This window comes from Streptomyces sp. NBC_00286 (assembly GCF_036173125.1).
GTDB lineage: Bacteria > Actinomycetota > Actinomycetes > Streptomycetales > Streptomycetaceae > Streptomyces.
In genome coordinates this window covers 5,422,933-5,480,485 of the sequence record NZ_CP108054.1, presented here as the reverse complement: position 1 = coordinate 5,480,485, position 57,553 = coordinate 5,422,933, and the positions used below count along the sequence as shown (strand labels likewise).

Genomic DNA, 57,553 nt, shown 5'->3' with positions numbered 1-57,553 from the left:
GCGCGAGATCGTCGAGGCGGTGTACGCCCCTGACGTCGCCGCCGAGCGTCAGACCAGCATCGACAAGGCGTACTCCAGCGAGAAGTTCCTGACCAACATCGGCCTGGACAAGAACGGTGACGCACCGCGAGGCCAGACCTTCGTCTCGCGCATCATTCCGGTCGGCACCAAAGCCAAGTCCGCCGGCGCCGAGAGCGCCTCCGTCGAGGTCTGGTACACGTCGCTTTTCGGCCTCTCCGGGGACGGCTCCAGGAACCCCGTCACCGAGAGCTGGTACACGACGACGTACGAGCTGAAGTGGGTCGGCGACGACTGGAAGGTCATCGACTACAAGCAGAAGGACGGGCCGGTCCCCGTCGGACGCGACCAAACCGCGTCAACGGCCGATGACATGACCAAGGCCGTCGAAGAGTACGGAGGGTTCACGTATGCCCGGTAGCCCACACCGCGTGCTCAAGGGCACGGCAACCCTCGCAGCCGTACAAACCGTCGTCGTCCTGCTGGCCACGCGGGCTGTAGCGGCCCCCACGCCTACGCCCACGCCGTCCGACAACAACTGCGGCCTCCTCTCCGGCGAGGCCAAGAGGATCTGCGAGAGCGATCCCGGCGACAACAGCAGCCCCGGAGGCAGCCCCTCCCTAACCGACCCCACCTCCACCCTCGACCCCCTCTCCTCCCTGGCCAAAGGCTGCGCCGACGCCGCCTCCTGGACCATCGACAAGCTCAGCGAAGCCGTCAAAGAAACAGCCGGCGTCGACTTCACGAACCCCAAGTTCCTCCAGCAGTACGCCGTCGTCTTCGCGGCCTCGACGATCCTCACCCTCGTCCTCTGGCTGCTCGCGGTCGCCAAGCGGGCCGTACGAGGCGTGCCGCTCACCACGGCCATCTCGGAGGCGATCGGCTTCCTCTGGCTGACCGTGCTGGCCTCGGCCTTCACGCCGCTGATCCTCTACACGGTCGTGTCGGCAACCGACGGCGTATCAGAAGTCCTGGCCCAGTCGACCGGCAACCAGACGGACACCTTCTTCGGCAACTTCTCCGGCGCCCTGGAGAAGGGCGAGGACATCGGCGGCGGCCCGATCATGCTGATCGTCGTCTCCCTGGTGTCCATCCTCGCCGCGGGCGTCCTGTGGCTGGAGCTGGTCATCCGAGCCGCCCTCCTCTACGTGGGCGCGCTGCTCGGGACCGTCGTATACGCGGGCCTCGTCGACAAGAACCTGTGGGGCCACGTCCGCCGCTGGGCGGGCATCATGATCGCGGTGATCCTGGTGAAGCCGGTGATCGTGATCGTGCTCGGCCTCGCGGGCGCCCTGTCCGCCGAGGACGGACCGGACGCATTCTCCGCCGTCGTCTCCGGCCTCTCCATCATCCTGCTGGCCATCTTCGCCAGCGCGATGATCTACCGCTTCGTGCCGGGCTTCGGCGACGAGATCGCCAACTCCCGCAACAACCGCATCATGCAGGGCGCCGAAGGCAAGGCCGCGGCCGTCATCAGCTCCCCGGCCACCCTCGTCGCCCAGGGCATCAAGACCCACAGCACCCGCGCCGACAACAACGGCGGCGGCAACCAGGGCGGCAACCAAAGCAGCCCCCGCCCCTCCAACCCGGCCTCCGGCGGAGTCGCCGCCCACAGCACGCGCCCGTCCTCCAATGGAGGAGGCGGATCCGTACCAGCCGCAGCACCCCCGCCGCGCAACAGCCCGGCGAACACCCCCCATGCCGGCACACGTAACAGCAGCAGTAGTACCAACCGCTCGGGAGGTGAAGGGCGTTGACGACCGAGTCCCACGTGTCCGTGTCCCATCCGGTCACGCCCCGCCGTACATATCTGATCGGCCGCGCCCGGCCGAACGCGATCGTCGGGAAGAACCGCGAGACCGGCGAGATCGCGCTGATCATCGTGGGCGCGTTCCTCGGCATGATGTGCGGCCTGCTCGTCCCCGTCCTCTCCCTGCGCATCGTCCTGCTCGTGGGCTTCCCGATGGTGGCACTGGCCGCGGTGTACGTGCCGTACAAGCGCCGCACGTTCTACAAGTGGTTCGAGATCAACCGCAGTTATAAGCGGACGCTGCGCAACGGCACCACGTACCGCAGCAACGTCATGGAGGCCGGCACCCACATCGACGGCCGCGAGGTCGAGATCGGCCCGCCACCCGGAATCGGACGCATCACGTGGCTGGCGGCGCCCTTCGGCCCCGACGAGATCGCCGTCCTGCTGCACGCCGACCGGAAGACCGTCACGGCCGCGATCGAGATCGAGGGCCCGGGCGTCGGCCTGCGCGACTCCGAGGACCAGGAAGCCCTCGTCGACCGCTTCGGGGTGCTGCTGAAGCACGTGGCGAACGGCGACGGCTTCGTCACCCGCCTCCAGATGCTCGCCCGCACCCTTCCCGCCGACCCGGACGCACACGCCAAGGACGTCGCCGTACGAGGCGACGACCGCGCCCCCGGCTGGCTGCAGCAGTCGTACGACCAGCTCCAGTCCATGGTGTCCACCAGCAGCGAGCAGCACCGCGCCTACCTGGTCGCCTGTATGCACTACTCGCGCGAACTCGCCGCCGAGGCCCACGCGATGGCCCGCGCCGCCCGCGGCCAGGGCGGCAAGAAGCTGGACAAGGACGCGGGGCTCGCGGTCGTGATGGCGCGCGAGCTGACGGACATCTGCTCGCGCCTGCAGGAAGCCGACATCCGCGTACGCCAGCCACTCGGACAGGGCCGCCTGGCATCCCTCGTCCACTCCATGTACGACCCCGACCACCCCATCGACCACATCCAGGCGATGACGAAACGCAACGCCTGGCCGGCCGAGCTGGACGCCATGGAGCCGACGTACCTCCAGGCGAAGACCCGCGAGTCCTCCACCCGCGCCCCCTGGTGCCACGCCACGGCCTGGGTGAAGGAGTGGCCGATGACCCCGGTGGGCGTCAACTTCCTCGCCCCGCTGCTCGTCCACACCCCGGACGTAATCCGCACGGTGGCCGTCACGATGGACCTCGAACCCACCGAGGTCGCCATCGAGCGGATGCTGACCGAGAAGACGAACGACGAGGCGGAGGCCAGCCGCCAGGCCAAGATGAACCGGACCGTCGACCCCCGCGACATCGCCTCGCACAGCCGCCTGGACCAGCGCGGCGAGGACCTCGCGAGCGGCGCGGCCGGCGTCAACCTCGTCGGCTACATCACCGTCTCCTCCCGTACCCCCGAGGCGCTCGCCCGCGACAAACGGACGATCCGTGCCTCGGCCGGCAAGTCGTATCTGAAACTCGAGTGGTGCGACCGCGAGCACCACCGCGCCTTCGTCAACACACTCCCGTTCGCGACCGGCATCCGGAGGTAGGACTTCATGCGGGATCCGCTGTCCGCCGTCACGGAAGCCTTCACGTCGTTCCTGTTCGGCAAGGTCGAGACGACCCGGCTGCCGGTGCGCACGTCGACGGGGCAGGCCCAGGCGGTCTACCTCCCGACCGCCGCGCCCGGCCTCGGCGACTCCGGCGTCATCATCGGCCGCGAGGTGTACTCCGGGAAGGGCTACATCTACGACCCCTTCCAGCTGTACGGACAGCAGCTCCCGGCACCGCACTGGCTGGTGCTCGGCGAGTCCGGCAACGGCAAGTCGGCCCTGGAGAAGACGTACGTACTACGGCAGTTGAGGTTCCGCGACCGCCAGGTCGTCGTGCTCGACGCGCAGGGTGAGGACGGGGTGGGCGAATGGAACCTCATCGCCCAGGAGCTGGGTATAACTCCCATCCGCCTCGACCCGACAGCGGCCCTGGACATGGGAATCCGCCTCAACCCGCTCGACCCGTCGATCACCACGACAGGCCAGCTGGCCCTGCTCCGCACGATCATCGAGGTCGCGATGGGCCACGGCCTCGACGAACGCTCCGGCTTCGCCCTGAAGGTCGCGCACGCCTACGTCAACGAGACGATCACCAACCGCCAGCCGGTCCTCACCGACATCGTCGAGCAACTGCGCCACCCCGAGCCGGAGTCGGCCGAGGCGATGAACGTCGCTCTGGACGACGTACGAGCCTGGGGCCTGGACGTGGCGCTGGTCCTCGACCGCCTGGTCGACGGCGATCTGCGCGGAATGTTCGACGGCCCGACGACGGTCGGCATCGACCTCGACGCCCCCCTCATCGTCTTCGACCTGTCCCACATCGATCGCAACTCCATCGCCATGCCGATCCTGATGGCCATCGTCGGCGTATGGCTGGAGCACACCTGGATCCGCCCCGACCGGAAGAAGCGCATCTTCCTCGTCGAGGAGGCCTGGCACATCATCAACAGCCCGTTCGTGGCCCAGCTCTTCCAGCGACTGCTGAAGTTCGGGCGCCGGCTGGGTCTGTCTTTCGTGGCAGTGGTGCACCACCTGTCCGACGTGGTGGACGGAGCGGCAGCGAAGGAGGCGGCAGCCATCCTGAAGATGGCGTCGACGCGGACGATCTACGCCCAGAAGGCGGACGAGGCGAGAGCGACGGGCCGGGTCCTGGGCCTCCCGCGCTGGGCGGTGGAGATCATCCCCACCCTCTCGCCCGGCATCGCGGTCTGGGACGTCAACGGCAACGTCCAGGTGGTCAAACACCTGATCACCGAGATGGAACGCCCCCTCGTCTTCACCGACCGCGCCATGACCGAGTCCTCCACCCCCGACCTCTCCGACGACGCCCTACGAGCCGCCGAGCTCGAGGCGGAAGAACGAGCGGCGGCCTTCATGGAGCAACACCTCAGCGACCTCGACGACTCGTCCGAGTCCACAGTGGCGTAAGCAGGGTGAGAGCGGTGGGGGCAAGATGAGTCCGTACGACGACCGACACCGGTCTCACGAACGCGGCGAACGGTCCGAAGGAGGCGTCCCCGACGGCCTGCTGATCGGGGTGCTCGCCTTCCTCCTGGGCATGACGTTGCTGGTGTGGTCGGCAACAGGCCTGGCGGCCGTGTTCGACCACGGCTCCTGGCCATCGAAGGTCACCTTCGCCCGTACGCCCCTGGCCATGCGCCACCTGGTCCAGCACCCCCACGACGTGGCAGGCGCCTGGCCGGACACTCCGGCGAGCCAGCTGACGGGGTACGGCCTGTTCTGGGGGCTGTTCATCGGCCAGCTGATGGTGCTGGTCGTGCTGACGGTGTTCGTGATGGGGACGGTGGCTAGGTGGCGGGCGGGGAGGTCGCGTCGGCGTAAGGCTGCGGCGTACGGCTCGGAGTTCGGGCCGGGGGACACGGCGACGGCTGGGTCGGGCGCTGCGCCTGGGGGCTCGGGGGTTCCGCAGGACGAGGCGCCCGGTTCGGGGGTTCAGCGGGGGGACTCGGGGCTCCGGCCGGGCGAGCGACCCGGCTCGGAAACGGCGCCGGGCGGGGCGTACGGCTCGGGGGATCAGCGTGGGGACTCGGGATTCCGGCCGGGCGGGCAGCCCAGCTCGCAACCAGCGCCCGGCGGGGCGTACGGCTCGGGGGGTCTGCCGAGGGACACGGCTGGCTCGGGCGCTGCGCCTGGGGACCAAGGGCTCCCGACGGGCGGAGCGTACGGCTCGGGGGGTCTGCCGAGGGACACGGCTGGCTCGGGCGCTGCGCCTGGGGGCGGGGGACTCCCGCCGGGCGGGGCATACGGCTCGGGTGTGGTGCCTGGGGGTGCAGCTGGTTCGGACGGTCGGCCTGGAGCCGGCTCGGGGCTTCGGCCGGTCGCTGACACCGGGCCGGGCTTCCCAGCCGGGGGCGCGACCGCCCCAGGGTTCCCATCCACCGCCGGTATCGAAGTTCCGTCCGCGGGCGCGACAGGCTCCGGCCATCCGTCTTCGGCTGACTCCGGCTCGGGTTTCCCAGCCGGGGGCACGGAAGGCTCCGGGCTACCGGCGGCCGGCGTCGGCTCGGACCGCCTGCCCGGGGACACTGCCGACTCAGCCCTCCACCCCACGGCCAACTCCGGCTCAGGCCATCCGCCTGCGGCAGGCTCCGACCCAGTCCTCCGCCCCTTGGGCGCCTCCGGCCCGACGCACCCCCACGCGCCCGCTCCCCCCACATCCCCCTTCGCCCCGGCGGAGCCGCCGTTCGGTTCGGCTCCCTATGCAGCCCCCAATAAACGGGCGGGCGGGTGGGAAAAGCCCCCCATCCCCGGCCCACGGCGCGGCCCCGTAATCCTCGGCCCTCCCCAAACCCGCCACCCCCTGGCCACCGAGGCAGTCCGCGACGCCGAGGGCCCCGCCCTCGTCGTCACCTCCAGCCCGACCCTCTGGTCGGACACCAAGGACGCCCGCGCAAAACTCGGCCCCGTCCTCCTCTACGACCCCTCCCACCTCTGCGACACCCCGGCCCGCCTCCACTGGTCCCCCTCAACCGGCTGCCAGGACAAGGACACCGCAAGGGCCAGGGCAACAGCCCTCCTCGCCCCGGTCCGCCCCGCCGCAAAAATGGACCAGGCGGTCGCAGACACCGCGGAAACCCTCCTCCGCAGCTACCTCCACGCCGCCGCAACAGACGGCCGCGCCATCCGCCACCTCCACCGCTGGGCCCAGGGCACAGGCGTCCAAGAAGCCGTACGCATCCTCCGTACGAACCCCAAGGCCGCCTCCGGTTCCGCAGGCGAACTCGAGGCCGCCCTCACCTCGTACCCCGAACGCCGCGACATCGCCCAGGAGTTGACGGCTCGCGCCCTGTCCTCCCTCTTCACAGTGAACGTCCGCGAGGCCTGCACCCCCAACCGAACTGACGCCCTCACCTTGGATTCCTTCGTCAACGAAGGGGGCACGCTTTATGTGGTGGGTGAACCCATCGAGGACCCCAAGGCGAACCCGGGCGCGATGCCACTTCTGACGGCGCTCGCCTCAAGCGTGGTCGAGCGCGGCCGGCGCATGGCCGAACGGTCATCCTCCGGCCGCCTCGACCCACCACTCACCCTCGTCCTGGAAGACGTAGCCGCGGTGGCCCCGCTCCCTCAACTCCCGGACCTGCTCACCACAGGCCCCGACCGAGGCATGCCCACCCTCGCGCTTCTACGCTCCCGAGAACAGGCCCGCACCCGCTGGCCCAACGAGGAACTCCCCACCTGAGCAAGCCCCTTCAGACCCGCTCCATCACCAACTCCAACTCCCGCGCCCCACTCTCCCCCGGCGCCGGAACACTCACCCCCGACGGCACAAACCCGAACTTCCGGTAAAATCCCTCGGCCCGCGAGTTCCGCTCATCCACATACAACCGCACCCGCTCTACCCCAGCCACTCCCCACGCCCACTCCACCGCACGCGCGAAAAGCCGCTCGGTAACCCCCCGCCCCCGCCACTCAGGCCGCACAAAAACCCCCACGAGATGCCCCTGCCGCACCTCACTGACACCCCCGAACGTCCCCTCCGCCCCCGCCTCCTCAACAAGCACGACAACGGACCCAACCCACCGCCCGTCACCCGCCTCAGCCACAAACTGCTGCCGCTCAAGCACCCCCTCCGCAGCCCCCGCAGCCCGCTCCCGCCAAAAACCGTCAGGCTTCCCCACCGCCTCCTCATATGTCTCGAGAAAGGCAAGATGCGCCACTGGATCCCGAAGCGCATCCAGCCGAAGCTCCTTCACCGCCACCCACTCATCGGCACGTATAGAACGAATCACAGGGCCCATGAGCGCCACCGTAATACCGAGGTACTACGCCCCTCACCCCATTTCCCACCCCCGTCCGACGCCCCGCACACCACCCCGGACGAGCATCAACCCATGACGACGCGACGTATGACGGGACTCCATACAAAGATGGGCCCGTGGTGACGACACGCGAAAAGGACTGGCCGGGCGACTGGACGCCGAACGGGCAGCCCCTCACCCGCCAGTTCCACCGCATCATCCAACGAGGCCGCGCCTTCGACCGACGCCACCCGTGGGTGTGGGACACCCTGCTCACCGGCTTCTACGTGACCGCCTGCCTCATCGACTTCACGAGCGGCGGCTGGAAGAACGTCACCGAAAACCCCGACACACCGGCATGGCTGGTCGGAACGATCTCACTGGGCTTCTCGTTACCCCTCTTCTGCCGCCGCAGCCACCCCTTCGCCGTCCTGCTGGTGATGATGCCGTTCTCCGTCGCCAACGTCTGGGCGGGCGCGGCCCTGCAAGCCTCCATGACCCTGCTCATCGTCATCTTCAACATCGCCCTGCGCACCCGCCTGCGCACCCTGCTCTGGTCGTACGCGCTGGCCTCAGCGCCCTTCTGGCACCTCGGCTACCGCTACCCCGACAAGGAGGGCCCCGGCGCCACGATCGCCCCGATCATGATGAGCCTCGCCCTGGCAGCGGTCGGCGGCATCGCGGTCCGCACACGCCAGGAGTACCTCGCCTCCCTCGTCGACCGCGCCCGCCAACTCGAAGTCGAACGCGACCAACAGGCCCAGCTAGCCGCGGTCGCGGAACGCACCCGCATCGCCCGCGAGATGCACGACATCATCGGCCACAACCTCTCCGTCATCACAGGCCTGGCCGACGGCGGCTCGTACGCGGCCGCCAAGTCCCCAGCCCGAGCAGCCCAGGCCCTGGAGGCGATCGGCACAACAAGCCGCCAGGCCCTAGCCGAACTCCGCCGCCTCCTCGACGTCCTACGCGAAGAAGCCCCCACAGCCGAACTGACCCCCCAGCCCTCCCTCACCGACCTCGACCACCTCATCGACGGCGTACGCTCAGCCGGCCTCCCCGTACGCCTCAAGATCGAGGGCCCTCCGGTCCGCGTCCCCGCCGGCACCCAGCTCACGATCTACCGCGTCATCCAGGAAGCCCTCACCAACACCCTCAAACACGCCGGCCCGAACGCCACTTCACAGGTCTCGATCTCGTACGAGGACGGGGGCGCCGTCACGGCGTCAGTCACCGACACCGGACGCGGAGGCCCCGCACCGAACGCGACCGATGCCACCCAGGGCCGCGGCCTCACCGGAATGCGAGAGCGAACAGCCCTGTACGACGGAACACTTGAAGCAGGCCCCCAGCCGACCGGCGGCTGGCGAGTCCACGTCCGCCTCCCGGCCCTCCCCGCACCATGGGACGCCACACCGAAGGAAGCCACTCCGTGACCACCGTCCTCATCACCGACGACCAGCCACTCCAGCGCTTAGGTTTCCGCATGCTTCTGGAGAGCCAGGACGACATGACCGTGCTGGGCGAGGCAGGCAACGGCACGGAGGCGGTCCGTATGACCGCCGAACTCAGCCCCGATGTCGTCCTGATGGACATCCGCATGCCCGGCCTCGACGGCATCGAGGCCACCCGCCGAATCGTCGCCTCCGGCGACCGCACCCGCGTCCTCATCCTCACCACCTTCGACCTCGACGAGTACGCATACGCCGGCCTACGCGCAGGCGCCAGCGGCTTCCTCATCAAGGACGCCCTCCCCGAGGAGCTCCTCTCAGGCATCCGGGCGGTGGCAACAGGAGACGCAGTGGTCGCACCCAGCCTGACCAGACGGCTCCTCGACGCGTACGCCCAACACCTGCCGTCCGCGGCAACGACCGACTCCACCTTCCTGGACCCCCGACTCGCTGTCCTGACAGAACGAGAGCGTGAAATCCTCACCGTCATCGGCCAGGGCTGGACGAACTCCGAGATCTCTTCCCGCTTTCATCTCGCGGAGTCGACGGTAAAGACGCACGTAAGCCGAATTCTCGCCAAGACAGGGGCGCGCGACCGAGTTCAGGCAGTGATCCTGGCGTACGACACAAGTCTGGTGCGCCCATCCTGAACCTGAAATGCAGAAAGCCCCACACCAAAAGGTGTGAGGCTTTCTCAATATTTGTTCGGCGGTGTCCTACTCTCCCACAGGGTCCCCCCTGCAGTACCATCGGCGCTGTAAGGCTTAGCTTCCGGGTTCGGAATGTAACCGGGCGTTTCCCTCACGCTATGACCACCGAAACACTGTGAAACACTCAACCGGCAACCGTCCTGTGGCCCAGGACAGGGGTTGTTCGTGGTTTCAGAACCAACACAGTGGACGCGAGCAGCTGAGGACAAGCCCTCGGCCTATTAGTACCAGTCACCTCCAGCGGTTACCCGCCTTCCAGATCTGGCCTATCAACCCAGTAGTCTCCTGGGAGCCTTAACCCCTCAACGGGGGTGGGAGTCCTCATCTCGAAGCAGGCTTCCCGCTTAGATGCTTTCAGCGGTTATCCCTCCCGAACGTAGCCAACCAGCCATGCCCTTGGCAGAACAACTGGCACACCAGAGGTTCGTCCGTCCCGGTCCTCTCGTACTAGGGACAGCCCTTCTCAAGACTCCTACGCGCACAGCGGATAGGGACCGAACTGTCTCACGACGTTCTAAACCCAGCTCGCGTACCGCTTTAATGGGCGAACAGCCCAACCCTTGGGACCGACTCCAGCCCCAGGATGCGACGAGCCGACATCGAGGTGCCAAACCATCCCGTCGATATGGACTCTTGGGGAAGATCAGCCTGTTATCCCCGGGGTACCTTTTATCCGTTGAGCGACGGCGCTTCCACAAGCCACCGCCGGATCACTAGTCCCGACTTTCGTCCCTGCTCGACCCGTCGGTCTCACAGTCAAGCTCCCTTGTGCACTTACACTCACCACCTGATTGCCAACCAGGCTGAGGGAACCTTTGGGCGCCTCCGTTACTCTTTAGGAGGCAACCGCCCCAGTTAAACTACCCATCAGACACTGTCCCCGATCCGGATCACGGACCCGGGTTAGACATCCAGCACGACCAGACTGGTATTTCAACGACGACTCCCCCCGCACTGGCGTGCGAAGTTCACAGTCTCCCAGCTATCCTACACAAGCCGAACCGAACACCAATATCAAACTGTAGTAAAGGTCCCGGGGTCTTTCCGTCCTGCTGCGCGAAACGAGCATCTTTACTCGTAGTGCAATTTCACCGGGCCTATGGTTGAGACAGTCGAGAAGTCGTTACGCCATTCGTGCAGGTCGGAACTTACCCGACAAGGAATTTCGCTACCTTAGGATGGTTATAGTTACCACCGCCGTTTACTGGCGCTTAAGTTCTCAGCTTCGCCTAGTCGAAACTAGACTAACCGGTCCCCTTAACGTTCCAGCACCGGGCAGGCGTCAGTCCGTATACCTCGCCTTACGGCTTCGCACGGACCTGTGTTTTTAGTAAACAGTCGCTTCTCGCTGGTCTCTGCGGCCACCCCCAGCTCACCGTGTAAAACGGATCACCAGGAATGGCCCCCTTCTCCCGAAGTTACGGGGGCATTTTGCCGAGTTCCTTAACCATAGTTCACCCGAACGCCTCGGTATTCTCTACCTGACCACCTGAGTCGGTTTAGGGTACGGGCCGCCATAAAACTCGCTAGAGGCTTTTCTCGACAGCATAGGATCATCCACTTCACCACAATCGGCTCGGCATCAGGTCTCACCCTTGGTGAACGACGGATTTGCCTATCGTTCGGGCTACACCCTTACCCCGGGACAACCACCGCCCGGGCTGGACTACCTTCCTGCGTCACCCCATCACTCACCTACTACCAGATCGGGTCACCGGCTCCACCACTCCCCTCAACTCCGAAGAGATCAGGGCGGCTTCACGGGCTTAGCATCACTGGATTCGATGTTTGACGCTTCACAGCGGGTACCGGAATATCAACCGGTTCTCCATCGACTACGCCTGTCGGCCTCGCCTTAGGTCCCGACTTACCCTGGGCAGATCAGCTTGACCCAGGAACCCTTAGTCAATCGGCGCACACGTTTCCCACGTGTGAATCGCTACTCATGCCTGCATTCTCACTCGTGAACCGTCCACAACTCGCTTCCGCGGCTGCTTCACCCGGCACACGACGCTCCCCTACCCATCACAGCGGGCGTTGGCCCTCATGCTGCAATGACACGACTTCGGCGGTACGCTTGAGCCCCGCTACATTGTCGGCGCGGAATCACTTGACCAGTGAGCTATTACGCACTCTTTCAAGGATGGCTGCTTCTAAGCCAACCTCCTGGTTGTCTCTGCGACTCCACATCCTTTCCCACTTAGCGTACGCTTAGGGGCCTTAGTCGATGCTCTGGGCTGTTTCCCTCTCGACCATGGAGCTTATCCCCCACAGTCTCACTGCCGCGCTCTCACTTACCGGCATTCGGAGTTTGGCTAAGGTCAGTAACCCGGTAGGGCCCATCGCCTATCCAGTGCTCTACCTCCGGCAAGAAACACACGACGCTGCACCTAAATGCATTTCGGGGAGAACCAGCTATCACGGAGTTTGATTGGCCTTTCACCCCTAACCACAGGTCATCCCCCAGGTTTTCAACCCTGGTGGGTTCGGCCCTCCACACGGTCTTACCCGCGCTTCAGCCTGCCCATGGCTAGATCACTCCGCTTCGGGTCTTGAGCGCGCTACTGAATCGCCCTGTTCGGACTCGCTTTCGCTACGGCTCCCCCACACGGGTTAACCTCGCAACACACCGCAAACTCGCAGGCTCATTCTTCAAAAGGCACGCAGTCACGACACACCAAGCAAGCTTGATGTGCGACGCTCCCACGGCTTGTAGGCACACGGTTTCAGGTACTATTTCACTCCCCTCCCGGGGTACTTTTCACCATTCCCTCACGGTACTATCCGCTATCGGTCACCAGGGAATATTTAGGCTTAGCGGGTGGTCCCGCCAGATTCACACGGGATTTCTCGGGCCCCGTGCTACTTGGGTGTCTCTCCAACGAGTCGCTGACGTTTCGACTACGGGGGTCTTACCCTCTACGCCGGACCTTTCGCATGTCCTTCGCCTACATCAACGATTTCTGACTCGTCTCACGGCCGGCAGACCGTGAAAGAGAGATCCCACAACCCCGTACACGCAACCCCTGCCGGGTCTCACACGTATACGGTTTAGCCTCATCCGGTTTCGCTCGCCACTACTCCCGGAATCACGGTTGTTTTCTCTTCCTGCGGGTACTGAGATGTTTCACTTCCCCGCGTTCCCTCCACACCGCCTATGTGTTCAGCAGTGGGTGACAGCCCATGACGACTGCCGGGTTTCCCCATTCGGAAACCCCCGGATCACAGCCTGGTTGACGGCTCCCCGGGGACTATCGCGGCCTCCCACGTCCTTCATCGGTTCCTGGTACCAAGGCATCCACCGTGCGCCCTTAAAAACTTGGCCACAGATGCTCGCGTCCACTGTGCAGTTCTCAAACAACGACCAACCACCCGTCACCCCGCCTTCACAGGCGAGTTCACCGGGGCCGGCACCGAAGGTTCAGACTCGAAAGCCCGTACCTTCAGACACCCAACAGCGTGCCCGGCACCCTTGCCTCTCCTCATCGCTTTCCACGCCGAAGCAGTACTCGCGACCCAGAGCAGGTCAAGTGTGCCGAATAATCAACGTTCCACCCATGAGCTGACCACCGCAGGACGTGTGCCTGCGTAGTGGCTCTGGACCACCAGACGAGGTCTGGCGGCCAGGTGCTCCTTAGAAAGGAGGTGATCCAGCCGCACCTTCCGGTACGGCTACCTTGTTACGACTTCGTCCCAATCGCCAGTCCCACCTTCGACCGCTCCCTCCAGACAAGCTGGTTGGGCCACGGGCTTCGGGTGTTACCGACTTTCGTGACGTGACGGGCGGTGTGTACAAGGCCCGGGAACGTATTCACCGCAGCACTGCTGATCTGCGATTACTAGCAACTCCGACTTCATGGGGTCGAGTTGCAGACCCCAATCCGAACTGAGACCGGCTTTTTGAGATTCGCTCCACCTTGCGGTATCGCAGCTCATTGTACCGGCCATTGTAGCACGTGTGCAGCCCAAGACATAAGGGGCATGATGACTTGACGTCGTCCCCACCTTCCTCCGAGTTGACCCCGGCGGTCTCCCGTGAGTCCCCAACCCTCCGAAGAGGTTGCTGGCAACACGGGACAAGGGTTGCGCTCGTTGCGGGACTTAACCCAACATCTCACGACACGAGCTGACGACAGCCATGCACCACCTGTACACCGACCACAAGGGGGGCACCATCTCTGATGCTTTCCGGCGTATGTCAAGCCTTGGTAAGGTTCTTCGCGTTGCGTCGAATTAAGCCACATGCTCCGCTGCTTGTGCGGGCCCCCGTCAATTCCTTTGAGTTTTAGCCTTGCGGCCGTACTCCCCAGGCGGGGCACTTAATGCGTTAGCTGCGGCACGGACAACGTGGAATGTTGCCCACACCTAGTGCCCACCGTTTACGGCGTGGACTACCAGGGTATCTAATCCTGTTCGCTCCCCACGCTTTCGCTCCTCAGCGTCAGTATCGGCCCAGAGATCCGCCTTCGCCACCGGTGTTCCTCCTGATATCTGCGCATTTCACCGCTACACCAGGAATTCCGATCTCCCCTACCGAACTCTAGCCTGCCCGTATCGACTGCAGACCCGGGGTTAAGCCCCGGGCTTTCACAACCGACGCGACAAGCCGCCTACGAGCTCTTTACGCCCAATAATTCCGGACAACGCTTGCGCCCTACGTATTACCGCGGCTGCTGGCACGTAGTTAGCCGGCGCTTCTTCTGCAGGTACCGTCACTTGCGCTTCTTCCCTGCTGAAAGAGGTTTACAACCCGAAGGCCGTCATCCCCCACGCGGCGTCGCTGCATCAGGCTTGCGCCCATTGTGCAATATTCCCCACTGCTGCCTCCCGTAGGAGTCTGGGCCGTGTCTCAGTCCCAGTGTGGCCGGTCGCCCTCTCAGGCCGGCTACCCGTCGTCGCCTTGGTGAGCCATTACCTCACCAACAAGCTGATAGGCCGCGGGCTCATCCTTCACCGCCGGAGCTTTTAACCTCCACTCAGGAGAGTGGAAGTGTTATCCGGTATTAGACCCCGTTTCCAGGGCTTGTCCCAGAGTGAAGGGCAGATTGCCCACGTGTTACTCACCCGTTCGCCACTAATCCCCACCGAAGTGGTTCATCGTTCGACTTGCATGTGTTAAGCACGCCGCCAGCGTTCGTCCTGAGCCAGGATCAAACTCTCCGTGAATGTATTCCCGTAATCGGGATGACACCACGAGAGCGGAACCCCCCGCGGAATGAACGGGAGGTTCACAGCGTCCTCGCTGTGTTTTCTTCAAAGGAACCTCGCCACCAGGAACAATCCCGGTGTCGGGGTATCAACATATCTGGCGTTGATTTTTGGCACGCTGTTGAGTTCTCAAGGAACGGACACTTCCTTTGTACTCACCCTCGCGGGCTTTCCTCCGGGCTTCCCTTCGGTCTTGCGCTTCCGACTTTAGCAGACGTTTTCGCGTCCGGTTCCCAGTCGGGGGGGGCTCGCTTTCCGGCCTTTCGGCCTTCCGGCGACGTTGACTGTATCAGATCCTTTCGGGCCTGACTCCAGTCAACTGGCTTTGTCCTCGCGGCTGTTGGGCCGTTCCGACGTTCCAAACTTTAGCGGATGCTGTCGGCAGTTCCTAATCGGGGCTGCCGGGGCCCATGGGAATTCAATTCGGGCATGCCGAAATTGACCCCGTAGGGAGATCGCACTAGTGATTTGGTGTGCCGCTTCTGCGGCGGGAGTTGCTGTCGCAGAACCGTTACGGCCCCGTGGCAACTCGAAGAACCTTACGGATCCACGAGGGGGTTGTCAACCTTCCCCTTGGCGACGGCTCGGCAAACCTCGGGGGTGCCGTCAGTCCAGGTCGGTGAGCCGGCCGCCGGCGTCCGGCTGGGCGTGCTCCACGCGGCGGAGGAGGCGGGTCAGGACGTCGCCCAGGACTCCGCGTTCCTCCTGGGTGAGGTCCTGGAGCAGGTCCTCCTCGAAGACGCTGGCGAGGCGCATGGCTGCCAGCCACTTCTCGCGGCCCTCGGTGGTGAGCTCGACGATGACGCGTACGCGGTTGGACTCGTCGCGCTCTCGGGTGACCAGGCCCTCGGCCACCATGCGGTCGATCCGGTGGGTCATCGCGGCCGGAGTCAGGCCGAGGCGCTTGGCGAGGTCGCTCGGGCCCATGCGGTAGGGGGCGCCGGAGAGGACGAGGGCCTTGAGGACCTCCCACTCGGCGTTGCTGATGCCGAGGGTGGCGGTCTGGCGGCCGTAGGCGACGTTCATACGGCGGTTGAGGCGGCCGAGGGCCGAGACGATCTTCTCTACCTGGGGGTCGAGGTCCTGGAACTCGCGCTGGTACGCGGCGATCTGCTCTTCGAGTGTCGGCTCGCCAGCGCCGGGGGTGTCGCCCATGAGCCGAAGTATGGCATGTGCTCGCTTGGGGTCTAAGTCCTTCAGTGTGTAGAGTTCAGAGTCTAAGTTTAGATTTGAAGTCTTCACTTTTAAGTTCTCCGACTCTACTGAAGCAGGTGACAGTGACCAGGGCGAGGGGCGCGGCGATGCGTCGGATCCATGTGGGCAACGCACTCGGCGCGTTCGGGCTCGGCTTCACCGTTCCGTATCTGTACGTCTATGTGGCGCAGGTGCGGGAGCTCGGTGCTGTGACGGCGGGGCTTGTGCTTGCCGTGTTCGCGGTGGCCGCGCTGGTTGTGCTGCCGTTTGCCGGGCGGGCCATTGTGCGGCGCGGTGCGCTGCCGGTGTTGCTGGCTGCCCTGGTCACCGCTGCGTTGGGTGCGCTGGGTCTGGGGCTTGCGAGCAGTGCGGCGGCTGTGTTGGTGGCGGCGGGGGTGCTCGGGGCGGGGCAGGCCGTGATGCAGCCGGCGCTGGCGACGATGATCGTGGACTTTTCGACGGCCGGGACGCGGTCGCGGGCCTTCGCCATGCAGTTCTTTCTGCAGAATCTCGGGCTTGGGGTCGGTGGGCTCATCGGTGGGCATCTTGTCGATGCCACGCGGCCGGGCTCCTTCACGTTGCTGTTCTCGATCGAGGCGGCGATGTTTCTGCTGCTGGTCGTGGTCATGGGGACCGTACGGATGCCGCTTGCACCTCGGATCGGGAACGACGCGCCGCGGGCCAAGGGGAGCTGGAGAGAGCTTCTTGGTAATCGGGCCATGGTGCAGTTGTGTGTGCTGGGGTTTGTGCTGTTCTTCGCCTGTTATGGGCAGTTCGAGTCGGGGCTGAGTGCGTACGGGGTTGAGGCTGCGGGGATCTCGACTTCCGCGCTGGGTACGGCTCTTGCCGCGAACACGGCGGTGATCGTGGTCGCGCAGTTCGTGGTGTTGAGGTTCGTGGAGCGGCGTCGGCGGTCGCGGGTGATCGCGGCTGTGGGGCTGATCTGGGCCGTCGCATGGGGTGTGGCCGGGTATGCGGGGCTCGGGCACGGGAGTCAGGCGATGGCCACGGCCGCGTTCGTCTCGACGTACGCGCTCTTCGGGCTTGGGGAAGCGATGCTGTCGCCGACTGTGGCGCCGTTGGTGGCCGATCTGGCGCCGGCGGGGATGGCGGGGCAGTACAACTCGGCGTTCGCCCTGGTGAAGCAGCTTGCGCTGGCGGTCGGTCCCGCTGTGGGCGGGCCTATGGGGGCGGCGCTGCACGGGCCGTACGTCGTGACGTTCCTGCTGTTCTCGCTGGGCATCACGTTCCTGGCCGTGCGGCTGGGGCGGCAGCTGACGCCCGTACAGAATCAGCCGTCGTTGGCGAGGAGTCGGGTGGTCGCTCGGGGTGCGGAGCCATCGGAGGCCGTAGCGGCGAAGGTCTGAAGGCATGCGGAGGCAGCCGTCACCTTGGGGTGGCGGCCGCCTCTGGCATGTGTCAGCGGGTGGCTGTGATCAGGGTCGAGGTGAAGGAGAGCGTCGTTGTGCCGTCGGGGGCCGTGTGGTCTTTGAGGAGGGTGTGGACCATGCGGCCGGCGTTGGTGAGGGCTTCCTGGCCGCCGGTTTCGGCGATCGTCTGGCCCCAGGGGAGCGCGGAGAGGTGGTTGGCGGCGTAGTCCGGTAGCGGGGGCAGGGCGATACCGAAGGTGACCTCGCGGTCGACGATGTCCTGGAAGCCCGCCTGGCGCAGGGCGGCCGTGACGCGTTCCGCGGAGGAGAAGGCGGCGGCGAAGCCTGCGGCCGCTTCTGGGCCGCCGTGTTCTGTGATGGCCCGGTGCTGGGCGGCGAAGTAGGGGGACTTGTCGATGGAGGCCCATGTGGTGGCGGCGAAGTGGCCGCCGGGGCGGGTTACGCGGGCCGTTTCCGTGAGGGCCGCGTTCGGGTCGGGGAAGAACAAGAACTGGGCGCCTTGTTGGCAGACGACCGCGTCGAAGGTGTCGTCGGCGTACGGGAGTTGGTCGGCGGGGGCCACGGTGAATTCGATGTCCGGGTACATGCGGGGGTGGTGTGCTTCGGCCACCTTGAGCATGGCGTCGTTCGGGTCGGCGCCGAAGACCCGGCCCGCGGGACCGACCCGGGCGGCGGCCACCCGTGCCGCGAAGCCGGTGCCGCACGCGAGGTCGAGCACGGTGGCTCCGGGGAACAGGTCGACGGCGTCCACGACCGCCTCGACGAAGGGCGCCATGATCGGCGCGACGTACCGCTCGTAACGCTCGGGAGCACTGCCTGAGAGCTGGAAGCCCGATTCCGTTTCCTCTGCCATGGAGGAGCTACTAGCACCGTGTGCGGCGATCGGCCAGATGCCGCGCGGCCATGGATCTAAGTGGCACGCGGAAGTGCGAACTCGCACCACACCGACTTGCCGCCGCCGGGTGTGCGGCGTGAGCCCCAGTTGGAGGCGATGGTGGCGATGATCGCGATGCCGCGGCCGGCCTCGTCGGCGGGTTCGGCGCGGCGGCGGCGTGGGAGGTGGTCGTCGCCGTCGGTCACCTCGACGATCAGGCGGCGGTCCGTGCGGCGCAGGCGCAGGCGCATGGGCGGGGTGCCGTGCTGGAGGGAGTTGGCGACGAGTTCGCTGGCGGCGAGGACGCCGAGGTCGTGCAGGTCCGTGGGGAAGCGCCAGCTCGTCAGGACGCCGGAGGCGAAGGCACGCGCGCGTGGGGCCGCTTCCACGCCGCCGAGCAGCTCCAGGGCGGCGTTTCGGAAGAGTTCGCCGTCGGAACCCGTACGGGAAGGGTGCTGGAGCACCAGGACCGCCACGTCGTCGTCGTGGTCGGCCGTCATGCCCGCCGAGCGGACGAGGCGGTCGCAGATCACCTGGGGTGTGCCGGTGGCGCCCGCGAGGGCCTCCTCCAGGGCGGCGATGCCCTCGTCGAGGTCCTTGTCGCGGCGCTCGACGAGGCCGTCCGTGTAGAGCACGGCGGTGGAGCCGGGGCCGAGCGGGATGGAGCCGGAGGAGTGCATCCAGCCGCCCGTGCCGAGGGGCGGGCCGATGGGTTCCTCGGCGCGCAGGACGGTGCCGCTGTCGTCGCGTACGAGGATCGGGAGGTGGCCGGCGGAGGCGTACACGAGGCGGCCCTCGTTGGGGTCGTGGACGGCGTACGCGCAGGTGGCGATCTGGTTGGCGTCGATCTCCGTGGCGAGGCCGTCGAGGAGCTGGAGGACCTCGTGCGGGGGCAGGTCGAGGCGGGCGTACGCGCGGACGGCGGTGCGGAGTTGGCCCATGACGGCTGCCGCGCGGACGCCGCGGCCCATGACGTCGCCGATGACCAGTGCCGTACGGCCGCCGCCGAGGGTGATGACGTCGTACCAGTCGCCGCCGACCGCGGCCTCCGTGCCGCCGGGGTGGTAGACGGCGGCGACGCGCAGGTCGTCGGGTTCCTCCAGGTCCTGGGGCAGCAGGGAACGTTGGAGGGTGACCGCGGTCTCGCGGAGTTCGCGTTCGCTGAGGCGGAGGCGGTCGGCGGCCACGGCCTGGTCGGTGACGTCGGCGGCGAAGATCAGTACGCCGCCTCCTTCAGGGGTGGATCCGTCGATGGGCACGGGGGTGCACGTGAAGGTGTACGAGCGGCCGCTGGGGACCTTGCGGGACAGGACCGTACGGGGCTTGGAGCTGCGCAGGACCTGGTCGAGGAGGGACAGGAGGCCGATCTCCTCCAGCTCGGGCAGCGCCTCGCGCGCTGGCTCGCCGACCGGACGTGCGCCGAAGGCCGCTACGTAGGCGTCGTTGACGTACGCGAGGCGGTGCTCCCGGCCGTGTACGAGGGCGACGAGGGCCGGGATGCGGTCGAGGACCTCGCGGACCGGCAGTTCGTCGACGGCGGGGACCGGTTGGGTTTTGGGGTCGTCGGTGTCGGCGTCTTCGGCGGCTTCCTTGCCGTGTTGCCGCTCGGCGCGGGCCGCGGGCACGGAGCCGCCCTCCGGGGGGAGCGCGTTCGACGAGCTGCCGGTCCGCGCCTCGGCGCGGCGCTGCGTTCCGGGGAGCAGGGCGCTCAAGCGCGTGAAGTTCACTGTGGGACAGGCCTCGTGGGATTGAAGGGCGAGCGGTCGGCCCGCCCATGGTCGTGGACCAGTGTGTCCGACCGGACCGACATCCGTCAGACGCCGGTCCCTGAGGTGGAGTTCCTGAGTCCGGTCAGGACGACCCCTTCGGGTCCTCTGGAGGCTTTCCACCGGCCGCGAGTTCGAACTCCGCACGGGGATGTTCGAGCGAACCGAGGGAGACGATCTCCCTCTTGAAGAGCCCCGCCAGCGTCCACTCGGCCATCACCCGGGCCTTGCGGTTGAAGGTCGGCACCCTGCTCAGGTGGTACGTGCGATGCATGAACCAGGCGGAGTAGCCCTTCAACTTGCGCCCGTAGACGTGCGCGACGCCTTTGTGCAGTCCCAGAGAGGCCACCGAGCCGGCGTACGCATGGGAGTACGTCTCCAGGGGCTCTCCGCGCAGGGAGTGGACGATGTTGTCGCCGAGGGTCCTGGCCTGGCGCACCGCGTGCTGGGCGTTGGGGGCGGTCTCCGTGCCGGGCTCCTTGGCGGTGACGTCGGGGACGGCGGCGGCGTCTCCGGCGGCCCACGCGTGCGTGACGCCCTCGACGGTCAGCTCGGCGGTGCACTTGAGGCGTCCGCGTTCGTTCAGCGGGAGGTCGGTGGCGGCCAGGATGGGGTGCGGTTTGACGCCGGCGGTCCAGACGACCGTACGGGTCGGGAAGCGCGCGCCGTCACTCAGTACGGCGACCCGGTCAACGCAGGACTCGAGGCGCGTCTCCAGGCGTACGTCGATATTGCGGCGGCGCAGCTCGGTGACGGTGTACTTGCCCATCTCCTCGCCGACCTCGGGCAGGATGCGGTTCGAGGCCTCTACGAGGATCCACTTCATGTCCTCGGGCTGGACGTTGTGGTAGTAGCGCGCGGTGTAGCGGGCCATGTCCTCGAGTTCACCGAGGGCCTCCACTCCGGCGAAACCGCCCCCTACGAAGACGAAGGTCAGGGCCGCGTCGCGGATCGCGGGGTCGCGGGTGGAGGAGGCGATGTCCATCTGCTCGATGACGTGGTTGCGCAGGCCGATGGCCTCTTCGACGGTCTTGAAGCCGATGCCGTGGTCGGCGAGGCCGGGGACCGGGAGGACGCGCGAGATGGAGCCGGGCGCGAGGACGAGCTGGTCGTAGGAGATCTGCTCCGGCTCCGCGCCCTCCTCCTGGGTGGCCAGGGTGGTGAGGGTCGCGGTGCGCTTGGCGTGGTCGATGGACTGCGCCTCGCCGATGACGATCTTGCACTGGTCGAGGACGCGGCGCAGCGGCACGACGACGTGGCGGGGCGAGATGTTTCCGGCGGCGGCTTCGGGCAGGAACGGCTGATAGGTCATATATGGGTCTGGCGTGACCACGACAATTTCTACGTCGCCACGTTTGAGCTCCTGTTTCAGCTTCCGCTGGAGACGCAGAGCCGTGTACATCCCGACGTAACCACCGCCGACGATGAGAATGCGCGTACCGTTCCGGGGTCCGGGGGTTGCCCCCCGGTTGATCGCAGTCTTCACCCACCCATGACGCAACGCGCTCTTGATTTTGTCCACAGCCCCGGCAATTTGTGTGACCGACCGCCTGAGACGCGCAGAGTTGGCCGATTTGCCGGAGTGCGCGGAAGATGTGCAGGTCAGATGGGGAGTATGGGGTGCTTGTACGTGTCTTAATCGGGACGTAAGCGGCCCGTACTCCGATCGAGGGGCGCACTGTGCGGAACCTGCCCCTTCTGAATTGACCCTTGCTCAACTATTGTTCGTCTCTCATCGGGGTGTAGGGGGAAGCACTCGGCCGGCCCGCACGACTGGTACGACGGGTATCCGGGTCGTGGGACCGATGCCTGTTCCGCTCCGCTCCGGCTTGTCAATGGCGGGGAGAGTCTCCGGGGGGAGACGTCATTACCGGGGGAACACATATGCATGTTCAAGAAACTCATTGGTCAACTGCGTCTGCCATCGCTTCCGGCGGCGCGGTCGGTGCGGCGATGGGGAACGGACGTGGTGCGGGGGACGCATCGCGGTCGACACCGCTGCGCGTGGACGCACAGCGCAATCTGGAGCACGTACTGCGTGCGGCGCGCGAAGTCTTCGGCGAGCTGGGGTACGGCGCGCCGATGGAGGACGTGGCGCGGCGCGCACGGGTCGGCGTCGGCACGGTGTACCGGCGCTTCCCGAGCAAGGACGTCCTGGTCCGGCGGATCGCCGAGGAGGAGACCTCCCGGCTGACCGACCAGGCCCGTTCGGCGCTCGGCCAGGAGGACGAGCCGTGGTCGGCGCTCTCGCGCTTCCTGCGGACGTCTGTGGCGTCGGGGGCGGGGCGGTTGTTGCCTCCGCAGGTGTTGCGGGTTGGCGTCGTGGAGGACGGTGCCGTTCTCGACGAGGCGCTGGTGCCGCAGCAGCGGGTTCAGCCGGTGTCTGCGTCCGGGGCGGGATCCGGCAACGGGTCGGGGTCCGTCTCCGGTTCGGGGTCTGTCTCCGGTTCGGGCTCGGGTTTGGCCTCGGGCTCGGGCTCGGGTGAGCTGCGGCTCGTGGAGCAGCGGTCGGCCTCCGACGGGGAGGTCGCGGAGGTCGACGACGCCGGGGCTGCGCAGCTGCTCGAGGTTGTGGGGCGGCTTGTGGAGCGGGCTCGGGCGGCGGGTGAGCTGCGGGCGGACGTGACCGTGTCGGACGTTCTGCTGGTCATCGCCACGGCGGCGCCTTCGCTGCCGGATGCGGCGCAGCAGGCTGCGGCTTCGGCGCGGTTGCTGGACATACTGCTGGAGGGGCTGCGGTCGCGTCCCGCGTAGGGCGATGGGGCTGGGGCGGGTGTGGGGTTTCTTTTCCCCAAGCCCGCCCCTTCCCGTAGCCAAGGGGCTCCGCCCCCTGGACCCCCGCTGGGGCTGCGCCCCAGACCCCGCATCGGCCTGAACGGCCTCGTCCTCAAACGCCGGACGGGCTGAAAATCAGCCCGTCCGGCGTTTGAGGACCGGGGTCGGGGGCGGAGCCCCAGGGATGGGACGGGTAAGGGCGGCGGGGGCGAGAAACCTACCCCCGTCGAGCCGTCGCTCCCGCCCCCAACGCCCCCCGCTCCGGAGCAATCCCCCCAGGCACCGCCCGCGCCCGCGCAGGTGTGCCCGTCCAGCATGTGCCCCTGCGGTCCAGCAGGCGGCCCAGCCACACCTCCAGGGAGACGAGGTCCGCCAGGCCCTCCAGGGGCAACGGCTCGCCCTCCGCCGCCGCTCGGAGGGCCTTGCGGACGACCCTGGCCTCTATCAGGCCTGCCTGGGCCAGGAGCGGGGTGTCGAAGAGGTCGACGAGGGTGTCGGCGGCGGCTCGCAGGCCCGTGCGGGCTGCGGCTGCTGAGGTGGCGTGGGAGGGGGCGCCCCAGCCCGGGGGGAGGTCGGCTACTCCGGCGCCTTCCAGGACCGTACGGAGTATGGCGGCGCGGGCGCCGGGCTGGACTCGGAGGGCCTCCGGGAGGGCGCGGCAGGCGCGTACGACCTGGTTGTCGAGGAAGGGGGCGTGCAGGCGCTGGAAGCGGACCTCGGCGGCCTGTTCGAGGATGCGGAGGTCGGCGGCGTGCCGGGCCAGGGCGGCGCGGGCGCGGAAGTCGCCGGGGCGTTGGCCGGGGCCGACGCTCGCCCGGGACGTCGCGCCCGTCAGGCGAACCGATACTTCAGCGAGCGCCTCGCCGGTGAGCCAGCGCGCGGCGGGGCCGGGTCTGCCCCAGGTGAGCGCGGCGAGGGACGCCCCTACGGCACCTCCGGGCTCGTCGAAGTTCCGGTGCAGCAGCCGGTCGGCGAGGCCCTGTATGCCGACGAGATAGGGCGTACGGGCGAGCTTGCGCGCCGCGCCGTACACGCGCGCGGGGACCAGGACCGAGCCGTCCGCCTTCGCCAACGCGGCGACGGGGCGCACCAGGTGACGTCGTTTGCGGTCCATCAGGAGGTCGGCGAGGCGTGCCGGGTGTGCGTCCAGGACCTGCCGGGCGCCGTACCCCGTGAAGTGGTCCGCGCTGCCCGCGGCGAGCCGTGCGCGGTGGCGGGCGGCGGTCACCAGGGAGGGGCCCGGTTCGTCCGTCAGCGGGCCCTCCAACTCGGCGTAGGGGAGGACCTCTTCGCCGCCGGCGACCACTACGTGGTGCAGCCGGGGGTTGGCGGCCAGGGTTCCGGCGCGCTCCAGTTCGGCCTCGCGGCCCTTCACGGCGAGGTCGTTGAAGGTGACGGCAAGGAGACGCTCACCGGCGCCCGTGCCGTGCCCCAGGACGGTGCCCGGCATTCCGGGGAGGCCGGCGGCAAGGAGGGCGAGAGTTCCCGAAGCGGGGCCTCCGGAGAGGTCGGCTCCTATGCCGGGTACGGGCATGCCGCGCGCCGCACGCCGCTCGGCGGGGCCCATGCCGGGCACGGGGCCAGGGTCCACATCGGCGCCGGGAACATGGCGGGGAGCGGCGAGACGGGCGCGTACGGACTCCACCAGGGCGTCGCGTACGGCGTCCACCGCACTGTCGGGGTCGACGGTGGCGGCCGCGACGGCGAGGGAGGCCACCTGTTCGTACCCGGCGATCTCGCGTGCGCCGGCGCGCAGGACCAGCGCGTGCCCCGGCGGAATGCGCTGCACGCCCTGGTAGGGCGTGGAGTTGTGCAGGGCGGCGGGTACGTCGGGGGCGGCGAGGATGGCTGCGAGGTGTCCGAAGTCGAGGTTGGCCTCGATGAGGTCGGCGAGGGGGAGCGCGGCCGTGGCGTACGCCGTGCCGCCCGCCCAGGGGGTGTAGAACACCGGCCGTGCGCCCGCCAGATCGCCGCACACCATCACCCGGCGGCCCACCTGGACGACGGCGGTGTAGCTGCCGGACCAGGCCGTCAGATGGCGAAGTGCCCCTCCGCGCGCGGCGACCAGGCCCACGCGCAGTTGTTCGTCGGAGGCGCCGCAGGTGCCGAGCACCGCGATCCGGTTCTGTGCGTCGGCCTTCACGACGCGCACCTCGTCGGGGCGCCAGTCGCCGACCGCCCAGAGCGGATCCGGGTCGCCCCACAGGAGTTGGGACCCCACCGGGTGCACGGTCTCGCCGTCGCTTCCCGTGGCCCCCGCCGAGCCGGCCTCAGGAGCCGCAGTGGCGGTACTGCTCCACCCCACCAACCACCGCATCGCCGCCTCCACAGGCTGTGGACAACCAGTGCACCGTACGAACTGGGCACCATGCTGCCACGAAGAGAGCGCGCCGGTGGGTCCCTGCCGCCGCTTGTGCACCCCAGAGTGCGCCCCTTGGGAGATGCCCGCAATGGAGCGAACGCACGCACGGAGCACGGAGATTACGACGCGAATGCGCCCCCGGTTCGCTCCCCCACGACACCCAACGCGCCCTCAACTGCCATGGTAGAAGGGATTTTCGGGCGCAGAAGGCAGGGGCGAAAATCAGCCAAATCGGCGGTGGGCGCACGGGCGTGCACACGCTCCGTACAGGCTTTGCTCAACGCACGATCCGGGAGGCGGAGTTCGCCTCCCGGACCGGTCCGCCGCCCGCGGGGATATGTGACGGCGGTGTCCCCCAGCCCGCTGGATCCAGTACAGCGGGCCGACCCACGCAGGATCCATGGAAGCGATTCGACGATGGCCGGAGAAGAGCGCACGGCCGGGCGCACAGCCACACACCGGGAGCACACCACAACGCTGCGTACTTCCCCGCGGACCACAATCCCGCCATCCGGAACTATGCCTCTTAACGCATGGGATGCGGCGAACTACGCTGGGTTTACGAATGCCGCGTGGTTATGCCAACGCGGCAGCCGTCTGTGTCGAGGGGTGGCGCATGTCCAGGGAGCAACGCGGGCCGAACGAAAAACTCGGCGCCGTTCTCGCCCTCGCGGGAATCAGCAACGCAGGCCTCGCCCGTCGCGTCAACGATCTTGGCGCACAGCGCGGACTGACTCTTCGCTATGACAAGACCTCGGTGGCGAGATGGGTGTCGAAGGGCATGGTGCCGCAGGGTGCCGCCCCGCATCTCATCGCCGCGGCCATCGGCCAGAAGCTCGGCCGGCCCGTACCGCTCCACGAGATCGGTCTGGCGGACGCGGATCCCGCCCCGGAAGTGGGCCTCGCCTTCCCCCGTGACGTAGGACAGGCCGTGCGCGCCGCGACGGACCTGTACCGTCTCGACCTCGCCGGGCGCAAAGCCGGCTCCGGAGGCATCTGGCAGTCGCTGGCCGGTTCGTTCGCGGTGAGCGCGTACGCGACTCCCGCCTCCCGGTGGCTGATAACCCCGGCCGACAGTTCGGTGGCCCGCGACGCGAGCCCGGTGGACGGCTCCGGAGCACCGCTGAAAGTCGGCCACAGCGACGTACAGAAGCTGCGTGAGGCCGCCGAGGACGCCAGGCGCTGGGACTCCAAGTACGGAGGCGGCGACTGGCGTTCGTCCATGGTGCCCGAGTGCTTGCGAGTGGAGGCGGCACCGCTGCTGCTCGGCGCGTACTCGGACGAGGTGGGCCGGGCGTTGTTCGGCGCCTCGGCCGAACTGACCCGCCTTGCCGGGTGGATGGCCTTCGACACCGGCCAGCAGGAGGCCGCCCAGCGGTACTACATCCAGGCCCTGCGTCTCGCGCGCGCGGCTGCCGATGTGCCTCTAGGGGGCTACGTACTCGCCTCCATGTCCCTCCAAGCGACGTACCGCGGCTTCGGCGACGAGGGCGTCGACCTCGCCCAGGCCGCCCTGGAGCGCAACCGTGGCCTCGCGACGGCCCGCACCATGAGCTTCTTCAGCCTCGTCGAGGCACGCGCGCACGCGCGCGCGGGTGACGCCCAGGCGGCCGGCGGGGCCCTGAAGGCCGCCGAGGGCTGGCTGGAGCGGGCCCGCGACGGCGACCAGGACCCGTCGTGGCTCGGCTTCTACTCGTACGACCGTTTCGCCGCCGATGCCGCGGAGTGTTACCGCGATCTCAAGGCTCCTCGGCAGGTGCGGCGCTTCACCGAGCAGGCGTTGTCGAAGCCGACGGAGGAGTTTGTGCGGTCGCATGGGCTGCGGCTTGTGGTGTCGGCGGTTGCCGAGCTCGAGTCCGGGAACCTGGACGCGGCGTGTGAGCAGGGGGTGCGGGCGGTGGAGGTGGCGGGGCGGATTTCGTCGGCGCGCACCACCGAGTACGTGAAGGATCTTCTGCATCGGCTGGAGCCGTATGGGGATGAGCCGCGGGTTGTTGAGTTGCGGGAGAGGGCTCGGCCGTTGCTAGTCGCTCCCGCGTAGGGCTGGGTGCCTTCGCATCTGCCTAGTTGATGTTGTTTTGGGGCTGCGGGTTCGTTGTGGTTGCTCGCGCCCACGCGGCGGAGCCGCAGATCGACACAGCCCCGCGCCCCCTTCGGGCCTGCGGCCCCTCAAGCGGCCGCGCCGCCTTGCGGCGACTTCCGGGTTTCGGCGCGTTGTCAGTGGCGCAGTGCACTATCTAAGTGGGAGGTGGGAAGGTGCCGCGCGTGATCGTTTATGACTGTGATGTGGTCGTGGTCGGCGGGGGGATCGTCGGGCTGTCCACGGCCTATGCGATTACGCGGGCCGCGCCGGGGACTCGGGTGATGGTGCTGGAGAAGGAGCCGGGGCCGGCTCGGCACCAGACGGGGCGTAACAGCGGGGTGATCCACAGCGGGATCTACTACCGGCCGGGGTCGCTCAAGGCGCGGTTTGCCGTGCGGGGCGCGGCCGAGATGGTCAAGTTCTGTGCGGAGTACGGGATCGCGCATGCCGTGACGGGGAAGCTGATCGTCGCCACGGAGCGGGACGAGTTGCCTCGGCTGCATGCGCTGGTGCAGCGGGGGCGGGAGAACGGGATTCCGGTACGGGAGCTGGGGGCGTCCCAGATCGCCGAGTACGAACCGGAGGTGCGGGGGCTCGCCGCCATTCACGTCGCCACGACCGGGGTCTGCGACTTCGTGGGGGTCGCTCGGCAGCTTGCGGAGGCTTCGGGGGCGACGATTCGGTACGGGGCGGAGGTCACGTACATCGATCGGCGGCCTGACCTCGGGGTCGCCGTGCGTACGGGCGATGGGGACGTCGTACGCGCGCGTGTGCTCGTCAACTGTGCGGGGCTGCACTGTGACGAGATCGCTCGGCTTGCTGGGGACGAGCCTGGGATGCGGATCGTGCCGTTCCGGGGTGAGTACTACTCGCTGGCGCGGCCTTGGCTGGTGAAGGGGCTGGTTTATCCGGTGCCGGATCCTGCGTTTCCGTTCCTCGGGGTGCATCTCACTCGAGGGATCGACGGGGGTGTTCATATCGGGCCGAATGCTGTGCCTGCCTTGGCCCGGGAGGGGTATGACTGGCGGACTGTGCGGGCTCGGGAGTTGGGGGCGACGCTTGCCTGGCCGGGGGCTTGGCGGATTGCTCGGCGGCATTGGCGGTATGGCGGGGGTGAGCTGCGGCGGTCGGTGTCGAAGAGGGCGTTTGCTGAGGCTGTGGGGCGGTTGTTGCCTGCGGTGACCTCGGATGACCTGGTTCCGGCTTCTGCGGGGGTTCGGGCGCAGGCGGTTCTTCGGGACGGCACGTTGGTCGACGACTTCCTTCTGCGGGAGGGGGCTCGGACGGTTCATGTGCTGAACGCGCCGTCGCCTGCGGCTACCGCTTCGCTGCCGATTGGGCGTGAGGTTGGGCGGAGGGTTCTGGTGGCGTTGGGGCGGGCGTAAACGCGGGGTTTTCTTTCCCCAGCCCCGCCCCTTCCCGAAACTGGGGGCTGCGCCCCCAGGCCCCGCTGCCTCCGGCGGGGTGGGTGGGGCGGGTGGGTGCCTACCGGGATGGGGGGTGACAGTCGTGTCGCGGCTGCGGGTGCGTCGTGGCTGGTCGCGCAGTTCCCCGCGCCCCTAAAAACAAAAGCCTGCGACTGCCCGCACCCCGACGATCAAGCGACCCCGGCCCGGAAGGGGCCCTCGCCCCGTACCCGCCCGCGGCTTGGTAAGCCCGCCCGGAGGGAGCCCGCGCCCCGAGCAAGCCCGTGGCCCGGAAGGCGCCCGCGCCCCGAGCAAGCCCGCGGCCCGGAAAGGCCGCCCGGAGGGAGCCCGCACCCCCACGGCCCCGCAGCCGCCCACGGCGGCAAGGGGACGGGGCGGGGGTGTGCGCCCGCAGCGGCCGGCGCGCCAACACCGGCACCCCCTACCAGCCGACAGCAACGCGCGCCGGTCCGAGGACGGACACCCCCGACGCGGCCCCGCACCCACCACCCACCCAAACGGCGCGAGACTGTGACATATGCGGCTCCGCCGCGCGGGCGCGAGCAACCACAACGCACCCGCAGCCGCCCAACCGCCGGAGGCACCCCGCGTGGGCGCGACCAGCCACAACGGCGCCGTCAGCCGACAACGAACCCAACCGCCGGAGGCACTCGTACAATCAAACGCACTGTGTCTGAGCGTCAAAACACCGAAGAGCCGCGCCCCTCCCGCCCCCGTGCCAAAGGCGAACCCCGCTTCCCCGACGGGCCCCGCGCCGACCCGGCCGGCTCCCACTTCGAGCGCCGGATCCGTAGCTTCCAGCCGCGCCGGAGCCGGGTCACCCATGGGCAGGCGGACGCCTTGCAGCGGCTGTGGCCCAAGTGGGGGCTGGATATCGATGGGCGGCGGAAGATCGATCTGAGCGATCTGTTCGGGAACGACAAGCCCGTCGTGCTGGAGATCGGGTTCGGGATGGGCGAGGCCACCGCGCAGATGGCCGCCGAGGATCCCGAGACCAACATCCTCGCCGTCGATGTGCACACCCCTGGCCAGGGCAACCTGCTCAATCTCGCGGACCGGAAGGGTCTGTCCAACATCCGGGTCGCCAACGGCGACGCGATCATCCTGCTCAGGGAGATGCTCCAGCCGGACTCCCTCAGCGGGCTGCGCGTCTACTTCCCGGACCCCTGGCCCAAGAAGCGCCACCACAAGCGCCGCCTGATCCAGCCGGCATTCCTCACACTCGCCGCGTCCCGCCTCAAGCCCGGTGCGCTGCTGCACTGTGCCACGGACTGGGAGCCGTACGCCGAGGTGATGCTCGAAGTCCTCAGCGCGCACCCGGACTTCGAGAACTCCCAGCCGGACGGCGGCTACGCGCCCCGCCCGGACTTCCGCCCGCTGACCCGTTTCGAGAGCCAGGGCCTGGACAAGGGCCATGTGGTGCACGACCTGCTGTTCCACCGCGTGCCGCACAGCACCCGACACGACGCCCGACGCAGCACCCCATAAGCCATCCCGAACCCAGCGAACCCAGCGGGGCGCAAACGTACCGTCGCGAGCCCACCCTCTCCCTGGTTAGGGTCGATGTTGTGTCCACCAGTCCCCCGTACCCGGCGTACCCGCCGTACCCCCCACCCCCCGGCACCCCCGCCGGAGGCACCCGGCGGCATACACACTGGTGGCGCCGCAGGTGGGTGCGTTACGGCGCGCTGATCACCCTGCTCGCCCTCTCCGGTCTGGTCATCCTGGCCCTGGTCCGCGAACAGACCGGTACCGAGGGCTTTTTGGTGGGCCTCGGCCTCGCCGTACTGCCCGTCCCGCTGCTGATCGCCGCGTTCCGCTGGCTGGACCGGGTCGAACCGGGGCCCTGGCGGAACCTGACGTTCGCGTTCGCCTGGGGGGCCTGCGCGGCGGCGCTGATAGCGATCGTGGCGAACAGTTTCGCCACGCGTTGGATAGCCACCGCCACCGCGGACCCCTCCAGCGCCGACACGATCGGCGCGACCGTCATAGCACCCGTCGTGGAGGAGACCGCGAAGGCCGCCGCCGTCTTACTCGTGTTCCTGTTCCGCAGACGGGACTTCACCGGGATCGTCGACGGCGTGGTGATCGCCGGAGTCACCGCGACCGGCTTCGCGTTCACCGAGAACATCCTCTACCTCGGCACCGCCTTCGGCACCGACCAGCTGAGCAGCGGTGACGGCGGCATCGCCTCCGTCACCGCCGCCACCTTCTTCGTACGCGTGATCATGTCGCCCTTCGCGCATCCGCTGTTCACCGTGCTCACCGGCATCGGCTTCGGCATCGCGGCGCTCTCCGCGGACCGCCAGCACATACGACGCGTACTGCTGCCCTTCACGGGCCTGCTGCTGGCGATGGGCATGCATGCTCTCTGGAACGGCTCGTCGACCTTCGGCACGTACGGCTTCTTCGCGGTGTACGCGGCGTTCATGGTGCCCGCGTTCGGCCTGCTGACCTGGCTGGCCATCTGGACCCGGCAGCGCGAACTCGGCACGATCCGCACCGAACTGCCCGCGTACGCGATGGCGGGCTGGCTGACGGTTCCCGAGCCGTTCGTGCTCGGCTCGATGAAGGCGCGGAAGCTGGCCCGCGAGTGGGCCACGCATCACGGAGGGCGGCCTGCGGGGCGGGCGGTCGCGGAGTACGAGGCGTACGCGACCTCTCTCGCGTTCCTCCGCCACCGGGGGCGCCGCGGCCGCGCGGGCACCGATTTCGTCGTACGGGAACGGGAGTTGCTCCACGAGCTCTGGGCCCGCCGCGAGCTGGCCCGCCCCGCACTGGCGTACGCGGCCCGGGCCACGGCTCCTCCTCCGGCGCCGCCGCCGTGGCCGACGTACGGGAACACCTACGGGAACTCGTACGGCCAAGGGTCGCCCTACCCGGCGTACAACCCCTACCGGAACTAGCCCGGAGCTAGCCCGGAACCAGGCGAAACCAAGCGAAAACCAAGACGCCACCCGCTTCTCGTCCGAAAGCGGATGGCGTCAAAGACCTTGCGGGACTTACGGGTTGAGCCCCTTGCTCCGCAGCCAGGCCATCGGGTCGATCCCGTCGCCGCCCGCCGTCTTGACCTCCATGTGGAGGTGCGCCCCGGTGACATTGCCGGTCGCGCCGACGCGGCCGATGACCTCGCCCGTGCTGACCTTCTGGCCGACGCTGACGCTGATCGAGGACTGGTGGGCGTACCAGACCTCCGTGCCGTCGTCGAGCTTGAGCTTCGTGAGGTAGCCGTACGAACCGTTCCAGCCGGCCTCGGTGATGGTGCCGCTGTGGACGGCCTTGAGCGGCGTACCCGAGGGAGCGGCGAAGTCCAGGCCGGTGTGGGTGCCGGAGGACCACAGCGCGCCGGACTGCCCGAAGGTCGAGGTGATGGTGTACGAGGACGTCGGCAGCGCGAAGCTCTTGGCGAGCTCGGCGAGGCGCTCCGCCTCAGCCTTCTGCCGGGCCTCCTCCGCCGCCTTCTCCTTGGCGGCTTCGGCCTTGGCCTTGGCCTCTTGGCGCTCCTTGGCGGCCTGCTCGGCGGCCTTCTTCGCGGCTGCGGTCGCCGCGGCCTGCCTGGCCTCCTGGTCGACCTGGTCCTGCTGGCGCTCGGCCTGGAGGATGATGCGGGCGCGAAGGGCCTCGCCGGCGTCGGAGTTGCCCTGCTCGGCGTCCGCGGCGCTCAGACCGGCGTGGGTGAGCGGAGTCGTGGAACCGGGCTCTTCGTCGGTGTCGCCCGAGATCAGCGGAAGGTCGGGCAGAGTGATCGAGACCGGCGGCTTGCCGGTGTTCGCGCTGGCCATGCCGCCCGCGCTGACGGCGGCGATGACGCCGACGCCCAGAACCGTGGAGCTGCGTGCGAGGCCTCCGCCGCGCTGCTTGCCGACGCGGTGCCTGCCGCGTACGGGCTTGAGGGAATCCTCAGAGGGGTTCCACTCCTCCCAGGTCTCCTCGTCCTGGCGTTTGCCGTAGCCGAATGTGTCAGGTTCCTCATTCGGCGCGAACGAAGTCTGGGGGGCAGGCCGGTTGGACGCCACGTAGGCGCACTCCTTTCCTTCCTTCCGCCTACCGGGTTAGCTGACGGGTTCGGAGCAGGAAGGTCTCCTACGTGCGTTGCTCACGGTGTCTCCACCGGGAACGACGCCCGATTCACCCCAAGTTGGTGGTTCCCCGGTTCCTTTGCAGGATTCGGCGCGTGCGCACGGAGCCGACTCTTGTGTCGGCTGGGACGACCGCGCTGCGTTATCGAACGTTAATAGAGGCAGGCCCTGGATTCCAAGCTGTTCTGGAGATTCGTTGGCAGTCTTGGCCTGGACTTTCAGGTCATCAGTGGGATGAATCGGGCGAGTTGATCGTGACTCAGCTCCAATTCACTGCTGTGACTGCTGTTGACAATGTTTCAGTTGTTATGCGGAGTGGGTTCGTCCGACTACGGAAGGTGATACGAGGCCGCCTCCGGCATCACGCGTCCGCCTCACGCGTCGGCCTCACGGTCTCCGGACCGCCAGCAGCGCCATGTCGTCCGTCGCGCCGCCGACTCCCGTGTGCCGTACGACTTCCTCCACGAGCGTGGCGAGCAGCGCCCGGGGTCCGTGGAAGGTCCGGCCCGCGAGTCTGTCCGCCGGGTCGAAGAAGACGCCGTGCCGGTCCCGGGCCTCGGTCACCCCGTCCGTGTAGAAGAGCAGGGTGGCTCCGCCGGGGAACGGGACCTCCTGCGCCCGGTCGGGCCACGGGCCCAACTCGCCCATCCCGAGCGGCAGTGCGGGGTCCTCGTCCTTCAGCGTGTCCAGCGAGCCGTCGCCGTAGAGCAGGAGCGGTCCCGGGTGGCCGCGGTGGACGAGGCGTACGACGGCGTCGGCGTGCGGGATCTCGGCCAGTACGGCGGTGGTGAAGCCCTCGAACGCCTCGAGGCCGCCGCGCCGGGCGGCCTCGCGCACCAACGCCCGCTCCAGCCGCTGCGCCACCGCCTCCAGGGTCGCCTCCTGCTCGGCGGCCTCCCGGAAGGCCCCGATGAGCACGGCCACGGCCGCCACCGCGCCCATGCCCTTCCCGCGTACGTCGCCGACGATGAGCCGTACGCCGTGCGGGGTGTCCTGCACGGCGTACAGATCGCCCCCGATGAACGCGTCCGCCTGAGCCGCCTCGTACCGCGCCGCGATGTCGAGCCCGCCGATCCGTTCGGCCGGTTCGGGCAGTACGGCGCGCTGGGCCGCCTCCGCGATCTCGCGGGCAGAGGCGAGACGTTGGTCACTGCGGCGTACGAGGCGGTTGATGGCGAGCGCCAGCACGGCGACGGCGGCCGCGGTGGCCACCTCGGTGGCGGCGCCCGCGTCGAAGTCGCCCCTGATGTGCAGCAGGGAGAGGGCGGCGACGGACACGACTCCGGTGCGCAGCGTGTTGGCGAAGGTGGAGAGGGGCGCGGCGATGAGCGGAGCGACCGTGAAGAAGGGCACCGCGGTGAAGGGAGGAGGGGTGAGGAGGTCGTAGCAGACCCCCGCGATGATCAGCAGCACCGGGAGGGCCTGGACGAGGGTGCGGAGGTACGCGACGCTCCGTCCGCCAGTCTCCACTTCTCCGGGCCCCGCCACTGGTCTCCTGCCCTTCACCGCGTCACCGCGCTCCGTCCAGGGTTCCCGGCGGGTGGTCGGGGGGCGACCTGTGCGGGCCGAGTGGGTGAGCGTAGCCATCGGGACAGGACCGGCGGGAACCCCGGAAAGCACTCAGGGCCGGAACCCGTAGGTTCCGGCCCTGAGTGTTCAGTAGCGGGGACAGGATTTGAACCTGCGACCTCTGGGTTATGAGCCCAGCGAGCTACCGAGCTGCTCCACCCCGCGTCGGTAGGACCAGTGTACGCCATCCGCGGGACGCTCTGCACACGGGTTTTCGCCGCCTGCCCTCAACCGATCCCTCCCGGTCACTGGCCGAGCAGATGGCGGTTGGGCTCGGCGGCCCGTTCCGCGTATTCCGGGAGTACGACGACCTCGGCGCCCTCGGCGGCCAGCAGTCCGCTGCCGTCGGCGGACCGGACGAACGTGTCCGGCTCGCGCCAGGCGGTGACCACGCGGCGTACTCCCGCGTCGAGGATCAGCCGGGCGCAGGGGGCGGGCCGGGAGGCGCGGCGGGCGCAGGGTTCCAGGCTGCTGTAGACGGTGGCGGTGGGCAGGCGCGGGTCGGCCGGGTCGAGCTTCGCGAGCGCGGCCTCCTCGGCGTGCGAGACCTCGTCGGACTCGCGGGAGTACCCGCGGGCCAGTTCCGTACCGTCCGCCGCGACGACGACCGCGCCGACGCTGAACGCGGTCCGTGAGGGCGGGCACTGGGCGGCGAGCTCGCAGGCGACCTCCAGCCAGTGCCGGTCGGCGGCGGAGGCCAGCCCGCCCGCGCCGGGCGCCGTGGGCACGTAGCGCATGAGCACCACATCGCCCACCGGCCGGGTTTCCACGAGCCGCATGCGGTTGCGGACCCCGCCCGGGTAGCCGCCGGGTCCGAACATCCGGGGCGCGTCCGGCTGCCCGACGAGGAGGGGCGCGAGCGCGAGCTGCAGCTCGTCCGCGAGGCCCTCCTGGAGCAGCTGCGTATGCACGCGCCCGCCGCCTTCGACCATGAGCCGCCGTACGCCTCGTACGTCGTGAAGATGCTCGAGTACGGCCGGCCAGTCGAGCTCCGGGCCTACGGGGACGACGTCGACGCCGAGGCCGCGGAGGGCCGCGTTGGCTTTCGTGGCGCCCTGGTCCGTCGTGTACACGACCTTCTCGCCGCCCGTGGACCAGAAGTTGAGGGCCGGGTCCAGGTCTCCGCGGCCGCTGACGGTGACCTTCAGCGGGTACTCCGGGCGGCCGTCCGCGACCCTGGCCGCGCGCCGTTCGGCGGAGTTGACCAGGAGGCGGGGGTTGTCGGCGCGCAGGGTGCCCGCGCCGACCAGGATCGCGTCGGAGTGGGCCCGCACCTCGTCGACCCGGTCGAAGTCGGCCGGGCCGGAGAGCCGCAGCCGTTCGGGGCCGGTGTCGTCCAGGTAGCCGTCGAGGGAGACGGCCGCGGACAACAGGACGTAGGGGTGGGGCATGGGGCGTACTCTCCGCTCGCACTGGACCGATGGTGGTTCAATTTTTAAACAGTACCTACAATGGTGGCATGACGACCCGCTGGCTCACCCCCGAGGAGCAACGCGCCTGGCGCGCGTACATCGCCGCCTCCTACCTCCTGGAGGACGCGCTCGACCGGCAGCTCCAACAGGAGGCCGGTATGCCGCACCTGTACTACACGATCCTGTCCGCCCTCTCCGAGACTCCGCAGCGCACTCTGCGGATGACGGATCTCGCCCAGGCGTTGAAGATCACCCGCAGCCGGCTGACGTACGCCGTGACCCGCCTGGAGAAGGACGGTCTCGTACGCCGCGAAGACTGCCAGATGGACAAGCGCGGGAGCCTCGCGGTCCTGACCGACGAGGGGATGGCGGTGCTGGAGCGGGCGGCGCCGGGGCATGTCGAGATGGTGCGCACGGCGTTGTTCGAGCACCTCACCGAGGAGCAGGTGGGGCAGTTGGAGGAGATCTTCACGGGGGTTGCGGCGGCGCTTCAGGGGGACGGGGGGAAGGCCGCGTCGGACGACCTGCCGTGGCGGCGGCGGTCGTCGAGTCAGCAGTGTTCGTAAGCGATGGCGGTGTCGGCGTCAGGTGGTCGTGAGGATGACGAGTTGCTGGGTCGCCCGGGTCATCGCGACGTAGTGATCGACGGCTCCTTCGATGCCTTCGCCGAAATTCTCCGGGTCGATCAGGACCACCAAGTCGAACTCGAGTCCCTTCGAGAGCTCCGGGGTCAGGGAGCGGACACGGGATGACGTCGTACGGAATCGGGGCGTCGCCGGAGATGCCGTACGGGATCCGGATGTCGTACGGGATGTGGGGGCGGCGATGACGCAGGCGGTCCCGTCCGCGTGTGTGGCGAGCCAGTCGTCGAGGATCGAGTCCAGAGCCGAAACGGTTCCGTGGACGACGGGGACGCCGCCGCTGCGGATGGAGATCGGGACGTTGGCGTCGGGGAGGGCGGCGCGGATGACCGGCTCGGCCTCCGCCATGATCTCTTCCGGTGTGCGGTAGTTGATGCTCAGGGACGCCTGGTTGATGCGGTCGAAGCCGATGCGCGCCAGCCGTTCCTGCCATGACTCCGTGAAGCCGTGCCGGGCCTGGGCGCGGTCGCCGACGATCGTGAAGCTGCGGGACGGGCAGCGGAGGAGCAGCATCTGCCATTCGGCGTCGGTCAGTTCCTGGGCCTCGTCGACGACGATGTGGGCGAACGGGCCGGCGAGCAAGTCCGGGTCGGGGGTGGGCAGTTCGGACTCGTCGACCAGGCTGACCTTCGCGTCCTCGCCGCTCAGCATCCTCACCAGGCCGATGCCCTCGTCGCCGTCGGCGCCGGAATTGGCCACGGCCCCGATCAGGTTGTCGACGACCTGCTCCATGCGCTCGCGCTGGGCGGCGAGGATGGCCTGGTGCCGGCGCTTGCGCCGGGCCGTCTTCGGGTCGCCGAGCCGCTGCCGGGCCGCGTCCAGGAGGGGCAGGTCGGACACCGTCCAGGCCTGGGGAGCCTCCTTGCGCTGCAGCTTCTTGACCTCGTCAGGGGTCAGCCAGGGGGCGCATTTGCGGAGGTAGGCGGGGACCGACCAAAGGTCTCCGACGAGGTCGGCCGCTTCGAGCAGTGGCCAGGCGTGGCTGAAGGCCGCAAGCAGTTCCCGGTTCTGGTTCAGCGACTTCCGGAGCAGGGCGGGCGGGGCCTCCTCGGCGTCGTGCTTGTCCGCGAGGATCGTGAGCAGTTCGTCCCAGACCTGGGCGCGCCCATCGTTGTGCGGAGTGCCGGGTTCCGCTGCTTCGAACGCTTCGGTCCAGTCGTCGGCGCTGAGCCAGACATCGGACCAGTGGGTCGTGACGGTCATGCCCTTGGCGGGCGGCTCCTCGTAGAACCGTACGGCCGTCTCGATCGCCTTCACCAGGTCCGCGGACGACTTCAGCCGGGCCACGTCCGGGTCGGCCTCGACCGCCGCCGCGGCTCCCTCGTCGACGAGGTCCCGCAGGGTGCAGGTCTGTACGCCCTCCTCTCCCAGGCTGGGGAGGACATCGGCGACGTAATCCAGGTACGGCCGGTGCGGGCCGACGAACAGCACCCCGCCGCGGCGGTGTCCGAGGCGGGGGTCGGAGTAGAGGAGGTAGGCGGAACGGTGCAGGGCGACGACCGTCTTGCCCGTACCCGGACCGCCGTCCACGACGAGAGCGCCGCGCGATCCGGCGCGGATGATGGCGTCCTGGTCGGCCTGGATGGTGCCGAGCACGTCGCGCATACGCGGCGACCGGTTGGTGCCCAGGCTGGCGATGAAGGCGGACTGGTCGTCGAGTGCGGCATGCCGTTCCAGCCCGTCGGCGGTGAACACCTCGTCCCAGTAGTCGCTGATCCGGATGGGGGTCCCCCCGCTCGAGCGAAGCCGAGAGTGGGGGCGGGTCCAGCGGTACCTGCGACGGCTCGTCAGGCCCATGGGGTTGGCGTGGGTGGCGCCGAAGAAGGGCTCGGCCGCCGGGGAGCGCCAGTCGACCAGTAGCCGACGGCCCGTGCTGTCCGTGAGGCCGAGTCGTCCGACGTATACGGGTTCGGAGTCGTCGTCGGCGATCATGTGGCCGAGGCACAGGTCCAGGCCGAAGCGGCGCAGTGTGCGCAGGCGGGCGGTCAGCCGGTGGATCTCCGTGTCGCGGTCCATCGCCTGCCGGCCGGTTCCGCCGGGCGCCCTGCGCTCGGCGTCTAGTTGGTCGGACACCTCGGCGATCGTCTGCTCGAGGCACTCGGCGATGGCCGCGAAGTGCCGCTCGTCGGCGGCGATCAGCTTGGGGTCGGCCTTGGAGGAGAGGTTTTCGGGGAGGTCGAACGCGCTGGTGGTCAGGGGGTTCACGGCGAAGGGCTCCGATCTGGGGTCGCTGGCGACCGTTGCGCGCGGGAAGACGTTTTGGAGCGGTGTGACGTACGCACCTGTGCGTGCGGGTTCTCGTGTTCCGGTTCTCGTGTTCCGGTTCTCGTGTTCCGGTTCTCGTGTTCCGGTTCTCGTGTTCCGGTTCTCGTGTTCCGGTTCTCGTGTTCCGGTTCTCGTGTTCCGGTTCTCGTGTTCCGGTTCTCGTGCTCCGGTTCTTGAGTTCCGGTTCTCGTGTTCTCGTTCTCGGGCCTGGATCGACCGGCCCGCGCTGTTCACGCGGGACGGTCGATCCGGGCCCTGCTCAGCCGACCGCTTCGAGCAGCAGCTTCGCCGCGACCGTCGCGCCGTCGGTGCGGACCGTGCCGGCCACGGCGGTCGCTTGTGCGCGGGTCTCGGGGGTCAGGGCCGTGGTGAGCGCGGCGGACAGGGACTCGAAGGTCGGAGTCGGACCGTCGTGAGCCGCGCCGATGCCCAGCTCGGCCACCCGGCCCGCCCAGTACGGCTGGTCAGCGAGCTGGGGTACCACCACCTGCGGCGCGCCTGCCCGCGCGGCCGTCGTCGTGGTGCCCGCGCCTCCATGGTGCACGACCGCGGCCACCCGGCCGAACAGCACCTGGTGATTGACCTCGCCGACGGCGAAGCAGTCGTCTTGGTCGTCGATCAGGCCCAGGTCGGCCCAGCCGCGGGAGACGAGTACGCGGCGGCCCTGCGCGCGGACCGCCTCGACGGCCACCTGGGCGGCGTCCGCCGAACCGTGCAGGGGCATGCTGCCGAAGCCCACGTACACCGGCGATTCGCCCGCTTCCAGGAACGCCAACAGGTCGGCCGGAAGCGGGCGTTCGTCCGGCAGGATCCACGCTCCGGTCTGTACGACGTCCAGGCCCGGCGTCTTCTGCCACGGGTCGAGGACCGGGTCCGTAGCCAGCCACGGCTGGTCGCCGATGACATAGTCGCGGACGTTGTCCACCGGGGGCAGGCCGATCGACGCCCGGTTGGTGTTGAGCGCCTCACCGAACAGCGCGTTGATGTTCTGGGCGTCCAGGTCCCACAGTGCCCGGTTGTCGGTCACCTCCGGCGGGAGCGGACGACCGGGATACGCCAGCGGCGGGCGGTGCGGCGAGGGCAGGGTGACCTGCTGGAAGGTCACGGACACGGAGGGGATGCCGAGTTTCTCGGCCACCGATCGCGCGCCCGCCGCGGCCGGCATCATGCCGGTCGACACCAGCGCGTCACAGCCCTCGGCCGCCGGGAGGACCACGTCGAACAGTCCGGCGATCACCTCGGCCGCGCGCCGGGGCAGGCCCTCCGGGGGCAGCGACGGCGCCGCCTTCGTCAGCGCACGCGCCGACGGGCCGAAGGGCAACAGCTCTACGCCGACACCAGCCAGCAACTTCGCGAACTCCTCGTCCGCCGGCGCGCACACAAGCACCTCGGCGCCGAGTTCTCGTAACCGCGCCGCGAGTCCCGCCATCGGCTGGACATCTCCGCGCGACCCATACGTCGACAACAGCACACGCACTTCGCGACTCCCCGTTTTCGCTGGTCCTGGCCATATTCCTGGCCTTAGGCGGGCAATTCTGCGGCACGACGGGGGCCTTGCCGCAAGCCCCCCGGTGCGCTATAAGTTGAGAGTGGCAAGGAGATGGGTGAACCTCCTTGCCTTTTGTTTTTGCCGCCCGGGGCGTACGGGTTTCGGGCCATCGCGTACGGCCTCCGGACCGCGGCGCACGGGCCTCGGACCGCGGCGCACGGGCCTCGGACCGCGGCGCACGGGCCTCGGGCCGCCGCGCACGGGCCTCGGAACTGTTGCTTCAACTTTTAACCATGAGGTAGGGTCGCGATCCAAGCTCCTGCTTCAAATCTGAAGCAGACCGAAAGCTGCACGCACCCGAAAGCTGCTCGGATCCCGGACTCGGAGAACCCGCATGCCCGAACTGCTCCCCGCCGCCACCCCGCGCGCACGCGTCCGGGTCCCGCTGCGTTTCCACGACGGTTACGGCGTCGACGCCGACGCGGTCACCTTCCACGGGCTGACCGACGGCCAGGAACACGTGGCCCTCGTCCTCGGCCCCCCGTCGGCGACCCCGCTGGTCCGCCTCCACTCCGAGTGCCTGACGGGCGACGTCTTCGGCTCGGCCCGCTGTGACTGCGGACCGCAGCTCCGCGAGGCGGTCGAGCAGATCGCCACGCGCGGCGGCGTACTCCTCTACCTCCGCCAGGAGGGCCGCGGCATCGGCCTCTACAACAAGCTCGACGCGTACGCCCTCCAGGAGCAGGGTCTCGACACCTACGCCGCGAACACGGCCCTCGGCCTGCCGGAGGACGCCCGCGACTACACGTCGGCGGCCCAGATGCTGAGCGCCCTGGGCATCTCGTCCCTCGACCTGCTGTCCAACAACCCGGACAAGGCGGAACAGCTCCGCGCACTCGGGGTCGATGTTCAACACCGGGTCCCGACAGGGGTGTTCAAGACGGCCCACAATGTCCGCTACCTGCGGGCCAAGGTCCTCCAGACCCAGCACACGCTGCCGCTGCCGGAACTCAGCGCGGGCTGACTCCCCCGCCGGTCAGTCACCGGTCAGCTTGTGGCCCGCCTTGAACGCGGGGCCGAGGGCTCACGTCGTACGACCTGCGCCGCCCGGTCGTCTCGTACGCGCTCGACGAGATCCTCGGCGGCCTCCGGCCATGTGGCGTGGTCGAAGGCGAAGCCCGCTTCGAGCAGGCGGCCGGGGATGACGCGACGGCTCTTCAGCAGGAGTTCGGTGTCCGAGCGCATCGCGAACGCGCCGAGTTCGGCCATCCACTTCGTGGCGGGCAGGCCCACGGGAACGCACCATGCGGCGCGCAGCGTGCGCATGAACGTGCGCTGCGGCACAGGCTCGGGAGCGGCGACGTTCACCGGACCGGCCAGGTCGTCCCGGTCGATCAGGAACTCGACGGCGCGTACGAAGTCGCGGTCCTGAATCCAGGACACGTACTGCGCGCCGCCCGCGACCGGTCCGCCGAGCCCGAGCCGCGCCAGTCGCAGCAGGACGTCGAAGACGCCTCCGCGGTCGGGGCTCATCACCATGGCCGTGCGCAGGGCGACCTTGCGGGTGTGCGGGGTTTCGGCCCGTTCCTGCTCCCGCTCCCAGGCTTTGGCGATCTCGACGCTGTACGCCCAGTAGTCCGGGACGCCGGGCTCCGTGCCGCCGAACACGCCGGTCGCCTCGTCATGGGGTGCGTCGAAGCGGTGGGCGTAGATGGTGGCCGTACTCATCTGCAGCCAGACGCGCGGGGGTTGAGCGGCGGCGGCGATCGACTCCCCCACCACACGGGCGGAGTTGACGCGGGAATCCATCATCGCCTGGAGATTGGCGGCGGTGTAGCGGCAACTGACGCTGCGTCCGGCCAGGTTGATCACGATGTCGCTGCCGTCGATCGCCTCGGCCCAGGGGCCCAGGGTCTCGCCGTCCCAGTGGATCTCACCCTTGCGTCGCGGCCGTCTGGTCAGGACCACGACGTCATGGCCGGCCGCGGTCAGTGCGCGGTTCAGGATCGTCCCTACCTGCCCGGTTCCTCCGGGTATCACGATCTTCATCGGGCTCCCCCTAGGTATGCAGGGGAGCCTACCGCAGAAATTTGAACGCGTTCAAAACAGGGCCAAAAAGAAAGGCAAGGAGGGTTACGTCCGCTCCTTGCCACTCTCAACGTATAGCCCACCCGGGGGCTTGCGGCAAGGCCCCCGTCGTACCGCAGAATTGCCCGGCCAAGGCCAAGACCTGCGGAAATGGGGGGTTCATGATCGACGTGATCGTCGCCGGCGCCGGACCGACGGGCTTGATGCTGGCCGGTGAGCTACGGCTGCACGGTGTGCACGTGGTCGTGCTGGACAAGGAGCCGGAGCCGACCCCGGTGGTCCGCGCGCTCGGTCTGCACGCGCGCAGCATCGAGGTGATGGACCAGCGCGGTCTGCTGGAGCGGTTCCTCGCGCTCGGGAAGCAGTACCCCGTCGGTGGTTTCTTCGCCGGCATCCCCAAACCGTCGCCGGAACGGCTGGACACGGCACATCCGTACGTCCTCGGCATCCCGCAGCCGGTCACGGACCGCCTGCTGACGGAGCGTGCCACCGAGCTCGGCGCGGAGATCCGGCGCGGCTGCGAGGTGGTCGGGCTGAGCCAGGACGAGGACGGGGTGACCGTCGAACTGGCCGATGGTACGGGGCTGCGCTCGCGCCATCTCGTCGGCTGCGACGGCGGGCGCAGCACGGTGCGCAAGCTGCTCGGCGTCGGCTTCCCCGGTGAGCCCGCCAAGGCCGAGACGCTGCTGGGTGAGATGGAGGTGACCGAGGACGAGGAGACGATCGCCGCCGTTGTCGCGGACGTCCGCAAGACGCAGCTGCGGTTCGGCCTCGGGCATCTCGGGGACGGGGTGTACCGGGTCGTCGTACCCGCCGAGGGGCTGGCCGAGGACCGCGAAGTCCGGCCGACCATCGAGGAGTTCAAGCGGCAGCTGCGGGTGTACGCCGGCACGGACTTCGGCGTGCACTCACCGCGCTGGCTGTCCCGCTTCGGCGACGCCACCCGGCAGGCCGAGCGTTACCGCGTCGGCCGGGTGCTGCTTGCCGGCGACGCGGCGCACATCCACCCGCCGATGGGCGGGCAGGGCCTCAACCTCGGTGTTCAGGACGCCTTCAACCTCGGCTGGAAACTGGCCGCCGAGGTGGCCGGCTGGGCACCGGAGGGGCTGCTGGACAGCTACCACACCGAACGACACCCGGTGGCCGCCGACGTACTGGACAACACCCGCGCCCAGGCCGAGCTGATGTCCACCGAGCCGGGCCCCCAGTCCGTACGCCGACTGGTGTCGGAACTGATGGACTTCGAGGACGTACGCCGCTACCTGGTCGAGAAGATCACCGCGATCAGCGTCCGCTACGACTTCGGCGAGGGGCACGAACTGCTCGGCCGGCGGGTGCGGGACGTGAAGCTCGAGAAGGGCGGCCGCCTGTACGAGCTGATGCACGCCGGTCGCGGCCTGCTGCTCGACCAGACCGGCGGCCGGCTCTCGGTGGCGGGTTGGGAAGAACGGGTCGACCATGTCGTGGACGTCAGCGAGGAGCTGGATGTGGCGGACGTGCCGGCGGTGCTGTTGCGGCCGGATGGGCATGTGGCGTGGGTGGGTGAGGATCAGGAGGAGTTGGTCGGTCGGATGGCGAAGTGGTTCGGCGCGGGGGTCGGCTGAGCGGGCGGTTGCGGTTACGGCCCCGGGGAGCTGCTCAGCGCCTGGCAGATCGCCTGACTCAGCAGCACCCTGGAACGCCGGGTCGACCCCACAACCAATGAGGGTGGCGTAACGCGGCAGCCGAAGCGCCGGTCACGTTCCGAGTCAGCCCCTCGGACCGGGCCACCCCAATCATCACTGTCACATTTTGACGACCAGCCACTGGCCCGGAAGGGCGCGCCAACAGCGCCTTGTACGACGCCAGCGGGGCGGCCGCCGAGCCCACGCATGAGACGCACGTCCTCGCGCAGGAGGAATTGCACCGGCTGACGGCCCGTAGCCCGGCCGCGTACGGCAGGTGGGGGCCGACGGACCTGCAGCGAGTGCTGGAGCCGTACGGCGCCGAGCAGAAGTAAGGAGCCGCCGGATCTCAGGGACCTCTGGGGCGCCTCTCTCCCTGCGTCACCCGAAAGGGTCAATCCATCCCAAACACCTGACAACCAGCCATAACACCAGCACGCTGCCCCACACGTCCACACACCAACGGGAGGACCCATGGCCAGCAACCCCTACTTCAACGCCCCGCTAACCCCCGCTCAGCCTCGCATGTTCAACACCACCATCGCCAAGGTGATCTGGACACTCGTCCCAGTCGTCACGCTCGGCCTGTGCGCGGCCGTGCCGTTCGTGGTCGCCGCGGTGAAGGGAGTCGTCAAGGCATGGCTGGCCGTGGCCTACATCGTGGGCGAGATCGCCATTATCGGCATCATGGTGGCCCTGGACCCGAATGCGGACAGCGGCAACCCGTTCTCCGGCTTCGTTCTCCTGCTCCTGATCATCACTGCGGCGACGCACACAGCGCTCCTCGACAACGACAAGATCAGCATCGGGAAGTAATGCCGGGGCGGACGATGACGGCGAAGGATGGCGTGCGAGGTCCCGAAGGGCGAGGAGTATCTGCAGGTCGAGATGGCGCCGTCGTCTGAGTCTGAGACGGCGATCTTCGCGGGGAATGTGAAGTAGCCGGGTGCGGTTTGGTCCGGGCTAGCCGACCAGATGCTGTTGACGAATTCCGGCGGCAGTGCGTGCGCTCCGGGCGACGCTGCCGCTCCCCCGGTAGGCGGTCGCGGGAATGTGACAGTGCGGCACTCGACTGTCACATTCCCAAGACTGGTCACCTGGCGGCGGGATTCGCCAAAACGTCTTCCATGAACACTCCCCGGGTCTCGGCCCGTTAGGCCGTGCTGCGTTCGGCCGCTTCGGCCTCCTCGACGCCCTCGGCGTCTTCGGTGTCCGGTTGAGGCAGGCGCAGCCCTCGGGACTCGGCGATGCGCAGGGCGTCGGTCAGGCACTCGGCGAGGCGGAGGCCTGCGTAGCGGACCTCGCTGTACGGCGACGTGGGGTCGTCCAGCACGGTGCGGGCGAGGCCGAGTACGTCGGCGCCCATGTCGAGCTGCATGGCCTCCAGGTCGTCGGCGAAGCGGGAGACGTATCCGCCGCCGCTGTCCGTCATCAGGTAACAGGGGCTGCCGTCGGGGGACGGCCAGGGCAGCAGGCGGGGGGAGTTGGAGGTGGTCGCGGGGCCGGTGGTGCGCTTCATCAGGCGGCCACCTCCTGCGCGCCGATCAGGTGCCGGTCGAGGTCGATCCCGAAGTCTGCGGCCAGCACGAGGGCGAGGCGGCGGCGCGCCTGGAGGGCGGCTTCTTGTTCGTGGGCGGTGAGGTAGGGGCGTACGAGGGCGGAGTCGGCGCCGTCGAGATGGGTGACGAGGCCGTACGGGGAGCGGTGGCGAGGGAGGCTCGAGGATTCGGGAGAGGAGGGACGGCGTACGACGGTGAAGTGGACGCAGAAGTGAGGGTGCCGGTGGGGGCGGCGGCGCCGTTTGCCGGTGCCCGGCGCGAAGAGGAGGCGCAGCCATTCGAGAGTGCGGCGGATAAGGTCGTGCATGTCGACGCTCCTATGCAGCGTTGGCCGTGCCCCGGGAGGTCTAGCCACCTCGCCGGGGTTTCTGTGTTCCACTTTGCCTTAGGTTGCGATAGGTAGCAACAGGGAGCATCAGGTTGCATGCGGACGTTCCCGCACGTGGTGAGTTGCTACAAGTCGCTTTAGCGTGCGGTTATGGCTAACGATCGGTGGGCGCCCGACCCGACGAGTCACGTCTACGTGTATCTCCAAGTCGTGCACCACATCGCCGAGCAGATCCGCACAGGACGCCTGCGCGCAGGTGCCCGGCTTCCGAACGAGCGCGCCCTCGCCGAGCAGTACGGCGTGGCTGTCAACACCATCCGCCGGGCCGTGCGCGAGCTTCGCGATCAAGGCCTTGTCATCACAGTCCCCATCAAGGGCACCTTTGTTCAGGCCGAGCAGCCATCCGGTGACGCGCCCGCGGAGGGCGAACCGAACGCCTGAAGAGGCCGTGCGTTGTCTCACGTGGCCCCGTCAGCATGGGTGCTTCGGTATGGCTGCTTGCGCGCAATCGGCATGAGCCTGGGAGCATGCGCAATCTGCCGCAATCGTCGGGCATGCTCGCGCCATCCCACGCATTCTGGACGTCCAACCAGCGCAGACGGAGGGCGACATGACGCTACGGCTCATCGGCACGACCAGCGACGACGGCGACTGCCCCACCCTGTACGAGATCGAGGGCACGGACGAGATCCTCGTCCAAGGGGAGCGCGAGACCGAGCCAGAGCACGTCACCCAGCTCCGCGACGTGAAGCCGTCCGAGACGTTCGTCCGCGTCCCCCGAAGCCTGTTGACCCGCTACGCGCCCCGAAGTGCCGCCCCCGAGCTACAGCCGTTCGCGTCGATCTCCCACCTGTTCCAGGAGTTCCGGCACACCGCATGGCGGCTGGAGACCCGCCGCGGCTACGCCTCCGACCGCAACAGTCCCAAGTGGCAGCGCTGGCAGGCCGGGGAGGACATCGCCGCCGAGCCCGCGAATGCCTGGCGCGAGAACGTCGCCGAGCAGACCGCCGCCGGGAAGCGGTTCGAGCGCGTACGCCTGGTCGACGAACCGGCCACCCAGGGGCAGGAGTTCCTCCTCGCCAGCGCGCCCGGCAACCTGGCCGCGGGCGAGGACATCCGCAACCTCACCCGCACGGAGGCCGAGCGTCTGCGGCTGCCGGACTACGACTTCTGGCTCTTTGACTCGAAGACCCTGGTCCGGTTCGCGTTCGACGACGAAGACACCACCCTCGGCGTGTACGTCACCCAGGACCCCGCCGAGGTCCTCGCCGCCTGCCAGGCCCGTGACGCCGCATGGCACCACGCCGTGCCTACAACGGAGTTCGCCAGGCGAGTACGTTCCACCGTGTGACGACGGACTACCAGACCGCCAGAGAGGCCCTCGGCGCGCGCCTGCGTGAGCTACGCGCCGAGGCCGGTCTGGAAGGCAAGGACCTCGCAGCCCAACTCGGCTGGCAGCCCTCGAAGGTGTCCCGGCTCCAGAACGGCAAGCAGACCCCGACCGCCGCCGACCTCACCGCATGGGCGCGTGGCATCGGTCGGCCGGACGCCGAGGCTGAGTTGCAGGGCTTGCGGGCCGCGCTGGACATGAAGCAGCGACACCGGTCCTGGCGCCGGCAGTTGGCCGGCGGCCACCGCGGCCGCCAGGAGATCGCCGTACGGCAGACCGAGAACACCCAGACGATCCGCGGCCTCGAGGTATCGCGCATCCCGGGCCTGTTCCAGACACCGGAGTACGCCCGCATCATCTTCGACAGCAACGCCGAGTTCCGCGGCATACCCCCGACGACCGAGGCCGCCGTCGAGGCGCGGATGCGCCGCCAAGAGTCGCTGTACGACCCCGAGAAGTCCTTCCGGTTCCTGGTGTGTGAGGCCGCCCTGTACCACCGCTCGTGCCCGGAAGACGTGATGGCCGAGCAACTCGACCGGCTGTACAACCTCGTCGGCCAGCGCCGTGTCGAACTCGGGATCCTGCCCTTCGGCACGCAGTTGCGCCGTACGGCCCCGCACGCCTTCTGGATCTACGACCAGAGGCTGGTCATCGTCGAGACGATCAGCGAGGAGCTGTGGCTGACGGGCGAGGAGGACATCGCCCTGTACGAGCGGGCGTGGGATTGGCTCGCGGAGTCCGCGGAGTACGGGACGCCGGCACGTCGCCTGATCGGCCGTGCAAGGGCGTCTCTGGACCTCACGTAAACAATCCGCAGCAAGTCGCACACCCTCTCGCGCAATTGCGCGCAATCACCGCACAGCCATGCAATCCGGCGGCCTACGGTCCTGGCCATGGCCCTCTCGACGATGCGCATCGCCAAGGTGCACGAGACCGGAGACTCGTGGCTCGCCGACTGCTCCACGCGCTCGGACCTCGTACGCCAGGAGTGGGAGGCGGAAGCCCTCGCTCCCATCACGACGCAAGCACTGGCTCGCGGCAGAGGTACGGCTCGTCGCCACGATCGGCGCCATGCAGCGGATCGGGACGCCCCGGCTCGGCCCGATCCTGGCTGACCCGGGCGTCGACAGCGCGTGGTGGCTGATCCCGACCGACACCGCAGACAACCTGCCCGGCATCCACCAGTCGACCGTGCACCCGCCCGGCTGGCCACTCCTGTGTCCGCCGACCGGCTGGTTCCAATTGCAGGCGCCTGTGGCCCCACCGCCCGGACGGCTCCGGCGTCCTGAACAACCCCGCCCTGCTCGCCGCCACACTCGGGCCTGGCGATGGGCACCGACTTCCCGCGGAGACCCTCGGATGACGACGACCACGGACCCACTCATCACCCTCGGCTTCCCCCTCGACGAGCCCATGCCCCCGGCCGAGTGCGGGGTGTGCCAGGCGCTGGTGCGTCAACGCGAGCAGGCCTCGGGGCGGGGCGATCTGTCTCGTGTGACGGACTGCAACGTCGAGATCCGAAATCACCACGAGCCGCCGCAACCAGCTTCTGATAGCTCCTTCCCGCCTTCGTGCGAACCCCGGCGGCGGGAGGGGTCAGCGCCCCGAAAACCCGGGGCATCCGTCCGCAACAGGAGGATCACGTGACCATCGCGTTGGAGCATCCAGTGGACACCATCGACCCGGTCACCCTGGTCGACCGCGAGGTGATGAGCCGGCTTGTCCGTCGCGTCACCACAGATCACCCGGAAATCAGCGCCGAAACAGCACACCGCATCGTCGGCCAGGCCGCCGCATTCGTGGCCGCGTCCGGCCGGCAGTCCGGCCAGGTACTCGTGCCAAGCGAGCTGGTCGACCACGGCTGGCACGCGTTCATCCTGCACACCGTCGACTACGCCGCCTTCTGCCAGCGGGTCGTCGGCCGGTTCGTCCACCACGTACCGACTGACGAGGACGAGCAGATGCTGGGAGGCGCAGCGGCCGCACGCGAGCAGACCGTGGCCGCGATCCAAGACGCCGGCTACACAGTCGACGCCGATCTGTGGCGTTCGGCTGCCGATTGCAACCAGTGCCACGCTGGATGCCACGACAGCCCCAAGGACGGCTGACAACCGGCGCCACGTGTAAGACACTCCAGCCGTCCGGCGTCGCAGCCGGGCGGCTGGCCCTATGAGCGGAGCAAGTCGTGACAGACACGAGTGTCGCGTGGGACACCTACTCTGCCCAGCGCCCGGAGCGCCGCGCGGTCAACGCCCGCGGTGAGACGACGTGGTTCAACTGCACTCAGTATGAGGACCACGGGCCGGGCGTGGAGGTGCTCGGCCTCGAGGCTGATGCCCGCGTCCTGGACCTGGGATGCGGAAAGGGCGGCAACGTCGCGCACCTTGCGTCTCTGGGCATGCACGCGACGGGCGTCGATATCTCGCCCGCCCAACTTCGGGCCGCCCGTGAGCGGTGGGCAGGGGTACCGGGGTTGGATCTGCGCCAGATGGAGGCCACAGCTTTCCTGCGTGAGACTGCGGACGCGTACGACGGCGTGTACTCGGTATACGGGGCGGTCTGGTTCACCGATCCTGCCCTGCTCCTGCCCGCCATCCGTGAGCGTCTGCGGCCGGGGGGCGTGCTGGTCTTCTCACAGCGGCCGGCCGTGGAGGACTGCTACGGCTGCCAGGCTTCGTACATCCCACGCGACGCCGACGAGGACCCGCTCGTCGTCAAGCGCTGGGACTTCGAGCCCGAGACATGGGAGCGGATGCTGAAGGAGAACGGCTACACGGACGTGCGGGCGGGGGTGCTTGCGGCTCCGCCCGGCAGGCGGAAGATCGGCACGCTCATCGTCCAAGCACGCCTGACCCCATGACCGCAGTGAGCCCCGGCCGCACGCCAATCCGGGGCCCCTCCATGCCCTGGTCGTCCGCCCTTCGGGCCAGCATCGGTTCAGCAACTGATCACCGGAGCTCCGAAACTGAGATGCATCCCTCTGCATACAAGTACAGAGGGATCAGCCCGACCGTGCAGGTCACTGCCGCTCTACGTTGGACGTATGAGCGATAAGACAGAGCCGGACGCCGCCCTGGACCCGATGAGTGCGAGGCCGCTCTACGTGCAGTTGGCCGACGTCATCGCCGGGAAAATCGCGTCCGGCGAACTGGCGCCGGACAGGCCCATCCCCTCGGAGAACCACCTCGCCGACGAGTACGGCGTGGCACGGCTCACGGCACGGCGGGCCGCACAGGAACTCCGCGAGCGCGGGCTGATCGTCACCGTGCGCGGGAAGGGCTCCTTCGTCGTGGAGCAGCCGCCCAGCGACGCGCCGGCACCGGAAGACGACGAGCCGAGCGCCTGAAGGGGTCATATCGCGCGGCCCCTTCACACCCAGCGCGGGAACCCCTCCGCGCCGCAACGCCGCTCAAGGCATCCCGAGCGGCGAGTTTTCACTGCACGGCGGCGCACCGTTCACTGGTGGTTCATATCTGTGAGCTTCGGTCGAATTGTCCGAGTAGATCAATTTGCCCGCCTATCTCATAGTTAGACGGGAGTGCGGCCAACACGAGGATGGGATGCCACATGGAGCTTCACACGTCGTTGCGCAGATCCGCTGCCCCCGTGGCTCTGACGGCCGCCGTACTGCTGACCGCGAGTGCGTGCGGTGGTTCCGCCAGCGGCTCCGGTACAGCCGAAGCGAGAGTCGAGGACGACCTCTCCGGCACGATCCGCGTGGACGGTTCCAGCACGGTGGCTCCGCTGTCCACGGCGGCGGCCCAGCTCTTTCAGGGGGAGAACCCCGATGTCAGGGTGACCGTGGGCACCTCCGGTACGGGTGGCGGGTTCGAGAAGTTCTGCGCGGGCGAGACCGACATCTCTGACGCCTCGCGCCCGATCGAGGACGACGAGAAGGCGGCCTGCGAGAAGGAGGGCATCGCCTACGAGGAGCTCCATATCGCCAACGACGGGCTGTCGATCGTGGTGAACAAGGACAACGACTTCGCCGAGTGCCTCACCGTCGCGCAGCTGAAGAAGATCTGGGAGCCCGGCTCGAAGGTCAACAACTGGAACCAGGTCGACCCCGAGTTCCCGGACCAGGAGCTGGAGTTGTTCGGCGCGGGCACCGACTCGGGCACCTTCGACTACTTCACCGAGGCGATCAACGGCGAGGAGGGCGCCTCCCGTACGGACTACTCGCCGAGCGAGGACGACAACGTCACCGTGCAGGGTGTCTCCGGCTCCGAGGGCGGCATGGGCTACTTCGGCCTGTCGTACTACGAGGAGAACAAGGACGAGCTGAAGGTCCTGAAGATCGACGGCGGTGACGGCTGTGTCGAGCCGAACTCCAAGACCGTGCAGGACGGCAGCTACAAGCCGCTGTCGCGGCCGCTGTTCATCTACCCGAAGGCGTCGTCGCTGGAGAAGCCGGAGGTCGAGGGCTTCGTCGAGTTCTACGTGGAGAACAGTGCCGAGATCGCCGAGAAGGCCCAGTTCGTGCCGCTGAACGACCAGCAGCAGGCCGAACTGGACAAGGACCTGGAGAGGCTGCGGGAGCAGCACAGGTCATGACCTCCGCGGGCATACGGCGCCGCAGGGCCGTTGCGGGAAGTCCCGGCTTCCTGAAGCGGTCCCAGCCGCGCTATGGCGAGAAGGCCATCAAGGTGCTGCTGGTGGCCGCCTCGCTGGTCTCGGTGCTGACCACCGTCGGTATCGTCATCGCGCTCATCCCGCCCGCCGCCGACTTCTTCGGCAAGGTGAGCTTCGGCGACTTCATCACCGGTACCGACTGGTCGCCGCTGTTCAAGCCGCCGCACTTCGGCGTCCTGCCACTCGTCTCCGGCACGCTGATGGTGACCCTGATCGCGCTGCTCGTGGCCGTGCCGCTGGGGCTGGGCGCGGCGGTGTACCTGAGCGAGTACGCCAGGCCCAGGGTCCGCGCGTTCTTCAAGCCGATCCTGGAGGTCCTCGCGGGGATCCCCACCGTGGTGTACGGCTTCTTCGCACTGCAGGCCGTCACTCCGCTGCTGCAGGACATCTGGCCCGGTGGCGAGGGCCCGGAGGTCTTCAACGCGCTCTCGGCGGGCTTCGTCATGGGCATCATGATCATCCCGACGATCGCGTCGCTCTCCGAGGACGCCATGACCGCAGTACCGAACGATCTGCGCGACGGAGCATTCGCGCTCGGATCGTCCCGTATGCAGGTCGCCACCCGTGTCGTCTTCCCGGCCGCGCTGTCCGGCATCGTCGCCGCGATCGTGCTGGGCGTCTCCCGGGCGATCGGCGAGACGATGATCGTCGCGATCGCCGCCGGCGGCCGGCCCAACCTGTCCTTCGACCCCCTTGAGGGCATGCAGACGATGACCGCGTTCATCGCCGCGGCCGGCATCGGCGACCTGCCGACCGGCTCCATCGGCTACCAGACGATCTTCGCGGTGGGCGCGCTGCTGTTCGTGATGACGCTGGTGATGAACCTGGTCAGCATTCGCCTGGTGCGCAGGTTCCGGGAGGTGTACGAGTGATGGGCACCAGCGTGCTCGACAAGGGACCGGAGGCCGGCGTCCCGGAGGTGCGGCGGCTCAAGGGCCGCGGAACTCCGTTGCGGGAGCGGTTGTTCCAGCTGAGCCTGTGGGTCTCGCTCTCCGTCGGTGTGGTCTTCCTCGGCTGCCTTCTCGTGTACATCGTGGTGGAGGCCTGGCCCCGGCTGGACTCCCGTATCTGGTCGAACTTCCCCGACATCATCGACCCGTCTCAGGCCGGCGCCCAGTCGGCGATCATGGGCACGATCTGGGTGATCGGCTTCACCGCCCTTTACTGTCTGCCCGTCGGCGTCCTCACCGCGATCTACCTGGAGGAATACGCCGACCCCGAGCGCTGGTGGAACCGCGCGATCGAGATCAACATCCAGAACCTGGCGGCGGTTCCGTCGATCGTCTACGGGATCCTCGGTCTCGGCATCATCTCCCGCGGCCTGGGCTTCGGGCAGACGGTGCTGACGGCCTCGCTCACCCTGTCGCTGCTGGTCCTGCCCACGGTGATCATCGCCGCGCGGGAGGCGATCCGTGCCGTACCGCCGTCCATCCGCGAGGCGTCGCTGGCGCTGGGCGCCACGCAGTGGCAGACGATCTGGCGCCAGGTGCTCCCGGCGGCGGTGCCCGGCATGGCGACCGGTTCGATCCTCGCCCTGTCCCGCGCCATCGGCGAGGCGGCTCCGCTGCTGCTGCTCGGCGGACTGACGTTCATCACCTTCAATCCGAGCGGTCCGGACAGCGCCTTCACCGTGCTGCCGATCCAGATCTTCAACTGGATCAGCCAGTCACGCGCCGAGTTCACCTCACTCGCCGCCGCCGCGATCGTGATCCTCATGGTGATCCTGCTGGTCATGAACTCCCTGGCCATCTGGCTCCGCAACCACTACTCCCGCCGCTGGTGACCACGTCATGACCCCAGACCCCTTCCGTCACGTCCAGCGCCTCCGTCAGCGGGCCCTCCGGCACGCGCGGAAGACGACCGTCGCGGCCTCCCCCTCCGACTCCACCGACTCCACCGACTCCACCGACTCCACCAACGGCACCGACTCCACCAACGGCACGACGGCCCCGCAAGTCTCCTTTCACGATGCCCCGCCGCTGACCACACCGGTCTTCGAGGTCGGCAGCCTGTCGGTGTTCTACGGCGACCACGAGGCCGTACGCGACGTCAACATGACCATCGGCGACCGTCAGATCACCGCGATGATCGGCCCCTCCGGCTGCGGCAAGTCCACCGTGATCCGCTGCTTCAACCGCATGAACGACCTCATCCCCACGGCTCGCGTGATCGGCAAAATCCGCTACCACAACGAGAATCTGTACGGCCGCGAGGTCGATCCCATCGAGGTCCGCCGCCGGGTCGGCATGGTCTTCCAGAAGCCCAACCCGTTCCCCAAGTCGATCTACGACAACATCGCGTACGGGCCGCGGGTGGGCGGCTTCAAGGGCAACCTCGACGACCTGGTCGAGGAGACCCTCACCCGTGCCGCGCTGTGGGACGAGGTCAAGGACAAACTAAAGACCTCCGCGCTCGCCCTGTCCGGCGGCCAGCAACAGCGGCTGTGCATCGCCCGTACGATCGCGGTCTCGCCCGAGGTGATCCTCATGGACGAGCCCTGCTCGGCCCTGGACCCGATCGCCACCGCCAAGATCGAGGACCTGATGGAGCATTTGGCGCGGGAGTTCACGATCATCGTCGTCACCCACAACATGCAGCAGGCCGCCCGCGTTTCCCACCGCACCGCCTTCTTCACCGCGCACGTCGACGACAAGGGCGAACGCCACGGCCGGCTCGTCGAGTACGACGAGACCGAGCGGATCTTCTCCAACCCCTCCGAACAGCGCACCGAGGACTACATCTCCGGCCGCTTCGGCTGACGGATGCACCGGTCCGACGTCCAGCCGCTTCGGCCGACGGACGCCCCCGTCCGACGTCCGCCCCTCGACGCCACGCCGCCCCTGTACGCGTATCGCCCAGAGGAGTACCACGGTTGACGCCCAAGCCACAGAGACCACCGGAGACCGCGGCCGGCAGCGGTCCCGGCGGCCCCGAAGACGCCACAGCCCCTGACCTGCTGCTGGCCGAGCCCGATCCGGACATCGCCAAGACGGCTCTGGCCCGTTTCTCAGCGGCGGACGTACGGACCTTGGTCTGCCACGACGGCGCAGAGGCTCTGCTTCAGGTAGGCACCCACAGCCCCAGGGCGGTACTCCTCGGCGCCCCGCTGCCGGTCGTGGACGCGGCCAAGGTCACCGGGCTCATCGCCCGGCTCCACCCGGTGCCGGTCATCGTGGGTGCCGGGCCTGAGGGCGCCACCGAGGGAACAGCGGCCCTGTCGGCCGGAGCGGTGGCCTTCGTGGCCCGCCCCTACCGCACCGAGGAGATCCTCCCGCTGCTCAGAGTCGATCATCCGTCCGACGGCTCGGATCAGACGCTGGTGATCGGTGACATCGAGCTTGATGTCCCGGGCTTTCACGTCTACGTCCGCGGACGCTCTCTGCGGTTGCCGGTACGTGAGTTCCTCCTGCTGCGCTATCTCATGGAGCGCCCCAACAGGGTCATCGGCCGACGCGAGCTGACCCAGGCCCTGTGGGGCGTCGACTCCCTGGAAAGCAACACCCTGACCGTGCACGTGCGGCGCGTACGCAACAAACTGCGGGACGAGGCGAGGAGCTGCTGCACCATCGACTCGATCCGCGGCATCGGCTACCGCCTGGAATGCGGTCCTGGAGGCCGCGCTCCGGCGGGGTCCGCGCCGACGACCCGCGCGGCGCGGACGCCCTAGCACCGGAGATCAGCGCCGACAGCGCACCGCATCGACGGCCGGGCCGCCGCATTCGTGGCCGCGTCCGGCCAGCGGTGCGGCCAGGTCCTCGTGCGGAGCGAGCGTCCGAGTTCAGGAGCGGAGCTCCCCTTCCAGCAGGCCCATGGTGAACATGTCGTACCACTGGCCATCGCGTCGGAAGACCTGACGCAGCCTGCCTTCCTCGACGAAGCCGACCTTCTGGTAGACGCGGTAGGCGGCGAGGTTCTCGGTGACGACGGTCAGCGTGATCTTGTGCAGGCGCATCTTCTCGAAGCCGTAGCGGCAGATCGTCCGCATGGCGTCGGTGGCGTAGCCGCGGCCCCAGTACTCCTTCTCGCCGAGGTAGATGTCGAGTTCGGCGCATCCGGTCTCCGGCTCGGCGTCGCGTAGTGTGACCAGGCCGATGAGCTGTGCGTCGGAGAGCACCTCGACCCCGAAGAGGACGTCGCCGTACGCATTGCGCGGCCGCTCCTCCATCCGCTTCTGGACCTGGGCCAGCGGCTGGGCGTAGCCGTCGTTCATCCAGCGCATGACGTCAGGGTCGTGGTTCCACCGCCACAGAGCCTCCGCGTCCGACGGCTCCATCGGCCGCAGCTTCACCGTGTCCCCCAGCACCATGTCGGCCAGCCCTTCGGATGTTTTGTGGTCAACCTTCGCGAACCCGCCAGTGGTAACACGGGCTGATCTTCGTGCTCAACCGAATTGGCGCACTGCCCGCCCGGTCCGGAGCTATCTCGACTCCGGCTGCTGTTGAGCCCCGGCTACTTCCACCCGTCGAGCGACACCTGAGGGCCACCCTGCAGATGGCAGTGGAGAGCGCCGGCGGTCGTGGCCACGAACTCCTCACACGCGCAGCCTCAGCTCACGCGATCAGCGGGCGTCCCTGCCCCGCAGCGCGACAACCCCCGCCGCCACCGCGACCGCCGTCCACAGCACCAGGACGCCCAGACCGGTCCACGGCCCTAGAGCGCCCGGCGACTGCTCGACCTGCGCGATCCGCATGCCCGCCGAGTCCGGGAAGTACTGCGCGACCGTCTGCGTTTTCGGCAGCGAGCCCAGGGTCGGCGAGACCAGGAAGAAGAACGGGATCAGCAGGCCCAGTGCGAGCAGAGGGCTGCGCAGCACGGTCGCCGCGCCCATGGCGAACACCGCGAGCAATGCCATGTACAGGCCTGCCCCGAACACGGCACGCAGCACGCCCGGCTCCCCGAGCGAGGTGCCGTACGGGCCGAGGGCCGCCTGCCCCACCGCGTACGAGGTGAACGACGTCACCAACCCGGTGAGCAGCGCGGCCCCACCCACGACGGCGGCTTTGCAGCCGAGCAGCAGCCCGCGTCGCGGCACGGCGTGCAGCGAGGTGCTGATCAAGCCGCTGCTGTACTCGCCGGACACCGCCAGCACTCCGAACACGACCATCGCGTGCTGCCCCAGCACCATCCCCCCGAAGCTGGTGAACACCGGGTCCCCGGTGGGGTCCGCGCCCTCCCCCGAGGCGAGTTGCCCGGAGGCGTACCGGGACAGCAGCGAGAAGCAGAGAGCGAGCAGGACGGTGACCGCGCACGCGGAGAACAGGGTCCATGCGCTCGAGCGGACGGTACGGAGCTTGGTGAGCTCGGAGAGCAGCACCGCCGTGACCTTTCCCCGACCGGGCGTTGTGGTGGTGGTCATGGTCGGGCTCCGTCCCGGGGGCGTTGGGCGTCGGTACCGGTGCGGTACTCGGTGGAGTCCGCGGTCAGCGTCAGGTAGGCGTCCTCCAACGACGCCCGCCGGGTGAACAGTTCGTGCAGCGGCACCCCGGCTCCCGACGCAAGGTCGCCGATCGTCGCCGCCCGGGCATCGCGTACCTCGAACACGCCGTGGTCCGGGCCGGACTCCACCGCCTCGTACTCCAGGTCCGCACCCTTAA

General features: G+C 68.4%; 46 protein-coding genes, 1 tRNA gene, 3 rRNA genes, 3 pseudogenes and 1 riboswitch (2 of these 54 running past the window's edge). Of the genes and pseudogenes, 31 read left to right on the top strand and 22 right to left on the bottom strand.

Going from position 1 to position 57,553, the window contains the following annotated elements; all coding sequences use genetic code 11:
* The 6 genes and pseudogenes from OHT21_RS25175 to OHT21_RS25150 all read left to right on the top strand — a co-directional run.
* Positions 1 to 439, top strand: the 3' portion of a protein-coding gene (locus OHT21_RS25175; RefSeq protein ID WP_328770595.1) for a hypothetical protein. It extends 404 nt beyond the left edge of the window; only the last 439 of its 843 coding nucleotides appear in the window; its start codon lies off the left edge, out of view; it ends in the stop codon at positions 437 to 439.
* The gene (locus OHT21_RS25170; RefSeq protein ID WP_328770594.1) at positions 429 to 1,775 is read left to right on the top strand and encodes a hypothetical protein; all 1,347 of its coding nucleotides are present in this window, start codon (positions 429 to 431) and stop codon (positions 1,773 to 1,775) included. Before OHT21_RS25175 ends, OHT21_RS25170 begins: the two co-directional genes overlap by 11 nt.
* Positions 1,772 to 3,337 (top strand): SCO6880 family protein, encoded by a 1,566-nt coding sequence (locus OHT21_RS25165; protein ID WP_328770593.1) that lies wholly within the window; start codon positions 1,772 to 1,774, stop codon positions 3,335 to 3,337. The genes OHT21_RS25170 and OHT21_RS25165 overlap by 4 nt, the downstream gene beginning before the upstream one ends.
* Before the next feature lie 6 nt (positions 3,338 to 3,343).
* Complete coding sequence (locus tag OHT21_RS25160; protein ID WP_328770592.1) at positions 3,344 to 4,768, top strand: ATP-binding protein; 1,425 nt, start codon at positions 3,344 to 3,346, stop codon at positions 4,766 to 4,768.
* Positions 4,769 to 4,793: 25 nt separating this feature from the next.
* Positions 4,794 to 5,187 (top strand): annotated as a pseudogene (locus OHT21_RS25155) (type VI secretion protein); the annotation flags it as partial.
* An 815-nt stretch (positions 5,188 to 6,002) separates the two neighbouring features.
* Positions 6,003 to 7,043, top strand: a pseudogene (locus tag OHT21_RS25150) (type IV secretory system conjugative DNA transfer family protein); the annotation flags it as partial.
* 10 nt (positions 7,044 to 7,053) lie between these two features.
* Here the strand turns inward: OHT21_RS25150 and OHT21_RS25145 are convergent.
* Positions 7,054 to 7,602, bottom strand: a complete 549-nt coding sequence (locus tag OHT21_RS25145; RefSeq protein ID WP_328770591.1) for a GNAT family N-acetyltransferase — start codon at positions 7,600 to 7,602, stop codon at positions 7,054 to 7,056.
* A 140-nt stretch (positions 7,603 to 7,742) separates the two neighbouring features.
* Here OHT21_RS25145 and OHT21_RS25140 point away from each other — a divergent pair, with 140 nt between their 5' ends.
* Together OHT21_RS25140 and OHT21_RS25135 are read left to right on the top strand one after the other, a co-directional pair.
* Entirely contained in the window at positions 7,743 to 9,038 is a 1,296-nt protein-coding gene (locus OHT21_RS25140) for a sensor histidine kinase (RefSeq protein WP_328770590.1), read from the top strand.
* Positions 9,035 to 9,703: a response regulator transcription factor gene (locus OHT21_RS25135; RefSeq protein WP_328770589.1), complete on the top strand. Its 669-nt coding sequence runs from the start codon at positions 9,035 to 9,037 to the stop codon at positions 9,701 to 9,703. Before OHT21_RS25140 ends, OHT21_RS25135 begins: the two co-directional genes overlap by 4 nt.
* 53 nt (positions 9,704 to 9,756) lie before the next feature.
* On the opposite strand, the gene rrf is transcribed toward OHT21_RS25135, so the two are convergent.
* The 4 genes from rrf to OHT21_RS25115 all read right to left on the bottom strand — a co-directional run bounded on the left by rrf (position 9,757) and on the right by OHT21_RS25115 (position 16,126).
* Positions 9,757 to 9,873 (bottom strand): 5S ribosomal RNA (gene rrf / locus OHT21_RS25130).
* Between the two features lie 91 nt (positions 9,874 to 9,964).
* Positions 9,965 to 13,088, bottom strand: a 23S ribosomal RNA gene (locus OHT21_RS25125).
* Between the two features lie 313 nt (positions 13,089 to 13,401).
* Positions 13,402 to 14,929, bottom strand: a 16S ribosomal RNA gene (locus OHT21_RS25120).
* The 16S, 23S and 5S rRNA genes sit together here, the layout of an rRNA operon.
* A gap of 648 nt (positions 14,930 to 15,577) precedes the next feature.
* On the bottom strand, positions 15,578 to 16,126 hold the full coding sequence (locus tag OHT21_RS25115) for a MarR family winged helix-turn-helix transcriptional regulator (protein WP_328770588.1): 549 nt from the start codon (positions 16,124 to 16,126) through the stop codon (positions 15,578 to 15,580).
* Positions 16,127 to 16,248: 122 nt separating this feature from the next.
* Here OHT21_RS25115 and OHT21_RS25110 point away from each other — a divergent pair, with 122 nt between their 5' ends.
* Positions 16,249 to 17,532 carry an MFS transporter gene (locus OHT21_RS25110; RefSeq protein ID WP_328774214.1) on the top strand — a complete coding sequence of 428 codons (1,284 nt, stop codon included), beginning with the start codon at positions 16,249 to 16,251 and terminating at the stop codon, positions 17,530 to 17,532.
* Positions 17,533 to 17,584: 52 nt separating this feature from the next.
* Here OHT21_RS25110 and OHT21_RS25105 read toward each other — a convergent pair whose 3' ends face one another.
* From OHT21_RS25105 to OHT21_RS25095, 3 genes are all read right to left on the bottom strand, one after another.
* Positions 17,585 to 18,409, bottom strand: a complete 825-nt coding sequence (locus OHT21_RS25105) for a class I SAM-dependent methyltransferase (protein WP_328770587.1) — start codon at positions 18,407 to 18,409, stop codon at positions 17,585 to 17,587.
* 56 nt (positions 18,410 to 18,465) lie between these two features.
* The gene (locus OHT21_RS25100) at positions 18,466 to 20,157 is read right to left on the bottom strand and encodes an ATP-binding SpoIIE family protein phosphatase (protein ID WP_328770586.1); all 1,692 of its coding nucleotides are present in this window, start codon (positions 20,155 to 20,157) and stop codon (positions 18,466 to 18,468) included.
* 124 nt (positions 20,158 to 20,281) lie between these two features.
* The gene (locus OHT21_RS25095) at positions 20,282 to 21,682 is read right to left on the bottom strand and encodes an NAD(P)/FAD-dependent oxidoreductase (RefSeq protein ID WP_328770585.1); all 1,401 of its coding nucleotides are present in this window, start codon (positions 21,680 to 21,682) and stop codon (positions 20,282 to 20,284) included.
* A 398-nt stretch (positions 21,683 to 22,080) separates the two neighbouring features.
* Between OHT21_RS25095 and OHT21_RS25090 the strand changes: the two genes are divergently transcribed.
* Positions 22,081 to 22,950, top strand: a complete 870-nt coding sequence (locus OHT21_RS25090) for a TetR/AcrR family transcriptional regulator (protein WP_328770584.1) — start codon at positions 22,081 to 22,083, stop codon at positions 22,948 to 22,950.
* 238 nt (positions 22,951 to 23,188) lie between these two features.
* Here the strand turns inward: OHT21_RS25090 and OHT21_RS25085 are convergent, their stop codons facing one another.
* Entirely contained in the window at positions 23,189 to 25,288 is a 2,100-nt protein-coding gene (locus OHT21_RS25085) for an asparagine synthase-related protein (RefSeq protein WP_328770583.1), read from the bottom strand.
* A gap of 661 nt (positions 25,289 to 25,949) precedes the next feature.
* On the opposite strand from OHT21_RS25085, the gene OHT21_RS25080 reads away from it, so the two are divergent.
* From OHT21_RS25080 to OHT21_RS25065, 4 genes are all read left to right on the top strand, one after another.
* A complete protein-coding gene (locus OHT21_RS25080) occupies positions 25,950 to 27,374 on the top strand; it encodes an MFS transporter (protein WP_328770582.1) in 1,425 nt (474 codons plus the stop codon).
* Positions 27,375 to 27,589: 215 nt separating this feature from the next.
* On the top strand, positions 27,590 to 28,801 hold the full coding sequence (gene lhgO / locus OHT21_RS25075) for an L-2-hydroxyglutarate oxidase (RefSeq protein WP_443050424.1): 1,212 nt from the start codon (positions 27,590 to 27,592) through the stop codon (positions 28,799 to 28,801).
* A 711-nt stretch (positions 28,802 to 29,512) separates the two neighbouring features.
* Complete coding sequence (gene trmB, locus OHT21_RS25070; protein ID WP_328770580.1) at positions 29,513 to 30,331, top strand: tRNA (guanosine(46)-N7)-methyltransferase TrmB; 819 nt, start codon at positions 29,513 to 29,515, stop codon at positions 30,329 to 30,331.
* A gap of 80 nt (positions 30,332 to 30,411) precedes the next feature.
* The gene (locus OHT21_RS25065; protein WP_328770579.1) at positions 30,412 to 31,749 is read left to right on the top strand and encodes a PrsW family intramembrane metalloprotease; all 1,338 of its coding nucleotides are present in this window, start codon (positions 30,412 to 30,414) and stop codon (positions 31,747 to 31,749) included.
* A gap of 96 nt (positions 31,750 to 31,845) precedes the next feature.
* Here the strand turns inward: OHT21_RS25065 and OHT21_RS25060 are convergent, their stop codons facing one another.
* From OHT21_RS25060 to OHT21_RS25045, 4 genes are all read right to left on the bottom strand, one after another.
* Positions 31,846 to 32,859, bottom strand: a complete 1,014-nt coding sequence (locus OHT21_RS25060) for a M23 family metallopeptidase (RefSeq protein ID WP_328770578.1) — start codon at positions 32,857 to 32,859, stop codon at positions 31,846 to 31,848.
* 10 nt (positions 32,860 to 32,869) lie between these two features.
* A riboswitch (cyclic di-AMP (ydaO/yuaA leader) is annotated at positions 32,870 to 33,026 on the bottom strand.
* Positions 33,027 to 33,309: 283 nt separating this feature from the next.
* On the bottom strand, positions 33,310 to 34,509 hold the full coding sequence (locus OHT21_RS25055) for a PP2C family protein-serine/threonine phosphatase (protein ID WP_328770577.1): 1,200 nt from the start codon (positions 34,507 to 34,509) through the stop codon (positions 33,310 to 33,312).
* Positions 34,510 to 34,582: 73 nt separating this feature from the next.
* Positions 34,583 to 34,656: transfer RNA gene (locus OHT21_RS25050), tRNA-Met, on the bottom strand.
* 80 nt (positions 34,657 to 34,736) lie between these two features.
* On the bottom strand, positions 34,737 to 35,882 hold the full coding sequence (locus tag OHT21_RS25045; RefSeq protein ID WP_328770576.1) for a dihydrofolate reductase family protein: 1,146 nt from the start codon (positions 35,880 to 35,882) through the stop codon (positions 34,737 to 34,739).
* 68 nt (positions 35,883 to 35,950) lie between these two features.
* Between OHT21_RS25045 and OHT21_RS25040 the strand changes: the two genes are divergently transcribed.
* Positions 35,951 to 36,469, top strand: coding sequence for a MarR family winged helix-turn-helix transcriptional regulator (locus OHT21_RS25040; RefSeq protein ID WP_328770575.1), 519 nt, complete (start codon positions 35,951 to 35,953; stop codon positions 36,467 to 36,469).
* Positions 36,470 to 36,487: 18 nt separating this feature from the next.
* Here the strand turns inward: OHT21_RS25040 and helR are convergent, their stop codons facing one another.
* Positions 36,488 to 38,749: an RNA polymerase recycling motor ATPase HelR gene (gene helR, locus OHT21_RS25035; RefSeq protein ID WP_328770574.1), complete on the bottom strand. Its 2,262-nt coding sequence runs from the start codon at positions 38,747 to 38,749 to the stop codon at positions 36,488 to 36,490.
* 319 nt (positions 38,750 to 39,068) lie between these two features.
* On the bottom strand, positions 39,069 to 40,238 hold the full coding sequence (locus tag OHT21_RS25030; protein ID WP_443050659.1) for a glycosyltransferase: 1,170 nt from the start codon (positions 40,236 to 40,238) through the stop codon (positions 39,069 to 39,071).
* Between the two features lie 454 nt (positions 40,239 to 40,692).
* Here OHT21_RS25030 and OHT21_RS25025 point away from each other — a divergent pair, with 454 nt between their 5' ends.
* Positions 40,693 to 41,322, top strand: a complete 630-nt coding sequence (locus OHT21_RS25025) for a GTP cyclohydrolase II (protein ID WP_328770572.1) — start codon at positions 40,693 to 40,695, stop codon at positions 41,320 to 41,322.
* 23 nt (positions 41,323 to 41,345) lie between these two features.
* Here OHT21_RS25025 and OHT21_RS25020 read toward each other — a convergent pair whose 3' ends face one another.
* Positions 41,346 to 42,347, bottom strand: a complete 1,002-nt coding sequence (locus OHT21_RS25020) for a TIGR01777 family oxidoreductase (RefSeq protein ID WP_328770571.1) — start codon at positions 42,345 to 42,347, stop codon at positions 41,346 to 41,348.
* 200 nt (positions 42,348 to 42,547) lie between these two features.
* Here OHT21_RS25020 and rox point away from each other — a divergent pair, with 200 nt between their 5' ends.
* The 3 genes from rox (at position 42,548) to OHT21_RS25005 (ending at position 44,866) form a co-directional block, all read left to right on the top strand.
* Positions 42,548 to 43,990, top strand: a complete 1,443-nt coding sequence (gene rox / locus OHT21_RS25015) for a rifampin monooxygenase (RefSeq protein ID WP_328770570.1) — start codon at positions 42,548 to 42,550, stop codon at positions 43,988 to 43,990.
* A gap of 230 nt (positions 43,991 to 44,220) precedes the next feature.
* Positions 44,221 to 44,385: a hypothetical protein gene (locus OHT21_RS25010; protein WP_328770569.1), complete on the top strand. Its 165-nt coding sequence runs from the start codon at positions 44,221 to 44,223 to the stop codon at positions 44,383 to 44,385.
* 139 nt (positions 44,386 to 44,524) lie between these two features.
* Positions 44,525 to 44,866 (top strand): hypothetical protein, encoded by a 342-nt coding sequence (locus tag OHT21_RS25005; RefSeq protein ID WP_328770568.1) that lies wholly within the window; start codon positions 44,525 to 44,527, stop codon positions 44,864 to 44,866.
* A gap of 337 nt (positions 44,867 to 45,203) precedes the next feature.
* On the opposite strand, the gene OHT21_RS25000 is transcribed toward OHT21_RS25005, so the two are convergent.
* Both OHT21_RS25000 and OHT21_RS24995 read right to left on the bottom strand, forming a co-directional pair.
* Positions 45,204 to 45,569, bottom strand: coding sequence for a hypothetical protein (locus tag OHT21_RS25000; protein WP_328770567.1), 366 nt, complete (start codon positions 45,567 to 45,569; stop codon positions 45,204 to 45,206).
* Positions 45,569 to 45,916 (bottom strand): hypothetical protein, encoded by a 348-nt coding sequence (locus OHT21_RS24995; RefSeq protein ID WP_328770566.1) that lies wholly within the window; start codon positions 45,914 to 45,916, stop codon positions 45,569 to 45,571. Before OHT21_RS24995 ends, OHT21_RS25000 begins: the two co-directional genes overlap by 1 nt.
* A gap of 171 nt (positions 45,917 to 46,087) precedes the next feature.
* On the opposite strand from OHT21_RS24995, the gene OHT21_RS24990 reads away from it, so the two are divergent.
* The 12 genes from OHT21_RS24990 (at position 46,088) to OHT21_RS24935 (ending at position 55,626) form a co-directional block, all read left to right on the top strand.
* Positions 46,088 to 46,378 carry a GntR family transcriptional regulator gene (locus tag OHT21_RS24990; RefSeq protein ID WP_328770565.1) on the top strand — a complete coding sequence of 97 codons (291 nt, stop codon included), beginning with the start codon at positions 46,088 to 46,090 and terminating at the stop codon, positions 46,376 to 46,378.
* A 169-nt stretch (positions 46,379 to 46,547) separates the two neighbouring features.
* The gene (locus OHT21_RS24985; protein ID WP_328770564.1) at positions 46,548 to 47,288 is read left to right on the top strand and encodes a DUF6879 family protein; all 741 of its coding nucleotides are present in this window, start codon (positions 46,548 to 46,550) and stop codon (positions 47,286 to 47,288) included.
* Positions 47,285 to 48,133 carry a helix-turn-helix domain-containing protein gene (locus OHT21_RS24980; protein WP_328770563.1) on the top strand — a complete coding sequence of 283 codons (849 nt, stop codon included), beginning with the start codon at positions 47,285 to 47,287 and terminating at the stop codon, positions 48,131 to 48,133. Before OHT21_RS24985 ends, OHT21_RS24980 begins: the two co-directional genes overlap by 4 nt.
* A gap of 87 nt (positions 48,134 to 48,220) precedes the next feature.
* Complete coding sequence (locus OHT21_RS24975) at positions 48,221 to 48,442, top strand: hypothetical protein (protein ID WP_328770562.1); 222 nt, start codon at positions 48,221 to 48,223, stop codon at positions 48,440 to 48,442.
* A gap of 528 nt (positions 48,443 to 48,970) precedes the next feature.
* Complete coding sequence (locus OHT21_RS24970) at positions 48,971 to 49,435, top strand: glycine-rich domain-containing protein (protein ID WP_328770561.1); 465 nt, start codon at positions 48,971 to 48,973, stop codon at positions 49,433 to 49,435.
* 77 nt (positions 49,436 to 49,512) lie between these two features.
* A complete protein-coding gene (locus OHT21_RS24965; RefSeq protein ID WP_328770560.1) occupies positions 49,513 to 50,187 on the top strand; it encodes a class I SAM-dependent methyltransferase in 675 nt (224 codons plus the stop codon).
* Positions 50,188 to 50,370: 183 nt separating this feature from the next.
* Positions 50,371 to 50,673, top strand: a complete 303-nt coding sequence (locus OHT21_RS24960; RefSeq protein WP_328770559.1) for a GntR family transcriptional regulator — start codon at positions 50,371 to 50,373, stop codon at positions 50,671 to 50,673.
* A gap of 260 nt (positions 50,674 to 50,933) precedes the next feature.
* Positions 50,934 to 51,881: a PstS family phosphate ABC transporter substrate-binding protein gene (locus OHT21_RS24955; RefSeq protein ID WP_328770558.1), complete on the top strand. Its 948-nt coding sequence runs from the start codon at positions 50,934 to 50,936 to the stop codon at positions 51,879 to 51,881.
* The gene (gene pstC, locus OHT21_RS24950; protein ID WP_328770557.1) at positions 51,878 to 52,831 is read left to right on the top strand and encodes a phosphate ABC transporter permease subunit PstC; all 954 of its coding nucleotides are present in this window, start codon (positions 51,878 to 51,880) and stop codon (positions 52,829 to 52,831) included. Before OHT21_RS24955 ends, pstC begins: the two co-directional genes overlap by 4 nt.
* The gene (gene pstA / locus OHT21_RS24945) at positions 52,831 to 53,742 is read left to right on the top strand and encodes a phosphate ABC transporter permease PstA (protein ID WP_328770556.1); all 912 of its coding nucleotides are present in this window, start codon (positions 52,831 to 52,833) and stop codon (positions 53,740 to 53,742) included. Before pstC ends, pstA begins: the two co-directional genes overlap by 1 nt.
* Positions 53,743 to 53,938: 196 nt before the next feature.
* Positions 53,939 to 54,718 (top strand): phosphate ABC transporter ATP-binding protein PstB, encoded by a 780-nt coding sequence (pstB, locus tag OHT21_RS24940; RefSeq protein WP_328774213.1) that lies wholly within the window; start codon positions 53,939 to 53,941, stop codon positions 54,716 to 54,718.
* Positions 54,719 to 54,831: 113 nt separating this feature from the next.
* Positions 54,832 to 55,626: a response regulator transcription factor gene (locus OHT21_RS24935; RefSeq protein ID WP_328770555.1), complete on the top strand. Its 795-nt coding sequence runs from the start codon at positions 54,832 to 54,834 to the stop codon at positions 55,624 to 55,626.
* 111 nt (positions 55,627 to 55,737) lie between these two features.
* Here OHT21_RS24935 and OHT21_RS24930 read toward each other — a convergent pair whose 3' ends face one another.
* The 4 genes and pseudogenes from OHT21_RS24930 to OHT21_RS24915 all read right to left on the bottom strand — a co-directional run.
* Positions 55,738 to 56,265, bottom strand: a complete 528-nt coding sequence (locus OHT21_RS24930; protein WP_328770554.1) for a GNAT family N-acetyltransferase — start codon at positions 56,263 to 56,265, stop codon at positions 55,738 to 55,740.
* A 143-nt stretch (positions 56,266 to 56,408) separates the two neighbouring features.
* Positions 56,409 to 56,492: pseudogene (locus tag OHT21_RS24925) on the bottom strand (NUDIX domain-containing protein); the annotation flags it as partial.
* 25 nt (positions 56,493 to 56,517) lie between these two features.
* Positions 56,518 to 57,315, bottom strand: a complete 798-nt coding sequence (locus OHT21_RS24920; protein ID WP_328770553.1) for an ABC transporter permease — start codon at positions 57,313 to 57,315, stop codon at positions 56,518 to 56,520.
* Positions 57,312 to 57,553: the final stretch of an ABC transporter ATP-binding protein gene (locus OHT21_RS24915; protein ID WP_328770552.1), read on the bottom strand. The gene runs 709 nt beyond the window's last position; only the last 242 of its 951 coding nucleotides appear in the window; its start codon lies off the right edge, out of view; it ends in the stop codon at positions 57,312 to 57,314. Before OHT21_RS24915 ends, OHT21_RS24920 begins: the two co-directional genes overlap by 4 nt.

Bases quoted from the DNA above. Each gene is read 5' to 3' on its own strand.
- OHT21_RS25115 (WP_328770588.1), bottom strand. From the start codon at position 16,126: ATGGGCGACACCCCCGGCGCTGGCGAGCCGACACTCGAAGAGCAGATC.
- OHT21_RS24990 (WP_328770565.1), top strand. From the start codon at position 46,088: ATGGCTAACGATCGGTGGGCGCCCGACCCGACGAGTCACGTCTACGTG.
- OHT21_RS25105 (WP_328770587.1), bottom strand. From the start codon at position 18,409: ATGGCAGAGGAAACGGAATCGGGCTTCCAGCTCTCAGGCAGTGCTCCC.
- OHT21_RS25080 (WP_328770582.1), top strand. From the start codon at position 25,950: ATGTCCAGGGAGCAACGCGGGCCGAACGAAAAACTCGGCGCCGTTCTC.
- OHT21_RS25020 (WP_328770571.1), bottom strand. From the start codon at position 42,347: ATGAAGATCGTGATACCCGGAGGAACCGGGCAGGTAGGGACGATCCTG.
- OHT21_RS25025 (WP_328770572.1), top strand. From the start codon at position 40,693: ATGCCCGAACTGCTCCCCGCCGCCACCCCGCGCGCACGCGTCCGGGTC.
- OHT21_RS25045 (WP_328770576.1), bottom strand. From the start codon at position 35,882: ATGCCCCACCCCTACGTCCTGTTGTCCGCGGCCGTCTCCCTCGACGGC.
- rox (WP_328770570.1), top strand. From the start codon at position 42,548: ATGATCGACGTGATCGTCGCCGGCGCCGGACCGACGGGCTTGATGCTG.
- OHT21_RS25055 (WP_328770577.1), bottom strand. From the start codon at position 34,509: ATGGCTACGCTCACCCACTCGGCCCGCACAGGTCGCCCCCCGACCACC.
- pstA (WP_328770556.1), top strand. From the start codon at position 52,831: ATGGGCACCAGCGTGCTCGACAAGGGACCGGAGGCCGGCGTCCCGGAG.
- OHT21_RS25030 (WP_443050659.1), bottom strand. From the start codon at position 40,238: ATGGCGGGACTCGCGGCGCGGTTACGAGAACTCGGCGCCGAGGTGCTT.
- OHT21_RS24975 (WP_328770562.1), top strand. From the start codon at position 48,221: ATGGCCCTCTCGACGATGCGCATCGCCAAGGTGCACGAGACCGGAGAC.
- OHT21_RS24995 (WP_328770566.1), bottom strand. From the start codon at position 45,916: ATGCACGACCTTATCCGCCGCACTCTCGAATGGCTGCGCCTCCTCTTC.
- OHT21_RS25000 (WP_328770567.1), bottom strand. From the start codon at position 45,569: ATGAAGCGCACCACCGGCCCCGCGACCACCTCCAACTCCCCCCGCCTG.
- OHT21_RS25085 (WP_328770583.1), bottom strand. From the start codon at position 25,288: ATGCGGTGGTTGGTGGGGTGGAGCAGTACCGCCACTGCGGCTCCTGAG.
- OHT21_RS25040 (WP_328770575.1), top strand. From the start codon at position 35,951: ATGACGACCCGCTGGCTCACCCCCGAGGAGCAACGCGCCTGGCGCGCG.
- OHT21_RS24920 (WP_328770553.1), bottom strand. From the start codon at position 57,315: ATGACCACCACCACAACGCCCGGTCGGGGAAAGGTCACGGCGGTGCTG.
- OHT21_RS25170 (WP_328770594.1), top strand. From the start codon at position 429: ATGCCCGGTAGCCCACACCGCGTGCTCAAGGGCACGGCAACCCTCGCA.
- OHT21_RS25160 (WP_328770592.1), top strand. From the start codon at position 3,344: ATGCGGGATCCGCTGTCCGCCGTCACGGAAGCCTTCACGTCGTTCCTG.
- OHT21_RS25005 (WP_328770568.1), top strand. From the start codon at position 44,525: ATGGCCAGCAACCCCTACTTCAACGCCCCGCTAACCCCCGCTCAGCCT.
- OHT21_RS24960 (WP_328770559.1), top strand. From the start codon at position 50,371: ATGAGCGATAAGACAGAGCCGGACGCCGCCCTGGACCCGATGAGTGCG.
- OHT21_RS25090 (WP_328770584.1), top strand. From the start codon at position 22,081: ATGCATGTTCAAGAAACTCATTGGTCAACTGCGTCTGCCATCGCTTCC.
- OHT21_RS24985 (WP_328770564.1), top strand. From the start codon at position 46,548: ATGACGCTACGGCTCATCGGCACGACCAGCGACGACGGCGACTGCCCC.
- OHT21_RS25145 (WP_328770591.1), bottom strand. From the start codon at position 7,602: ATGGGCCCTGTGATTCGTTCTATACGTGCCGATGAGTGGGTGGCGGTG.
- pstC (WP_328770557.1), top strand. From the start codon at position 51,878: ATGACCTCCGCGGGCATACGGCGCCGCAGGGCCGTTGCGGGAAGTCCC.
- OHT21_RS24930 (WP_328770554.1), bottom strand. From the start codon at position 56,265: ATGGTGCTGGGGGACACGGTGAAGCTGCGGCCGATGGAGCCGTCGGAC.